Genomic DNA, 53,898 nt, shown 5'->3' with positions numbered 1-53,898 from the left:
CATGAAGTCGTGGCCGGAGCTGCTGGACACGGCCCACCCGTACGGGCTGGCCACCCCGCAGCCGGTCACCGAGCGGCTGCTGGTCGAGCGGGCCCTCGAACTGGGCACCGAGATCAGGCGCGGCCACGAGGTGGTCGGGCTGGGCCAGGACGAGGACGGGGTGGGCGTCGAGCTCGCGGACGGCACCCGGCTGCGCTCGCGCTACCTGGTCGGCTGCGACGGCGGCCGCAGCGCGGTGCGCAAGCTGCTCGGCGTCGGCTTCCCCGGGGAGCCCGCCACGGTCGAGACGCTGCTGGGCGTCATGGAGGCGACCGAGGACCCGGAGACGATCGCGGCCGTCGTCGCGGAGGTCAACCAGACGCAGCGGCGTTTCGGCCTCGTTCCCCTGGAGGAGGGCGGCTACCGCGCCGTCGTGCCCGGCGAAGGGGTGTCCGAGGACCGGGCGGCGCCGACCCTGGAGGAGTTCAAGCAGCGGCTGCGGGCCACCGCGGGCACCGACTTCGGGGTGCACTCACCGCGCTGGCTGTCCCGGTTCGGCGACGCGACCCGGCAGGCGGAGCGCTACCGGGTTGGCCGGGTGCTGCTCGCGGGCGACGCGGCGCACATCCACCCGCCGACCGGCGGTCAGGGGCTCAACCTCGGTGTGCAGGACGCCTTCAACCTCGGCTGGAAGCTGGCCGCCGCCGTGGCCGGCTGGGCCCCGGAGGGCCTGCTGGACAGCTACCACGCCGAGCGGCACCCGGTGGGCGCCGCCGTGCTCGCCAACACCCGCGCGCAGATCGCGCTGATGGGCACCGATCCGGGGGCGAGCGCGCTGCGGGAGCTGTTCTCGAAGCTGATGGACTTCGAGGAGGTGAACCGGTACGTCACCGGGATGATCACCGCGGTGGACGTCCGCTACGACTTCGGCGAGGGCCACGAACTGCTCGGCCGGCGGATGCGGGACGTGCAGCTGAAGCAGGGCCGCCTCTACGAGCTGACGCACGGCGGCCGCGGACTCCTGCTCGACCGCACCGGCCGGCTCTCGGTGACGGGCTGGGCCGACCGGGTGGACCACGTCGTCGACCTCACCCCCGTGGACCCGGACGCCCCCGCCCTGCTCCTGCGCCCGGACGGCCACGTCGCCTGGGCGGGGCAGGACCAGCAGGACCTGCTCGCAGCCGTCCCCACGTGGTTCGGCGCGGCTGCCCGCGACAGCTGACATCAGGGCGGCGGCCCGACGTCCGTGGTGAGGGAACCGACACGCCCGACCCACGAGTCTGGTGTCAGGGGGGACCAGACGATGCCGATCTCGACACCATGGAAGGTACGCGTGAGGTCCGCCAGCCGCGTGAAGACCGCCGCCTGTACGTCCTCGATGGCCGCATCGGCGGGCATCGCGACCTTGCCGCATCCGCCACGCGAGTCGTCGGCGATGAACGTGTAGGGCCACACGTCCCGCCCCGACAGCAGGATGACCTCCCGCGGTACGCCGAACGGAGCCCGCTTCTTCCTCGTCTCGCGCCGTCTCACCACGTCGCCATCCAACCCGATGGACCGGTCTGCGGCGCGGCGCGGTGGGAGCTGTTGCAAGCAGGTGCTTGCAATAGTTAGCAAGGTGGGGCAGGATCGGGGCCATGGCATCGCTCAACGTCGGCAATCTCGGCGAGTACCTGCGGGAGCAGCGGCGGCAGGCTCAGTTGTCGCTGCGGCAGCTGGCCGAGGCCGCGGGGGTGTCGAACCCGTACCTGAGCCAGATCGAGCGCGGGCTGCGCAAGCCGAGCGCGGACATCCTCCAGCAGCTGGCCAAGGCGCTGCGGATCTCCGCGGAGACGCTGTACGTGCAGGCCGGGATCCTCGACGAGCGGGACCCGGACGAGGTGGAGACGCGGGCCGTCATACTCGCCGACCCGTCGATCAACGAGCGGCAGAAGCAGGTGCTGCTCCAGATCTACGACTCGTTCCGCAAAGAGAACGCGCACGACGAAGCGCACGACGAAGCGCGTGACGCGATGCCCCACACGAACTGAACTGTGATCCGGGAGGACCAGCACATGGCCATCGCCGATGACCTGAAGAAGACCCTCACCGACCCGACCCCCCTCTACTTCGCCGCCGGTACGGCCGACCTGGCCGTCCAGCAGGCCAAGAAGGTGCCCGGGCTCTTCGAGCAGCTCCGCGCCGAGGCCCCCGCGCGGATCGAGGCCGTGAAGAACACCGACCCGAAGGTCGTGCAGGAGAAGGCGAAGGAGGCCCAGGAGGCCGTCACCGCCAAGGTCTCCGAGGTGCTCGGCGCGATCGACCCGAAGAAGCTCGGCGAGACCGCCCAGGACCTGGCGCTGCGCGGGGTCGGCGTGGCCGCCGAGTACGCGGTGCGCGCCAAGGAGACCTACGACAAGGTCGCCGAGCACGGTGAGCAGGCCGTGCGCGCCTGGCGCGGCGAGCTCGTCGAGGAGATCGTCGACATCGCCGAGGCCGTCGAGCCCGAGCCGCAGGCGAAGCTGGAGCCGGTGGCGGCCGAGGCCGCCGCCGAGGAGAAGGCCGTGGCGCGGAAGACCACCGCCCGCAAGAGCCCCGCGAAGAAGACCGTCGGCGCCACGGCGGGCGACGAGAGCTGAACCCCGGAATCCGCATAACCGGGCGACGGGCCGGGCACCAGCGAGGTGTCCGGCCCGTTGTTACCGGTAGCGTGGATACGGGCGGCACCTGAAGCGTGAGAAGGCGGTCGAGCGATGTTGATGAACGGATTCGATAACGGGGTCCTCCCGTTGCTCGGCTTCGCCATGCTGGCGCTCGCCGTCGTGGCCTTCGTGCTGGCGCTGCTGGCGCGCGAGGACGCGTACCGCGCCGCCGACAAGCAGAGCAAGACCTTCTGGCTGGTCATCCTCGGCGTCACGGTCGTCGTCGACTTCTTCCTCGGGATGCTGTTCCTGGAGATCGCCGGCCTGGTCGCCACCATCGTCTTCCTCGTCGACGTCCGCCCGGCCCTCAAGCAGGTCTCGGGCGGCGGCCGGCGCAGTGGCGGCAGCAGCAGCGACGGGCCGTACGGGCCCTACAACGGCGGGCGCTGACGTACCGGGCGCTGACGTACCGCGACCGCTCCCCGGGCTCAGCCCTCGGCGCGTGAGAGCAGGACCACGGCGACGTCGTCGGTGAGCTCCCCGCCGTTGAGGCGGCGGGCCTCGGTGACGGAGGCCTCCAGCAGGTCCTCGCCGCGCAGCCCGCGGTCCAGGTGCCGGTTGATCATCTCGACCATGCCGTCCTGCCCGAGGCGCTCCTTGCCGGCGCCGACGTGGCCCTCGATCAGGCCGTCGGTGTAGAGCATCAGGCTCCAGCTGCCGCCCAGCTCTACCTGGCGGCGCGGCCAGCGGGCGCGCGGCAGCAGACCGAGTGCCGGGCCGTTGTTCTCGTACGGGAGCAGCCGGGCGGGGCGGCCAGGCCGGGATATCAGCGGGGCCGGGTGGCCGGCCAGGCACAGGCCCGCGCGGCGGCCGTCCGGGGCTATGTCGACGGTGCACAGCGTCGCGAAGATCTCGTCGCAGGGGCGCTCCACCTCCAGGACCTCCTGGAGGGTGGCGAGGAGCTCGTCGCCGCACAGGCCGGCGAGGGTGAGCGCGCGCCAGGCGATCCGGAGCTCGACGCCGAGGGCGGCCTCGTCGGGGCCGTGGCCGCAGACGTCGCCGATCATCGCGTGGACGGTGCCGTCAGGGGTGCGGACGGTGTCGTAGAAGTCCCCGCCGAGCAGGGCCCGGCTGCGGCCGGGGCGGTAGCGGGCCGCGAAGCGGAGGTCGGAGCCTTCGAGGAGCGGGTTGGGCAGCAGCCCGCGCTCCAGGCGGGCGTTCTCCTGGGCGCGCAGTTTCGATTCTGCGAGCTTGTACTGGGCGATGTCGGCCCGTTTTCTCTCCACCGCGTAGCGGATGGCGCGGCTCAGCAGCCGGCCGTCGAGCTCGTCGCGGAAGAGGAAGTCCTGGGCTCCGATCTGGACCGCCTCGGCGGCGCGCTCGGCGTCGTCCTCGGCGGTGAGGACGAGGACGGCATGGCGCGGGGCGAGCCGCAGGACCTGGCGGAGGGTGGCCAGCTGGTCGGCGGCGGTGTCGGCCGCGGCCGCGCCGGCGCCCCGGAAGGCGGCGTCCGGGAGCGAAAGGTCCAGCAGGACGCAGTGCACGTCGGGCGTGAGCAGCCGGGTGGCCTCGGTGAGGTTGCGGGCGCTGCGGAGCCGGATGCGGTGGCCGTCGGCGTCGAGTATTTCGGGGACGGTGAGGCCGCCCGCGGGGTCGTCCTCGATCACGAGCAGGTTGAGCGCCTGGTGGGCGGCGGGGTGGCTCGCCGGCCGGTCGGTGGTGATCGACAGAACGGCCTGACCGCTCTCCGCGGCGGGGGTGTCCCTCTGCCTCGGTACGGGTACGGGCATCGTTTCCGGTTCCTTCCCTCCCCCCGAGGGTGCGCATTCGCCCGACCCTAACGGTCGGTACGGGCAGAGCGGAATGGCGGCTCGGGCGGGGGCCTCCGTCATATGCCGTTATCGCGGGGGAAATGCGGGCGCATGGGATGACCAAGCTCACGGTGGGGATGTGATGGTCCCCACTGCCGAGACGTGCGCGAGACCGCCCCGGTTCCGCCCCGGCCCGCCCCGCTTCCGTTGCGCGCCCGACCCGCTTCCGCTTCGGACCCGACCCGGTTCCGCTGCCGGCCCGACCCGGTTCCGCTGCGGTTCCGCCCCGACCCGCTCCTCGCCCCGCCTCCTGCCCCGCCCGGCGCCCCCCGCGGGGTCAGTCCGGGCGGACCACGGCCTTGATCGGCATGGAGCCCGCGCCCGCGATCGTGACGTTGCGGCCCGGGCGGGGGGCGTGGATCATCGCGCCGTCGCCGATGTACATGCCGACGTGGGTGGCGTCGTCGAAGTAGATGATCAGGTCACCCGGCCGCATGTCCTTCACCGCCACCTTCGGCAGCAGCCGCAGCTGCTCCTGCGAGGTCCGCGGGATGCGCCGCCCGCCCGAGAGCCAGGCCTGTGAGGTCAGGCCCGAGCAGTCGAAGGCGTTCGGACCCTCCGCGCCCCACACGTACGGCTTGCCGATCTGCGCCGTGGCGTACTGGACGGCCCGCTTCCCGGCGTCCGTCGCGGAGGCGCCGGCCCCCTTCAGCGCGCCCGACGACAGCCACGCCGTCTGCGCCTTGTACTGGGCCTGCTGTTCGAGCTGGATCAGCCGGGCCTTCTCCTCGGCCTCCAGCTTGCTCTCCAGCTCCTCCGCCGCCTTGATCTTCTCCTCGATCTGCTTCTTCGAGGTCTCCTGCTTCAGACGGTTGGCTTCGAGCTTGCGCCACTGGTCGCTCGCGTCCTTCGCGTACCGCGCCAGATCGTCCTGCGTGCGGTTCAGGTCCGACAGCAGGTCCGTCGTCGCCTTCTCGCCCTGCCGCAGCCGGTCCGCCCCGTCCAGGTACTGCGTCGGGCTGCCGCTCAGCGCCAGCTGCGCGCCCGGCGGCAGGCCGCCCGAGCGGTACTGGGCGCGGGCCGCGGCCCCCGCGCGGCCCTTCAGCGAGGTGATCTTCTCCTCGCCCGCCACGATCTGCCGGGCGATCTCGACGATCCGCTCGGACTGCGCCTTCGCCTCGCCGTCGGCGAGGTTGTAAGCGTCCGTGGCGGAACCGGCCTGGCGGTACAGGTCCTCGATGTTCTTGCGGACGTCTTCGAGGGACTTGGTGCCCGGTTCCGGGGTCGGCGCGGCGTGCGCGGCGCCGGTCGCGAGGCCGGGGGCCGTCAGTATCGCCATCGCGCACAGCAGCGTGAGGGCGGACGCGCCCCGCCACCGCGATCGCTTCTCGGTCCCCATGGTCCCCCCAGGCGCCCGTGTCAGATCCCGCATCAGATCTGACTATTCATCAGTAACTTGCTACTGCCTTCGGGATGGTGCCACGAGACGGTGAATTCCAACACCCTTGTGGGGCTCTTTCCGATCATGTAAGCCGCCGCCACCGCCCACCCCGACGACTCAACGGGCAGCCCACACCACCGGTTCCCCACCGCCCCGCTTCCGGCCGCTCCCGTTACGAGGGCCCCGCCGGGCGCAGCGCCTCCCACCGCACCGTCAGCTCCCCCTGCCGCCACCGCCCCGGCCCGTCCGCCAGCGGCCAGTCCGCGGCGAGGGCCCGCGCCGTCCGGATCCAGCGCTGCCGCGCCCCGTACGAGGCGTAGGGCGCGGCCGCCGCCCACGCCCGGTCGAAGTCCCGCAGGAACGCGTGCACCGGCTCGCCCGGCACGTTGCGGTGGATCAGCGCCTTCGGCAGCCGCTCCGCCAGGTCCGAAGGGCGCTCCAGGGAGCCCAGCCGGGTCGCGAAGGTCACCGTGCGCGCCCCCTCGGGCCCCAGCGCGACCCAGACGTGGCGACGCCCGATCTCGTCGCAGGTGCCCTCCACCAGCAGTCCCTCCGGAGCCAGGCGGGCACACAGCCGCGCCCAGACCTCCTCGACCTGCTGCTCGTCGTACTGGCGCAGTACGTTCGCCGCCCGGATCAGCGAAGGCCGGATCCCGCCCTCCAGCGGGACCTCGAAGCCGCCGTGCCGGAAGCTCAGGCCCTCCCGCTCGTACGGCTTCGCCCCCGCCACCCGGGCCGGCTCGATCTCGATGCCGACCACCCGTACCCGGGGCGCCGCCTCCCGCAGCCGGGCCAGCAGCTCGACCGCCGTCCAGGGCGCGGCCCCGTACCCGAGGTCCACCGCGACCGGCGCGTCGGCCCTCCGCAGCGCCGCCCCGTGCGTCGCCGCGATCCAGCGGTCCATCCGGCGCAACCGGTTCGGGTTCGTCGTCCCGCGCGTCACCGTGCCCACGGGGCGGCTCGGGGGCGGGGTGGTGCGGGAGGCCATGAGGCGAGAGTAAGCGGAGCGGTCGCGACGGATGAAAATCAGGCGACTCTCCGGCAACTCTCCGACAAATCAGGGAGCAAATCCGGAAGCCCGGAATGCGGGGCACGGCCATTCGGGTTGCACTCCTTGAAGGGCGCCGAACGCGCTCTTCGCCGTCATGCCGTCGCTCAGCCGTCGTCATGCCGTCGTCGCGCCACCGTCACGCCCGTCCGAGCGAGAGGAACCGCTCCCTTGAGCCAGTACGTGTCCCGCCTCGGTGGCAGCCTCAGCGGCAGGATCGCCGCCGCCCGCTCCACCCGGCACGACCCGCCGAGGCTCCGCCTCCCGGCCGTCGGCCACCACCGCAAGCCGCGCCGCGTCGCCATGCTCAGCGTGCACACCTCACCGCTGCACCAGCCCGGCACCGGCGACGCCGGCGGCATGAACGTGTACATCGTGGAGCTCGCCAAGCGCCTCGCCGCGATCAACATCGAGGTCGAGATCTTCACCCGGGCCACCGAGGGCGGCCTCGCCCCCGTGGTCGAGCTCGCCCCCGGCGTCCTCGTGCGCCACGTGGACGCGGGCCCGTACGAGGGCCTCGCCAAGGAGGAGCTCCCGGCACAGCTGTGCGCCTTCACCCACGGCGTGATGCAGGCCTGGGCCGGACACCGCCCCGGCTACTACGACCTCGTGCACTCCCACTACTGGCTCTCCGGCCACGTCGGCTGGCTCGCCGCCGAGCGCTGGGGCGTCCCGCTCGTCCACGCGATGCACACCATGGCCAAGGTCAAGAACGCGGCGCTGGCCGAGGGCGACACGCCCGAGCCCGCCGCCCGCGTCATCGGCGAGACCCAGATCGTCGCGGCCTCGGACCGGCTCATCGCCAACACCGCCGAGGAAGCGGAAGAACTCGTACGGCACTACGAGGCCGACCCCGCGAAGGTGGCCGTCGTCCACCCCGGCGTGAACCTCGACCGCTTCACCGCCGGCGACGGCCGCGCCGCCGCCCGCGCCCGGCTCGGCCTCCCGCAGGACGCGGTGATCCCCCTCTTCGCCGGGCGCATCCAGCCCCTGAAGGCCCCCGACATCCTGCTGCGGGCGGTCGCCGAGCTGGTGGACCGGGATCCGTCGCTGCGCCACCGCCTTTTCGTACCCGTCGTCGGCGGCCCCAGCGGCAGCGGCCTCGCCAAGCCGGAGGGGCTCCAGAAGCTCGCCGCGAAGCTGGGCATCGCCGACCTCGTCCACTTCCAGCCGCCGGTGGCGCAGGACCGGCTGGCCGACTGGTTCCGGGCGGCGTCCGTACTGGTCATGCCCTCGTACAACGAGTCCTTCGGGCTCGTCGCCATAGAGGCGCAGGCGACCGGCACCCCGGTGCTCGCGGCGGCGGTCGGCGGCCTGCCGGTGGCCGTCAACGACGGGGTCACGGGGATCCTCGTACCCGGGCACGACCCGGTGGACTACGCGCGGGAGCTGCGGCGGTTCGTGGACGACCCGGGGCTCGCGGACCGGATGGGCGGCGAGGCGGCCCGGCACGCGCAGTTCTTCGGCTGGGACACGGCGGCCGCCGGCACCGCGGACGTGTACACCGCGGCGATGCTTGATCATCGCCGTCGCGTACGCTCCCACCATGGCTGACGTTGACGCTGGAACCGCCGCGATCGTCGAGGGCACGCTGACCGAGGCCGGACTGGCCTGGGAGAGCCCGGACCCGGGCTCGTACGTGGTCCAGCTGCCCGGCACCCGCAAGCTGAGCACCACCTGCTCGCTCCGCATCGGCAGGCACTCCCTGTCGGTGAACGCCTTCGTCATCCGCCACCCCGACGAGAACGAGGCCGGGGTCCACCGCTGGCTCCTGGAGCGCAACCTCAAGCTGTACGGGATGGCCTACGCGGTCGACCCCCTCGGCGACGTCTACCTGACGGCCCGGCTCCCGCTGTCGGTGGTGACCCCGCAGGACCTGGACCGGCTGCTCGGCACCGTCCTGGAAGCGGCGGACGGCGCCTTCAACACCCTGCTGGAGCTGGGCTTCGCGGGGGCGATCAAGCGCGAGTACGACTGGCGCGTCTCCCGCGGCGAATCCACCCGCAACCTGGACGCCTTCAAACACCTCACCCACCCGTCCCGCTGACGGGCCCCGCCACCCCGGGGAACGGCGGAAGGGCGGGCAGGGGAGGAGCCCCGCAGGGCCCCGCCACCCGCCCGCCCCCCATCCACCCGCGTCAGACGGCGGGCCGCACATCCGCGGCGGCCACCGTCTCCGCGGTCACGGGAGCGACGGCCACCGGGGCAACAGCAACCTCACCGGCCGGGACATCGGCGACAGCCGCCCCGCCCCCCGCCCCCACGGGAACCCCCCGCATCAGCAGCCAGTACCCCAGCGCCGCCCCCGTGCCCACCACGCCCGTGGCCCCCCACAGCCACCCCGCCCCCCAGCGGTCGATCACGAACCCCGCCATCAGCGGGGCCACCAGCGAGGCCACCGCCCACGACATCGTGTACACCCCCTGGTAGCGCCCGCGTCCGTCCGCCGGGGACAGCCGCACCACCAGGCTCATCTGCGTCGGCGAGTTCACGATCTCCGCGAGCGTCCACACGCACACCGTCAGCGCGTACGCCCACAGCGACCCGGCGAACGCCGTCAGCGCGAACCCGTATCCGGCCAGCAACGCCGAGGCGACCAGCAGCAGCTGCGGGTCCCGGTGCTCGATGAACCGGCTGACCGGGATCTGCAGCACCACGATCAGCAGCCCGTTCACCGCGATGACCAGCCCGTAGTCCCCGGGCGAGAACCCGGCCGCGCCCATCGCCACCGGCAGCCCGACCGACCCCTGCGTGAACACGAGCGAGATCAGGAACGACAGCCCGACCACGCCCATGAACCGCCCGTCGCGCAGGACCGTCCCCAGCCGGGTCTCGGGCCCGACGGCCGTCCCCGGGGCGACGGGCACCGCCGCCGGTTGCGACTCCGGCAGCTTGGCGTACACCAGCACCGCGCACACCAGCGTCAGCGCCGCCTCGCCCAGGAACCCGGCCAGGTAGCTGTACTCGGCGATCACGCCCGCCGCCGTCGCGCTCACCGCGAACCCGAGGTTGATGGCCCAGTAGTTGAGCGAGAAGGCCCGGACCCGGTCCTCCGGGCGGACGATGTCCGCCATCATCGCCTGCACCGCCGGCCGCGACGCGTTCGAGGTCATGCCGACCAGCAGCGCCACCGCCGCGATCGCCGCCGGGTGCTCCATGAACCCGAGCAGCGCCACCGAGAACGCCGTCGACGCCTGCGCCGCCAGCAGCGTCGGCCGCCGCCCCAGCCGGTCGGTCATCACGCCCGCGACCAGCGAGGAGATCACCCCGCCCAGCCCGTGCAGGGCCACCACGAGCCCGGCGAAGGAGGCCGAATAGCCCCGCTCCAGGGTCAGGTACAGGGTCATGAACGTGGCGACGAAGGCCCCGAGCCGGTTGATCAGCGTGCTCGTCCAGAGCCACCAGAAAGCGCGCGGCAGACCCGACACGCTTTCCCGGACGACCCGTGTCAAACTGCCGAAAACCATACGGAATCCCCCGGTGATGTAAGCGTCTCTTGGGCTCCCCGCACCGTACGAGCGCCCGCGCGCGCACGCCAGCGAATTGACGGGCAGCGTCAATCGACGCCGTCCGACCAGCCCGTGAACGGCGCGCGCGAGGGCTCCGGCGCGTCCATTAGGCTCGTACGCATGGCCGACGCACCGTACAAGCTGATCCTCCTCCGCCACGGCGAGAGCGAGTGGAACGCGAAGAACCTGTTCACCGGCTGGGTGGACGTGAATCTCAACGAGAAGGGCGAGAAGGAGGCAGTCCGCGGTGGCGAACTCCTGAAGGACGCCGACCTCCTCCCCGACGTGGTCCACACGTCCCTCCAGAAGCGCGCGATCCGCACCGCGCAGCTGGCCCTGGAGTCCGCCGACCGCCACTGGATCCCGGTCCACCGCTCCTGGCGCCTGAACGAGCGCCACTACGGCGCCCTCCAGGGCAAGGACAAGGCCCAGACCCTCGCCGAGTTCGGCGAGGAGCAGTTCATGCTGTGGCGCCGCTCGTACGACACCCCGCCGCCGGCCCTCGCGGACGGTACGGAGTTCTCCCAGTCCGAGGACCCGCGCTACGCGACCATCCCGCCGGAGCTCCGCCCCAAGACGGAGTGCCTGAAGGACGTCGTCGTCCGCATGCTCCCGTACTGGTACGACGGCATCGTCCCGGACCTCCTCGCGGGCCGCACGGTCCTGGTCGCGGCGCACGGCAACAGCCTCCGCGCCCTGGTCAAGCACCTGGACGGCATCTCCGACGCCGACATCGCGGGCCTCAACATCCCGACCGGCATCCCCCTCGCCTACGAGCTGGACGCCGACTTCAAGCCCCTCAACCCGGGCGGCACCTACCTCGACCCGGCGGCCGCCGCGGCCGCCATCGAGGCCGTCAAGAACCAGGGCAAGAAGTAGCAAGTTTTGTGATCATGCCTCCCACCTGCGCATACGGCGCCGGGTGGGAGGCATTCTCATGCGCTGAGTCCTAGGATCTGCGGCATGGCAACGCGACTCGTGCAGATCAACATGAAGGCCCACGACGACTCCGCGCTCGGGCGGTTCTGGGCGGAGGCACTCGGCTGGGGTGTCGACAGCGAGGGGCCCGGGGTGACCAACCTCGAACCCGTGGGCTTCGCCTACCCCGACCCCGTGGCCGTCTGCATCGACATCGTCGCCCGCCCGGAACCCAAGACGGTCAAGAACCGGGTGCACCTCGATCTGGCCACCACCTCGACCGCCCATCAGGCGGAGCTGGTCGCGCGCTTGAAGGATCTCGGCGCGACGCTCGCCGACGTGGGGCAGGGCGACGTCCCCTGGACGGTCATGGCCGACCCGGAGGGCAACGAGTTCTGCGTCCTGGAGCCCCGTCAGGTCTACCGGGACACCGGGCCGGTCGCCGCGGTGGTGGTCGACTGCGCCGACCCGCGGGGGATGGCCCGGTTCTGGGGCGAGGCGACGGACTGGACGGTGCACCAGGTCACCGACGAGCAGGCGAGCCTGCGCTCCGCCAAGGGCGTCGGGCCCTACCTGGAGTTCCTCCGGACTCCCGACACCAAGAGCGTGTGGAACCGCGTCCACCTCGACGTCTGCCCCTACCCCGGCGACGACCTGGCGGAGGAGGAGGCCCGACTGCGCGCCCTGGGCGCCACCGACCCCGCTTTCGACCGGGCCGCGATCCACTGGACGGTTCTGGCCGACCCGGAAGGCAACGAGTTCTGCCTCCTCACGCCGCGCTGAGGAGAGGGACGGAGCCGGCCGGGATCGAACCGGCGTCCTCGCGGTTTTGGAGACCGCGCGCGACGACCTCTGCGCTACGGCCCCGCCCCCGTCGGCATCCTAGGGGTACGGGTGAGGGCCCCGGCCGGCATGGGTGTGCCGGACGGGGCCCTCTCGCGTACGGGTACCGGTGGGCGGGTCAGCCGCCGCACTGGCACGGGGCGCCGGACTGGCAGCCGCAGCCGCAGCCCGAGCCGCAGCCGCAGGCGGCGAGCAGCGGCAGGCGCAGCGGTTCGGGCCTCGGCTGCTGCTCTTGCTCCGGGGTGATGGGAACGGGGGAATCGGGCATGGTTCCTCCTCGCAGGCGGCATACGGGATGGCGAACGTGGGAGTGCCTTCGCCTCATTCATGCCCAGCCATACCGGCGCGTCAACGGCGCATTGGCGCAGAAGCGCAGGAGGGCCTCCCCGCCCTCAGACGCCCTCGACGACCGTCGGGGGCTGGAGCTCGTCCGCGTGCTCGCCCGTCACCAGGTAGACGACGCGCTTGGCCACCGACACCGCGTGGTCCGCGAAGCGCTCGTAGTAGCGGCCCAGCAGCGTCACGTCCACGGCGGTCTCGATGCCGTGCTTCCAGCGGTCGTCCATCAGGTGCTGGAACAGCGTGCGGTGCAGCTGGTCCATCTCGTCGTCGTCCTGCTCCAGTTGGAGCGCCAGGTCGACGTCCTTCGTGATGATCACCTCGGCGGCCTTCGCCATCAGGCGCTGCGCCAGCTGCCCCATCTCCAGGATGGTGGCGTGCAGGTCCCGCGGCACCGCCGTGTCCGGGAACCGCAGCCGGGCGAGCTTCGCCACGTGCTGGGCCAGGTCGCCGGAGCGCTCCAGGTCCGCGCTCATCCGCAGCGAGGTGACGACGATGCGCAGGTCGGTGGCGACCGGCTGCTGGCGGGCGAGCAGCGCGATGGCGCGCGCCTCCAGGTCGTGCTGGAGGTCGTCGACCTTCTGGTCGGCGGCGATGACGCTCTCGGCGAGCTTCAGGTCGGCGTCGAGCATGGACGTCGTGGCCCGCCCGATCGCGGAACCGACCAGCCGGGCCATCTCGACCAGGCCTTCTCCGATCGAGTCCAGTTCCTCGTGGTACGCGTCACGCATGGGTGTCCCTCTCTGCCTACTGCCTACTGCTTTCCTGCCCGTGGGCCGGGCCGGGGCGGCCTCATGGCCCCACGTTGACACGTTCGGCCGTGAACGCGTCCGACTCCGGCATCACAAGTGAATCAACCCCGTCGCCAGGGTGAACTCTGGGCGACGAGTGTTCGAGGTGCCACCCGAACGGCTGTGGAAGTGTCGTCATGCCTGCTTAACCTGGATACATGGACGTGAACGCGGCGGTCGCCGCAGCTGCAGCGATCGCCGGTCTGTGCACCGGTGTGATCGCGATGCTGGCGTTCCGCTGGAGCGAGCGCGACCAGGCCCGCCCCACCCGGAGCTCCATGCGCCCCGACATCAACGCGGTGCTCCCGCCCGGCGTGGACACCGTCCTCTCCGTACTCCGCTCCTCCGCCGTCGTACTCGACGAAGGCGACGCGGTGGTCAAGGCCAGCTCGGCGGCGTACGCCCTGGGGCTGGTCCGCGGCGGGAAGCTGTCCGTGGAGCCCATGCTCCACATGGCCCGCGACACCCGCCGTGACGGGGAGATACGCCAGGTCGAACTGGACCTGCCCCGGCGCGGCACCGGCCGGGGCGAGGCCCTCGCGGTCTCCGCCCGCGTCGCCCCGCTCGGCTCCCGGCTCGTGCTGCTGCTCGTCGAGGACCTCACCGAGGCCCGCCGCATCGAGGCGGTGCGCCGCGACTTCGTCGCGAACGTGTCGCACGAGCTGAAGACCCCGGTCGGAGCGATCTCGCTGCTCTCCGAGGCGGTCATGGACGCCTCGGACGACCCCGAGGCGGTCAGCCGCTTCGCCGGCCGGATGCAGATCGAGGCGGCCCGTCTGATCAGCCTCGTACAAGAGCTCATCGACCTCTCCCGGGTACAGAACGACGACCCCCTGGAGGACGCGGAGCCCGTACGGGTGGACACGCTCGTGGCGGAGGCCATCGACCGCTGCCGCCACACGGCCACCTCCAAGCAGATCACCATGGCCGCCGGCGGCACCGCCGACCTGCGCGTCTGGGGCAACCGGGGACAGCTCGCGGCCGCCCTCGGCAACCTCGTGGAGAACGCCGTCAACTACAGCCCGGCCCGTACCCGCGTCGGCATCGCCGCGCGGCGGGTCACCGCGCCGGGTGGAGACTTGATCGAGATAGCCGTGACCGACCAGGGCATCGGCATCCCCGAAAAGGACCGCGAGCGCATCTTCGAGCGCTTCTACCGCGTGGACCCGGCCCGCTCCCGCGCCACGGGAGGTACCGGACTCGGCCTCGCGATCGTGAAGCACGTGGCGGCGTCGCACGGCGGGGAGGTGTCGGTATGGAGCTCGGAGGGCCAGGGCTCCACGTTCACCCTGCGACTCCCCGAAGCAGCAGCCCAGACCCCCGCGACGGCCCCCGCACCCGCCCGACCCCTGCTCGACCCAGAACCAGTCATCCCTGCCCCGGAGGTCCTTCCGTGACCCGAGTGCTCGTCGTCGAGGATGAGGAATCCTTCAGCGACGCCCTGTCCTACATGCTCCGCAAGGAAGGCTTCGAGGTCGCGATCGCGGCGACGGGGCCCGACGGGCTCGACGAGTTCGAGCGCAACGGCGCCGACCTCGTCCTGCTCGACCTGATGCTCCCCGGCCTGCCCGGTACGGAGGTCTGCCGGCAGCTGCGCGGCCGCTCCAACGTCCCCGTGATCATGGTGACCGCCAAGGACAGCGAGATCGACAAGGTCGTCGGGCTGGAGATAGGAGCCGATGACTACGTCACCAAGCCCTTCTCCTCGCGGGAGCTGGTCGCCCGCATCCGCGCGGTCCTGCGCCGCCGCGGCGAGCCGGAGGAGGTCACCCCGGCGGCCCTGGAGGCCGGCCCCGTACGGATGGACGTGGACCGCCACGTCGTCACCGTCGGCGGCGGCAAGGTGGACCTGCCGCTGAAGGAGTTCGACCTGCTGGAGATGCTGCTGCGCAACGCGGGCCGCGTGCTGACCCGTATGCAGCTCATCGACCGGGTCTGGGGCGCCGACTACGTCGGTGACACCAAGACCCTCGACGTCCACGTGAAGCGGCTGCGCGCCAAGATCGAGCCGGACCCGGGCGCGCCGCGCTACCTGGTCACGGTCCGTGGCCTCGGCTACAAGTTCGAGCCGTAAACCGAAGGGGCCGCAGGCCCTGAACCCGGCTCCACCGGGATGACAGAAGGGCCCCGTCCGCAGCGAGCGGACGGGGCCCTTCCGGTGTGTCAGTGACCGGCGCTGTGCGACGGGGAGCCCGACGGCGTGCCCGCGGCGGCGCCCGCCGAGGTGGAGGCGCTGCCCGACGGCTTGCCCGCGGGGGTGCCGGAGGGGCCGCCCGAGGGGGCGCCGGACGGGCTGCCGGAGGGGGAGCCGGACGGGCTGCCCGACGGGCTGGCGCCGGCGGCCGGGGCCTCGGTCGGGCCGTAGTTCGCGTACATCCCGGAGCCCGGGACGACGAACGCCTGGAGGGCGACGTCGCCCGTCTTGCTCAGCTGGAAGACGACGTCCTGGACGTTGCCGTCCTGGACCGCCTCGCGGCCGCCCTCGATCACGGCGGCGGCGTTGCCCTTGCCGCCGAGCACCACGGAGCCGCCGGCCGGCACGACGACCTTGCCGCTGCCCGTCGCGCCCTTCAGTACGACCTTGCCGCCGCCCTTGAGGGTGATGGCGTCGAGCGTCTGCTCGGTCGTGCCGGAGTTGAAGACCGTCGCCGAGACGGCGGCGGGGCCCTTCGCGTCCTTCTCGCCCTGGGTGATCACCAGTGCGTTCTGGACCTTGATGTCGCCCTTGGTGACGGCGGCGTTGTCCGGCTTGATCTGGAGAGTCTGCGCGTCGTTGCCCGCGCCGCACGCGGCGAGCGAGGCGATGGAGAACACGACGGCGGAAGCGGCGAGGGCGCCGCGTCGAAGGCTGCGGCTCACGGCGGCGGCAACTCCTAGGACGTACGGACGGGAGGGTGGGCTCTCGGGACGGCCGAGGTAAAGCCGCCCTAAGGGTGTGTCAGCGGGCTTAGGTTACCGAGCCGCCGCCCCGCCCCCGCACCCGACCCTCCGCAGTACCCGGCCCGCCCTGCGGCCGCCCCGCGATCTTGTATTCCGCCCGCCGTTCATGTGCCCCTCGCATATCGCACGCCGGGTGGCCGGTGATCGAATTCCGGGATTCCCCCGAACGCCACTCCGTGATCAATTCCCGATTGGGCCGGAACCGCTCCGTACGGGTGGTCGCCAGTCGAACGGAGTAGTTCGGTTTACCCGCCCCGAAACCGGCAAAACGGGACGTACGTCACACCGAACCGGTCGGGCGGCAGGTGTAACGTGGCCGTTTCGGCTGGTCCGCGCAGCGCCTCCGACCTGCGAATACCCCCTTCCGCAGGCCCTCCGCAGCACGTTCGCATCACAGTTGTCAAGCCCTGAGATGGGCCCTGACCTGCGAAAACGCCATTCATTACGGTCAGTTCTCGTGTTACCCTGGATAGCCACGGAAGGGGTACCTGTCACATGACGTTCAAGGTTGGCGACACCGTGGTCTATCCCCATCACGGGGCCGCGCTGATCGAGGCCATTGAGACTCGTCAGATCAAAGGCGTGGACAAGACCTACTTGGTGCTCAAGGTCGCCCAGGGCGACCTGACGGTTCGTGTGCCTGCGGACAATGCGGAGTTCGTCGGTGTTCGCGACGTAGTCGGCCAGGACGGGCTGGACCGGGTCTTCGAGGTGCTTCGCGCACCGTACGCAGAAGAGCCGACGAACTGGTCCCGGCGCTACAAGGCAAATCTGGAGAAGCTCGCTTCTGGCGATGTCATCAAGGTCGCCGAAGTGGTGCGTGACCTGTGGCGTCGTGAGCGTGAGCGCGGGCTTTCCGCGGGCGAGAAGCGGATGCTCGCGAAGGCGCGCCAGATTCTGGTGAGCGAGCTCGCGCTCGCCGAAAACACCAACGAGGACAAGGCTGAGGCCCTCCTCGACGAGGTTCTCGCGTCCTGACGCGACGACCAGCCGTACACAGCTGTGCCGCGGTGCCCGATGACAAGGAAACTTGTTGCCGGGCGCTGCGGCATGTCTGTATCCCCGCCTTCCCACCCCTACCCGTGATCCCGCGCGCCACGCAGGTCGAACCACTGGCGTGCCGGGTCCGGGCAGCCGACTCGTCCGGTCGTCACGGAAGGGGCGAGGGGCGTCGCACCCGGCACCCTTGAGGCCATACCCACGTCGGCCGAAGTCACAAACCTGGTCGCCAAACCGGAGTCACACTCCCGGAGCTCCTTGATGTCTGACGAATCGCGCCCCCACCGCACCGCCGCGGTGATCCCGGCCGCCGGCCGCGGCGTACGCCTCGGCCCCGGTGCCCCCAAGGCCCTGCGGGGCATCGGCGGCACGCCCATGCTCATCCACGCCGTCCGCGCCATGGCCCGCTCCCGCGCGGTGTCCCTCGTGGTCGTCGTCGCGCCGCCCGACGGCGCCGCCGAGGTGCGCAACCTGCTCGACGAGCACGCGCTGCCCGAACGCACCGAGATCCTCGTCGTCCCCGGCGGTGACACCCGGCAGGAGTCGGTGCGCGCCGGTCTCGACGCGCTGCCCGACGGCGTCACCACCGTGCTCATCCACGACGCCGCCCGCCCGCTGGTCCCCGTGGACACGGTCGACGCCGTCGCCCAGGCCGTCCGCGACGGCGCGCCCGCCGTGGTGCCCGCGATGCCGCTGGCCGACACCGTCAAGGAGGTCGAGCCCGGCAAGCCCGGCGAGGCCGAGCCGGTCGTCGCCACGCCCGAGCGGGCGCGGCTGCGCGCCGTACAGACCCCGCAGGGGTTCGACCTCGTCACGCTCAAGCGGGCCCACGACGAGCTCGCCGGCGACACCGCGGGCGGGGAGGGCGCCACCGACGACGCCGGAATGGTGGAGCGCCTCGGCGTCACCGTCGTGGTCGTCCCCGGCCACGAAGAGGCCTTCAAGGTCACCCGTCCGCTCGACCTGGTCCTCGCCGAGGCCGTACTCGCCCGCAGGAGGGCCACCGATGCCTACTAGCCCCGACGCCCCCGCCCCGCTGATCCCGCTCGTCGGCATCGGCACCGACGTGCACGCCTTCGAGGCCGGCCGCGAGCTGTGGTGCGCCGGTCTGCTGTGGGAGGGCGAGGACGGCCTCGCCGGGCACTCCGACGGCGACGTCGCCGCGCACGCCGCCTGCGACGCCCTCTTCTCCGCCGCCGGCGTCGGGGACCTCGGCGCGCACTTCGGCACCTCCCGCCCCGAGTGGTCCGGCGCCGCCGGCGTCACCCTGCTGGCGGAGGCCGCCCGGATCGTCCGCGCCGAGGGCTTCGAGATCGGCAACATCGCCATCCAGGTGATCGGCGTACGCCCGAAGATCGGCAAGCGGCGCGAGGAAGCGCAGAAGGCGCTCGCCGCCGCCGCGGGCGCCCCCGTCTCCGTCTCCGGCACCACCACCGACGGCCTCGGCCTCACCGGCCGCGCCGAGGGCCTCGCCGCCATCGCCACGGCGCTGGTGTACCGGAACGCATCCTGACAAACCTGATAAATCCGTCCGAGCGGGGAGCGCGCCGGCGCGCCGCAGCGCTCCGCTTCGGCAACAAAGCAACCCCGCGTCCCGAAAGGGTCGCGGGGCACTGCTACAGGGCCACTACCCTGGATGCCGTGACTATTCGCCTGTACGACACCAGCGCCCGGCAGATCCGCGACTTCACCCCGCTCGTTCCGGGCTGCGTCTCGATCTACCTCTGTGGCGCGACCGTGCAGGCCGCCCCGCACATCGGGCACATCAGGTCCGGCCTGAACTTCGACATCATGCGCCGCTGGTTCGCCTACCGCGGCTACGACGTCACCTTCATCCGCAACGTCACGGACATCGACGACAAGATCATCGCGAAGTCGGCCGAACAGGGCCGCCCCTGGTGGTCCATCGGCTACGAGAACGAGCGGGCCTTCAACGACGGTTACACCGCCCTCGGCTGCCTCCCGCCCACCTACGAGCCCCGCGCCACGGGCCACGTCACCGAGATGGTCGAGATGATGCGCGGCCTGATCGAGCGCGGTCACGCGTACGAGGCGGACGGCAACGTCTACTTCGACGTGCGCTCCTTCCCGGGCTACCTCGCGCTCTCCAACCAGGAGCTCGACAACCTCATGCAGCCCTCGGGCACGGGGGAGACGGGCAAGCGCGACCCCCGCGACTTCGCCATGTGGAAGTCCGCCAAGCCCGGCGAGCCCTCCTGGGAGACGCCGTGGGGCCGCGGCCGCCCGGGCTGGCACCTCGAATGCTCCGCGATGGCGCACAAGTACCTCGGCGCCGCCTTCGACATCCACGGCGGCGGCCTGGACCTGATCTTCCCGCACCACGAGAACGAGATCGCCCAAGCCAAGGCCTACGGCGACGAGTTCGCGAAGTACTGGGTCCACAACGCCTGGGTCACCATGTCCGGCGAGAAGATGTCCAAGTCCCTCGGCAACTCGGTGCTCGTCTCCGAGATGGTCAAGGCCTGGCGCCCGATCGTCCTGCGCTACTACCTCGGCACCCCGCACTACCGGTCGATGATCGAGTACAGCGAGGAGGCGCTGCGCGAGGCGGAGTCCGCGTTCGCGCGCATCGAGGGCTTCTGCCAGCGCGTCGTGGAGAAGGCCGGCGGTCCCGTCGAGCCGGCCGCCGAGGTCCCCCTCGCCTTCGCCGAGGTGATGGACGACGACCTGGGCGTCCCGCAGGCCCTCGCGATCGTCCACACCACCGTCCGGCAGGGCAACAGCGCCCTCGCCGCCGACGACAAGGACGCGGCCATCGCGCGCCTGTCGGAGGTACGGGCCATGCTGGGCGTCCTCGGCCTGGACCCGCTCGACCCGCACTGGGCGGGCGAGGCGGACCGCGGCGAGGACCTGCACGGCGCCGTCGACACGCTCGTACGCCTGGTCCTGGAGCAGCGGGAGTCCGCGCGGGGCCGCAAGGACTGGGCCACGGCCGACGCCATCCGCGACCAGCTCCAGCAGTCCGGGCTGGTCATCGAGGACAGCCCGAGCGGACCGCGCTGGACACTCGGCCCGCGCTGAGCCAAGCGGCCCGGCCAGGCCCGGGCAGGCAGGCACGGTGTGCCGCCCGGCGCTCCGGGCGGCACACTCTTCATACGTACATATCGCAGCACCAACGAAACAGGTAGAGGTCATGGCCGGGAACAGCCAGCGCAGGAACCGCCGCACGTCCAACAAGAAGGGCGCCACGGTCGGCAGCGGTGGCCAGCGGCGCAAGGGCCTGGAGGGCAAGGGCCCCACGCCCAAGGCCGAGGACCGCAAGAAGCACAAGGCGAACCGCATCAGCAACGCCATGGCGCGCCAGGCCGCCAAGCGCCGCCCGGCCCCGCGCCGCGGCGGCCCCAAGGGCACCAGCGAGATGGTCGTCGGCCGCAACCCGGTCTTCGAGGCGCTGCGCGACGGCGTGCCCGCCAGCACCCTCTACGTCCAGCAGTTCATCGACAACGACGAGCGCGTCCGCGAGGCCCTCCAGCTCGCGGCCGAGCGCGGCAACATCAACCTGATGGAAGCCCCGCGCCCCGAGCTCGACCGCCTGACCAACGGGCTCAACCACCAGGGCCTGGTCCTCCAGGTCCCGCCGTACGAGTACGCGCACCCGGAGGACCTCACCGCCGCCGCGTACGACAACGGCGAGGACCCGCTGATCGTCGCCCTCGACGGGGTCACCGACCCGCGCAACCTCGGCGCGATCGTCCGCTCCGTCTCCGCCTTCGGCGGCCACGGCGTGGTCATCCCCGAGCGCCGCGCCGCCGGCATGACCGCCGGCGCCTGGAAGACCTCGGCCGGCACCGCCGCCCGTACGCCGGTCTCGCGCGTCACCAACCTGACCCGCGCCCTCCAGGACTACAAGAAGGCCGGCATCACCATCGTCGGCCTCGCCGCCGAGGGCACGCACACGGTCAACGACCTCGCCGAGCTCGCGGGCCCGGTCGTCATCGTCGTCGGCTCCGAGGGCAAGGGCCTCGGCCGCCTCGTCGGCGAGAACTGCGACTACCTCGTCCGCATCCCGATGCCGGGCGGCGCCGAGTCGCTCAACGCCGGTGTCGCGGCGGGCGTCGTGCTGTACGAGGCCGCGCGCCGCCGCGCCGAGGCCCCGCGCCTCTGAGGCGAGCTTGATCCACTTGGCCCACGGAACCTGACCCGTGAGCGTGTCACCCCGCCCGTTCCGGGCGGGGTGACTTGATCTTGACGGGTCTCGGACACATCCCTGATGTCAAGGCAGTGTCCTAAAGACTCGTCACTCGGTTAGATGAGTGTGGACACCAGAACGTCAGGGTTCGACGACCAGCCCGCGCTGAGCATGGTCAAGGTGCCGTGCGACCCCGCACAGGTCATCGTCAACCACGCCAGCTTCCGCGTGCGGCTCGCACCGAGCACGAGCGCGCGTTCCAAGCCCGCGAACGCCCCCGGCCGCGCGCCCGTCCTCGGCGGTGCCGTGGCCGCCGCGGCCGGCGCCACCCGCCGCAGAGCCCCCGTCGTCTGGAGCGGCAAGTCCGCCCCCGGTGACGCCGCGGCCACCGGCGGACTCCTCCAGGCCGTCCGGGAGGCCGGCCGCGGCTACGACGCCTTCGAGGGCGGCGGCGGCACCCAGGTCATCCCCCGCGTCGGCCTGGCCCACGACCTCGACGAGGACACCCTCGCCACGCCGACCGTCATCGGCCAGCGCACCTACGGCGACCCGGACGAGACCCGTCCGCTGTCCGCCGTACGGGACCTGCCGCGCGGGCCGTACCACGGCGGGCCCGCGGGCCCCGGCGGCCCCGGCGCCCCGGCGGACTCCCGACAGGCCTCCGGCGACAGCCGCGCGCAGGCCTCGTACTACCCGGGCCGCCGGATGAACCTCGGCGTCGTGCTGCTCCCGCTGCGCGTCTTCCTCGGCTTCATCTCCATCTACGCCGGCATGGGCAAGCTGTGCGACCCCGTCTACTTCGACGGCGGCGAACGCGGCTCCATGGTCACCTGGCTCCACACCCTGCACCCCTGGGCGCTCGCCGAACCGCTGCGCGACTTCGCCCTCGCCCACCCCGTCGGGGCCGGGCTCACCGTGGCGTTCCTCCAGGTCATCGTGGGCGTGCTGACCGTGTTCGGGCTGTGGCAGCGGTTCGCCGCCTGCATCGGCGCCCTGCTGTCCGCCGCGCTGCTGATGACCGTGAGCTGGAAGACCGTCCCGGCGTACGACGCGCCCGACATCATCTACCTCGCCGCCTGGAGCCCGCTGATCATCGCCGGGGCCCCCGTCTACTCCCTCGACGGCCGTCTCGCCGGCGAGGCCTGGCGGACCCTCGGACCGCGCTCCGAGGTCTGGCGGCTGCGGCGCCGGGTGCTGCGCCGCGGGGCCGTCATGGCGACCATCGCCTGCGGGCTCACCCTGATCATCGGCTCCGTCCTCGGCGGGGCGGTCCGCTCCACCACCGTGGTCACCGTGCCCGGGCCCGGCGAGCCCCCGAGCAACTACCTGCCCGGCACCCCGCTGCCGCGGACGCCGGCCGGCCAGCCGTCCGCGCAGCCCCAGCGGCAGCAGGAGCAGCAGCCTTCCAAGGCGGCCGCGGAACCCTCCGCGAGCGCCTCCAAGTCCGCCTCCGCCAAGCCGGGCCGCACCGCCGCCTCCACCTCCGGCCCGGGCACCGCCCAGAAGGGCGCCGGGGCCGGCTCCCAGTCGCCGACCGCGACGCGGGGCAGCGGCGGCGGCCAGACCCCGCGCGGCAGCGCGCCGCGCCAGTCCGCCCCGCAGCAGCGGCCGTCCTCGTCGTCGGGGAGCGGCGGCGGGGGCGGCGAGGCCCCGGCCAAGAAGCCCGGCCTGGTCGGGGGACTGCTCGGCTGAGTCCTGTCGTACGTACGCGGAAGGGCCCGGCGCGCGAGGAGCGCGCCGGGCCCTTCCGCATGCGGCCGGTACCCCGCCGGTACCGCCGGTGCGGCCGGCTTGTGGGCTCAGGAGGCGTTCTGCGCGGCCAACTCCCGTGCGGCCTCGGTGAGGTCCTTCGCGGTGTCGATCGCCCGCCAGTAGGCCCCCTGGGGCAGCGGGAAGCCCGCGAGGCGCCGCTCCCGGGCCAGCCGGGGGAACGTCGTCCGCTCGTGGTCCCCCAAGTCCGGGAGCAGCGCGGTGAATTCGGCGCCGAAGACGTACACCCCGGCGTTGATCAGATAAGGCGACGGCGGGGCCTCGATGAAGTCCAGGATCTGCCCGAACTCGTTCGTCTCGACCACCCCCCACGGGATCCGCGGCCGGGCCAGCGCCAGCGTCGCCACCGCCCCGCGCTCCGCGTGGAACGCCGCCATCTCGCGCAGCGAGAACCGCGTCCAGATGTCCCCGTTCGTCGCGTACCAGGGCCGGTCCGGGTGCGGGAGGTGGCGCGCGGCGTACTTGAGGCCCCCGCCGCGCCCCAGCGGCTCCTCCTCGACCACGGTGGTCACGCGGAGCGGCAACCGGGCCCGCGCCAGCCACTCCTGGAGCACCTCGGCGAGGTGCCCGCAGGAGACGACGGCGTCCGTGACCCCCTCGGCGGCCAGCCAGGCCAGCTGGTGCCCGATGATCGGCGTCCCCGTGCCGGGGATCTCGACCATCGGCTTGGGCCGGTCGTCCGTGTACGGCCGCAGCCGCGAACCCTGGCCGCCCGCCAGGACGACGGCCTGGGTGGGGGAGGCCGGGAACGCGGCCGCGGAATCGGTGGACGTAGGGGCGGGGGGCGATGCGGGCGGTACGGGGGATGCGGGGGGAACGTCGGTCATGGCGGCCAGAGTAGGGAGCGCCGGGCTCCGGCGGCCGCCGACGCGACGTGCGCGGGCCGGCGTCGGCCGACGTCAGCCCATGGAGGCGACGCCGGACGCGTACGCGGTGTCGCACACGGGCCGCGCGAAGGACTGCGCCTTCGTCGGACCGTAGGCCTCCACGGCGGCCCGGCCGAGCGCCCGCGCGATGCCCACGCAGTGGTCGGTGAGCGACGGCCGCCGGTCCACCTCCTGCTGGAGGTGCGTCAGGACGACGCCGGGCGCCTCGCCCTGCTGCAGCTCGGTCATCAGCTTGTCGCGGAGCACGTCCTGCGCGGCGCGCGGCTTCGCGGGGACGGAGACGTCCTCGGCGGACGCGGTCAGGATCTGGGAGGGAGTGTTGTCCGCCCAGGGGACCATCGTGACCGCGAGGGTCCCGGACAGGACCAGGACGACGGGCAGGACCAGGGCGAGGGAACGGCCGATACGGCGGGCAGTGTGGGTCACGAGGGCGAGAGTAGCGCTCGGTGAAGTTTTGGAGACAATTAGTCACCCGGTCGGGGGATGGTTCGACGTGGTTTTTCGAATAAAGGGTTGACGGGCGGGGCCGAATGGCCCGGTCCGCCCGGAACTCACCACGAAGGGGCGCCCCTTGGCGGAGCGCCCCTTCATGTCACGCCGGTACCCGGTCAGTCGGAGAGGCGCGCACCCGAGGACGTCGAGAACACGTGGATCTCGGCGGGGCGCGGCACCACGTGCAGGGTCGAGCCCTTCTCCGGCACCTGGCGGCCGCCGACGCGCACGACGATGTCCTGCGAGCCCTTCTCGGCCGGGGTGACGCCGTAGACGTACCCGTCGGCGCCGAGTTCCTCGACGACGTTGACGGTGATGGTCAGGCCGCCCGAGTCCGCGACGTCGAAGTGCTCGGGGCGGACGCCCACGGTGACGGTGCGGTCGCCTGCGTCGGCCGCGGCCGTCAGCGCCTCGCGGGACACCGGGACGACGCTGTCGCCGAACTTCACGCCGCCGTCGGTGATCGGGACCTCGACCAGGTTCATCGCGGGCGAGCCGATGAAGCCGGCGACGAACAGGTTCGCCGGGCGGTCGTACATGTTGCGCGGGGTGTCGACCTGCTGGAGCAGCCCGTCCTTGAGGACGGCCACGCGGTCGCCCATCGTCATGGCCTCGACCTGGTCGTGGGTGACGTAGACGGTGGTGATGCCGAGGTCGCGCTGGAGCGCCGCGATCTGCGTGCGCGTGGACACGCGCAGCTTCGCGTCCAGGTTCGACAGCGGCTCGTCCATCAGGAACACCTGCGGCTTGCGGACGATCGCGCGGCCCATGGCGACGCGCTGGCGCTGGCCGCCGGAGAGCGCCTTCGGCTTGCGGTCGAGGTACTGGGTCAGGTCCAGCATCTTCGCCGCGTCCTCCACCTTGCGGCGGATGGTGGCCTTGTCCTCGCCGGCGATCTTGAGCGCGAAGCCCATGTTGTCGGCGACGGACATGTGCGGGTACAGCGCGTAGTTCTGGAACACCATCGCGATGTCCCGGTCCTTGGGCGGCAGGTGCGTGACGTCGCGGTCGCCGATGCGGATGGCGCCGCCGTTGACGTCCTCCAGGCCGGCCAGCATGCGCAGCGAGGTGGACTTGCCGCAGCCGGAGGGGCCGACGAGGACGAGGAACTCGCCGTCCTCGATCTCCAGCTCCAGCTGGTCGACGGCGGGCTTGTCGCCGCCGGGGTACAGCCGGGTCGCCTTGTCGAAGGTGACAGAAGCCATGGTGATGAATCCCTTCTACCGGCAGGAACGTGCCGGACGATCCGAGTGGAAGGTCTAGTCCAGTAATCGGACTTCCGCCCGACGCTACCCCCCGGCGCGCCTCCTGTCAGCACCCGCAGGGCGGTGACTTCCCGGGCGGCCGGCGGCGGCCCGCAACGTGATGGCCCCGGGAATGGCGCTCTGTGTAAAGTGAGGACGGCCTCGCCTCCTTAGCTCAGTCCGGCCAGAGCAACGCACTTGTAATGCGTAGGTCGTCGGTTCGAATCCGACAGGGGGCTCCGCGCGCGAAGGTCCCGGACCGTTATGGTCCGGGACCTTCGTCGTGTCCGGCGGGGGGTCAGTGGCGGCCCGAGATGCGGTCGGCCAGGCGGGCCAGGGGGGTTGTGGTCGGGGTGTGGGTGGCCGTTTCGTGGCGGTCCGCCTCGCGGTAGGCGGCGTAGAGGGCCTGGACGCCGAGCCAGCGGAAGGGCTCCGGCTCCCAGCGGCGGACGCGGTGGTTGACCCACGGGAGGGTGGTCAGGTCCGTCCGCTCGCCCAGGACCAGATCGCGCAGGGTGCGGGCCGCGAGGTTCGAGGTGGCGACGCCGGAGCCGACGTAGCCGCCGGCCCAGCCGAGGCCCGTGGCGGCGTCGAGGGTGACGGTGGCGCACCAGTCGCGGGGCACGCCGAGGACGCCCGACCAGGCGTGGGTGATCTCCGTACCGGCGAGGACCGGGAAGAAGGAGGTCAGCAGCGCCGTGAGGGAGGCGATGGTGCGTTCCTGGGTGGTGCCGTCGTTGTCGGTGCGCGAGCCGTAGCGGTACGGGACGCCGCGGCCGCCGATCGCGATGCGGTCGTCGGCGGTGCGCTGGGCGTACATGTAGGCGTGGGCCATGTCGCCGAGGGTGGCGGCGTCGGACCAGTTGAGGGCCTCCCAGGTGGACTCCGGGATCGGGGCCGTCACGATCATCGAGGAGTTCATCGGGAGCCAGGCGCGCTTGTGCCCCTTGAGGGCCGCGGTGAAGCCCTCCGTACAGCGCAGGACGTACGGGGCGCGGACCGTGCCGTACGGGGTGATCGCGCGGCGGGGGGCGATCTCGGTGACGGGGGTGTTCTCGTGGAGGACCACGCCCAGGCGTTCGCAGGCGGCGGCGAGGCCCTTGACGAGCTTGAGGGGGTGGATGCGGGCGCCGTGCGGGGTCCAGGAGGAGCCGACGGCGTCGGCGACGCCGATGCGCCGGTGGGTCTCGGTGGCGTCGAAGAGCTCGCGGTCGCTCTCGCCGAAGCCGAGCTCGGCGGCGTGGAAGGCCTTGAGGCGGCTGAGCTGGGCGGGGGTGCGGGCGACTTCGAGGACGCCGCCGCGGTGGATGTCGGCGTCGATGCCCTCCTTGGCGGCGGTGTCGATGACCTCGGTGACGGTGTCGTTCATGGCGCGCTGGAGGCGGAGCGCGGCCTGGTGGCCGTGGAGGGCGGCGTAGCGGTCGCGGCCGGCGATGCCGTTGTAGAGCCAGCCGCCGTTGCGGCCGGAGGCGCCGTAGCCGCAGAACTTCTGCTCCAGGACGGTGACGCGGAGGTCGGGGGCGGCGGTCTTCAGGTAGTAGGCGGTCCACAGGCCGGTGTAGCCGCCGCCGACGATGACGACGTCGGCGGTGGTGTCGCCGGTGAGGGGCGGGCGGGGTGGCCGGGTGGCGGTGGGGTCGGTCGCGTACCAGAAGGAGATGCCGCCGTTGATCGTCATGGGGGATTTGGTACACGGGGTTCCGCGGGGGTGTCCATGTGCGCGGTGCCGGGTTTCGGGGCGGGATCGCAGGCCTTCTGGTGGATGCGTCAGGGTTCCAGGACGACCTTGCCGATGGTGCCGCGGGTTTCCAGGGCGTGGTGGGCGGCGGCGGCTTCGGACAGGGGGTAGCGCTGGAGGGCCGGGCGCAGGCGGCCGGCGGCGGCTTCGGCGAGGGCGCGGGTTTCCAGGAGGCGCAGGGGGTCGTCGCCGCCGGCGCGCCGGAGCATGACCGGGCCGAGGACGCTCTGGGTGGTGATGCCGCGGGCGGTGAGACCGGCGCGTTCGGCGTCGGTGAGGGTGAGCGGACCGTCGGACCAGCCGAAGACGAGGTGGCGGGCGCCGGGCGCGAGGAGGCCGAGGGCGGCGCGGGCGGTGGAGCCGCCGACGGAGTCGAAGAGGACGGTGGCGCCGTCGGGGTGGTGGGCGCGGACGGTGTCGGGCCAGCCGGGCTCGGTGTAGTCGACGGCGAGGTCGGCGCGGTTGGCGGCGGCGCGGGCGGTTTTGGCGGGGCCGCCGGCGAGGGCGATGACGGTGGCCCCGGCGTTCTTGGCGTACTGGACGAGCAGGGTGCCGATGCCGCCGGCGGCGGCGGGGACGAGGGCCGTGGAGGCGGGGCCGAGGTCGGCGAACTGGAGGATCCCGAGGGCGGTGCGGCCGGTGCCGATCATGGCGACGGCCTCGGCGGGATCGAGGCCGGGCGGGATGGGGTGCAGGCGCTGGGCGTCGGCGACGGCGTACTCGGCGTAGCCGCCGGGGGCGAAGCCGAGGTGGACGACGACGGGGCGGCCGAGCCAGGCGGGGTCGGTGCCGGGGCCGAGGGCGTCGACGGTGCCGGCGACCTCGCGGCCGGGGATCGTGGGGAGTTCGGGGAGCGGGGCGGGCGGGCCCTGGACGCCTTGGCGGAGGGCGGTGTCGAGGAGGTGGACCCCGGCGGCGGCGACGGCGATGCGGACCTGGCCGGGGGCGGGGACGGGGCGGGGGGTGCGCTCGTAGGAGAGGTTCTCGGCGGGGCCGAAGGCGTGGAGGCGGACGGCGTTCATGGCGGGAGCGGTCATGGGGTCAGGGTGTGACCTCAAGCGGACTTGAGGTCAAGGCGTGGCCGGGTTGGCCGTGTTGTCAGTGGAGTGGGTCACGATGGGGAGATGGTGCGAAAAGGACAGGCGCAGACGGTGAAGGCGGCGCGGCGGGCGGAGGTGCGGCTGCCGGAGCTGGTCGCGTGGGAGGGCGGCGAGCTGGAGCCGGACGGGGATTACGACGGGCTGGAGTTCGCCGACCTGGACCTGGCCGGGCAGGACGGGGCGGGGGCCCGGTTCATGGACTGCGCGGTACGGCGCTGCGCGCTGGACGAGGCGGGGCTGGCGAAGGCGCGGTTCCTGGACGCGGTGCTGGAGGGGGTCCGGGGGGTGGGGACGGACCTGTCCGGGGCCTCGTTCCGGGACGTGGAGCTGGTGGAGGCCCGGCTCGGCGGGGTGCAGCTGCACGGGGCGGCGCTGGAGCGGGTGGTGGTGCGCGGGGGGAAGATCGACTACCTGAACCTGCGGACGGCGCGGCTCAAGGACGTGGTCTTCGAGGAGTGCGTGCTGGTGGAGCCGGACTTCGGGGGTGCGGTGCTGGAGCGGGTGGAGTTCCGCGGCTGCGCGCTGCGGGGGGCGGACTTCACGGGGGTGCGGATGGCCGACGTGGACCTGCGGGGCGCCGTGGAGCTGGACATCGCGCGGGGTGTGGACGCGCTGGCCGGAGCGGTGATCAGCCCGGGGCAGCTGTTCGACCTGGCGCCGGCGTTGGCGGCGCAGATGGGGGTGCGGGTGGTGGGGTAGGGCGGTCGTGGCGCGGCGCCGTTGCGCCGCTACGCCGGGACGCGGGGGAAGCGGGCCTGGAGGGTCCAGATGACGGGGTTGTCGGCGAGGCCGTCGTGCATGTCGACGAGGTCGGCGATGACGTCGTGCAGGAAGTCGCGGGCCTCGCGGCGCAGGAGGCGGTGGCTGAAGGTCAGCGGGTCCTCCTCGGGCGGCATCCAGTCGGCCTCGATGTCGACCCAGCCGAAGCGGCGCTCGAAGAGCATGCGGTCGGTGGACTCGGTGAAGTCGAGCTCCGCGTACTGGCGGTTGGAGGAGCGGCTGCCCCGGGGGTCCTGGTCGAGCTGCTCGACGATGTCGCAGAGCGCCCAGGCGAAGTCGAGTACGGGGACCCATCCCCAGGCTGTGGACACTTCCCGGTCCGCGTTGGTGTCCGCGAGGTAGACGTCCCCGCAGAACAGGTCGTGGCGCAGGGAGTGGACGTCCGCCGAGCGGTAGTCGGTCTGCGGGGGGTCGGGGAAGCGCCGGGAGAGGGAGTAGCCGATGTCGAGCACGCCTTGATGGTGTCACGCCGGTCCGCTGCGCGGTGCCGGCGCCCTCCCCGGGGCCTCAGCCGCCGGCGGGCTGCACCTTCGGGGCTCCGCCCCGGCCCCCGGGCCCCGTCGGGGGAGGCCCCTGCCGGGGCCCGGGGCTCCGCCCCGGAACCCCGCGCCTCAAACGCCGGCGGGGCTGGATGGGGCGGGCGTCGGTGGGGACGTGCCCGGCCCCCGAGCGGCGGCCGCCCCGGCGGGGCTGGGTGGGGTGGGCGTCGGTGGGGCGGGGGTTGGTGGGGTCAGGGGAGGAGGCGTTGTTCTTTGGCTACGGAGACCGCGCCGGCGCGGGTGTCCACGCCGAGCTTGTCGTAGATGCGGCCCAGGTGGGTTTTGACCGTCGCCTCGCTGATGAAGAGGGCGCGGGCGATGTCGCGGTTGCCGAGGCCGCGGGCCAGTTGGCCGAGGATGTCGAGCTCGCGGTCGGTGAGGGTGGGGCGGCTGCCGCGCATGTGGGCCATGACACGGCTGGCGACGGGTGGGGAGAGGGTGGTGCGGCCGGCGGCGGCCGAGTGGATCGCCGCGAAGAGCTCCTCGGGGCGTTCCGCCTTGAGGAGGTATCCGGTCGCGCCCGCGCCGATGGCCCGGGTGATGTCCGCGTCGGTGTCGTAGGTGGTCAGGACCAGGACGTGCGGCGGGGCGGGGAGGGCCGTGATGCGGCGGGTGGCTTCGACGCCGTCGATGCCCTCGCCCAGCTGGAGGTCCATCAGGACGACGTCGGGGCGGAGCTTCGCGGCCAGCGCCACGGCCTCCTCGCCGCTGCCGGCCTCGCCGAGGACCTCGATGTCCGGTTCGCTGCCCAGCAGGGCCAGCAGGCCGGCGCGGACGACCACGTGGTCGTCGCAGAGCAGGATCGTCGTCATCCGGTGGGCTCCAGGGGGATCGAGGCGGAGAGGACGGTGCCCTCGCCCGGGGTGGATTCGATCGTCAGGGTGCCGCCGAGCTGGCTGACGCGGGCGCGCATCGCGGGGAGGCCGTGGCCGCGGTCGTCGGCGGAGCCGCGGGCGTCTTCGGTGAAGCCGTGGCCGTCGTCCGCGACGTCCAGGACGACCTGGTCGCCGAGGAAGCTCAGGGTGAGCGCGGCGGTGCGGGCGCCGGAGTGCTCGCGGACGTTGGCCAGCGCGCCCTGCGCTATCCGCAGCAGCGTGGACTGGACGCGGTCCGGCAGCGGGGCGGGCGTGCCTTCGAGGTGGAAGCGGACCTCGGTGTGCGGGCCGGCGTCGAGGGTGCGCAGCGCGTCCGCGAGGCCCGCGCCGCCCGCCAGCTCCGGCGGCGCCAGGTCGTGGACGAGGCGGCGCGCCTCCGCGAGGCCCCGCGCGGCGATGTCGTTGGCGGTGCGGACGTGCGCGCGGGCGGTGGCGGGGTCGCTGTCCCAGGTGCGGTCGGCGGCCTGGAGCAGCATCTGCTGGCTGGACAGGTGCTGGGCCAGGGTGTCGTGGATCTCCATGGACAGCCGCTGGCGTTCGGCGAGGGTGCCTTCGCGCCGTTCGGTGGCGGCGAGTTCGCGGCGGGTCCGGATCAGGTCGTCGATGAGGTCGCGCTGGGCCTGCGCTTGGCGCTCCATGTGGACGAGGACGGCGGTCGCGAGGGCCGCGACCGCCGGCGGGGCCAGCAGCAGGTTCGGGTCGAAGGCGGTGGCGAGTTGGAGCTGGGCGGTGACGACGAAGACGGTGAGGAGGGCGACGAGGACGATCGCGGCCCGCGGCGGCAGGGTGCGCAGCGCGGTGTAGAAGAGCGGTACGGCGCACCAGGCGAAGCTGGGGGCGAGGACGACGAGGACCACCCAGGTCGCGACCACCAGCCCGAGCCAGAGCAGCCGCCGCAGGGTCGGCGCGGCGCCGAGGGCGGGGCCGAGGACGTACAGCAGGGCCAGCGTGACGCTGAGGGCGATGATCCACGGGGTGCGGGGCTCGCCGGGGTGGCGCAGCAGGAAGCGGGCCAGGGACGCGCCGAGGAGCAGGAAGAACGCGGTGTGCGCGACGGCGGCCAGCGCGCGGGTGTCGGACTTCGCGGCGGGCACTGCTGGCACGGCGGGCTCCCGGGGTGGTGGTGCTTGCGCCTCCCATCCTGCCTGGACGGGGGCGACGGCGCTGACCAGCCAATCCTTACGGGCACCCGGTCCGCATCGACCGATCGGCTGACCCCGGGGTCAACCGGTGCGGTGGCCGTCGCGAGCCGGTACGCGGACGGGCGCGGGCGGGTCCCGGCCACAGGCTTGGAGCAGCAAGCAAGAGCAGTACCCCCGGCACCGCGCCGACGTTCTCAGGAGCAGACATGCAGACCCGCACCCGCGTTCTCACCGGTACCGCCCTCGCCCTCGCGCTCGGCGCCGGGACCTTCGGCGCCGTCAGCGCCAGCGCCAGCGCGAGCACCGCGCCCACCGCGCGGGCCGAGTCCGCGCCCGCCGCCCCGGCGAAGGACAAGAACTTCACCACCTCGACCCACCTCACCATCGACGCCGCCTCCCGCGCCGCCCAGGCCGCGCTGGACGCCGCCGAGAAGGAGGGCCAGAAGGTGACCGTCGCGGTGGTGGACCGGAACGGCAACACGCTCGTCACCCTGCGCGGCGACGGCGCGGGCCCGCAGTCCTACGAGTCGGCGGAGCGCAAGGCCTTCACCGCCGTGTCCTGGAACGCCCCGACCTCGGTGCTCGCGGGCCGCCTCGCCCAGGCCCCGAACCTGAAGGACATCCCCGGCACCCTCTTCCTCGCCGGCGGCGCCCCGGTGCAGGCCTCCGGCGCCCCGGTCGCGGGCATCGGCGTGGCCGGCGCCCCGAGCGGTGACCTGGACGAGAAGTTCGCGAAGGCCGGCGTCGACTCCCTCGCCAAGTAGCCCGCGGCCGGTGGCCGAGCGAGGCCGGATCGCGCTGCCGTCACCGGTCCTCGATACCCGCCCCGCATAGGATCGAGGGCGTGGAACACCGCGCTCTGACCCGCCTCGCCGCCTCTGCCGCCGCCGCCCTGATCGCCCTCACCACGGGGTGTACGGGGGCCACCGTGCAGGGGCGGCCGGGTGCGTCGGGGCTTCGGGACCCGTACTTCCCGAAGGCCGGGAACGGCGGCTACCAGGTCGAGCACTACGACCTGGACCTCGACTACGACCCCGCCGACGGGCAGCTGGACGGGACGGCCGTCATCACCGCCCGCGCCACGCAGGGGCTCAGCTCCTTCAACCTGGACCTCAGCGGGCTCCGCGTGGAGGGCGTCACCGTCGAGGGGGCCGGGGCCCGGTTCAACCGGTCCGGCAACGAGCTGACGGTGCGCCCGGCCGAGGACCTGAAGAAGGGCGAGGTCTTCCGTACGGAGGTCGACTACTCCGGCAAGCCGAAGGCGGTCACCGACCCGGACGGCTCCCAGGAGGGCTGGATCCGCACGGACGAGGGGGCGGCGGGGGCGGCCGGGGCCGTCGGGGTCGGTGAGCCGGTCGGTTCGATGGCCTGGTTCCCCGGCAACCACCACCCGAGCGACAAGGCCACGTACGACATCAAGCTGACCGTCCCCAAGGGCTACGAGGCCGTCTCCAACGGCGAGTTGACCTCCCGCACCGACACCGGTGACGGGCAGACGGAGTTCGCGTGGCACAGCGCCGAACCGATGGCGAGCTACCTGGCGACCGCCGCGATCGGGAAGTTCAAGGTGACGACGGGCAAGACGCCCTCCGGGGTCGCCGTCTACAACGCGGTGTCGCCCGGGGAGGAGGCGCGCAGCGCGCCCCGGCTGGCGCGGCTGCCGGAGATCGTGGAGTGGGGCGGCGGGCGGTTCGGCCCGTACCCGTTCTCCACGACCGGCGCGATCGTGGTGCCGGCCGAGACCCTGGCGTACGCGCTGGAGACGCAGACCAGGCCCGTCTTCTCCGGTGCGCCCTCCGAGGACGCGCTGGTGGTGCACGAGCTCGCCCACCAGTGGTACGGCAACGCGGTGTCGCCGAAGTCGTGGAAGGACATGTGGCTCAACGAGGGCTTCGCCACGTACGCGGAGTGGCTGTGGAGCGAGGACCACGGCGGGCCGACGGCGCAGCAGCACTTCGACGCGCTCCTCGCCGGTGACACGGCGGTGGACAGCGAGGCCGGATCGGACTGGTCGGCCTTCCCGCCGGCCGCGCCGCCCGGGCCCGAGCAGCTCTCCGAGAGCCCGGTCTACCTCCGGGGCGCGATGGTCCTCCAGCGGATCCGCCAGGAGGTGGGCGACGAGAAGTTCTTCGCCCTGCTGCGCGGCTGGGTCGCCGACCACAAGTACGGGAACGCGAGCACGGCCGACTTCACCGCCTACGCGGAGAAGAAGACGGGGCACGACCTGAAGAAGGTCTGGGACGTCTGGCTGTACGGGGAGGCTCGGCCCCGCTAGCGGGTCGTCCGGCCGGTTTCCCGGCCGGTTTCAGAGCGCCTTGCGCAGGACGGTGCAGGGCCGCTTGAGCTCGCGGTCCTCGCCGTGGCGCAGCGCGGTGTACCCCTGGGCCCGCCAGAAGGCGAGGGCCCGCGGGTTGTTGTCGAGCACGGCGATGCGTACGCCGTCGCGTCCGGCGGCGCGGAAGCGCTCCTCGACGAGGGCGGCGACGGCCGCGCCGAGGCCCTGGCGGTGCGCGGTCGCGTCGATGAGCAGCAGGCCGATCCACGGGCCCGGGAGGGCGCCGTCCGCGGGGACGAGCGGCTGCAGGATCACCCGCGAACGGTAGCGAAGCCCCCCTCCCGGTGGGGGAGGGGGCTTCCGCCGCCCGCCCCCGCGCAGAAGCGCCGGCGCCCCCCCCTCCCGGTGGGGGAGGGGGCTTCACCACCGGCGGATCAGACGTTGACGCCGAAGTCCTGCGCGATGCCCGTCAGGCCCGAGGCGTAGCCCTGGCCGACCGCGCGGAACTTCCACTCCGCGCCGTTGCGGTAGAGCTCGCCGAAGACCATGGCGGTCTCGGTCGCGGCGTCCTCGGAGAGGTCGTAGCGGGCGATCTCGCCGCCGCCGGCCTGGTTCACGACGCGGATGTACGCGTTGCGGACCTGGCCGAAGTTCTGGCTGCGGGACTCGGCGTCGTAGATCGACACCGGGAAGACGATCTTGTCCACGTCGGCGGGCAGGCCGGCGAGGTTGACCTTGATGGCCTCGTCGTCGCCGGCGCCCTCGCCGGTGCGGTTGTCACCGGTGTGGACGATGGTGCCGTCCGGCGTGCTCTTGTTGTTGAAGAACACGAAGTGGCCGTCGGAGACGACCTTGCCGGTCGCGTTGACCGCGATGGCGGAGGCGTCCAGGTCGAAGTCGACGCCGGTGGTCGTGCGGGTGTCCCAGCCGAGGCCGACCGTGACGGCGCTGAGGCCGGGGGCCTCCTTGGAAAGCGAGACGTTGCCGCCCTTGGACAGGCTTACTGCCATTTTGACTGGTGTCCCTTCCTCGTCACATGACCGCGAGATGTGGTCAAGTTACCGCTGTCCTTCATAACGCGGGGAGGGGGTCGCCGGGTTCCGGCGCTCCGGAAATGCGCGTGACGGGGGGCCGGGCGGGGGCCGATCATAGGGGGTATGCCTGGTCCCTATGTCATCCGCGGTTCCGTCGTGCTCCCCGAGGGGGAGCTCGCCTGGCGGTTCTCGCGTTCCTCCGGGCCGGGTGGGCAGCACGTGAACACCTCGGACTCGCGGGTGGAGCTGCTGTTCGACGTCGCCGCGACGAAGGCGCTGCCCGAGGTGTGGAAGGAGCGGGCGCTGGAGCGGCTGGCCTCCCGCCTGGTGGACGGGGTGCTGACGGTCCGGGCGTCCGAGCACCGCTCGCAGTTCCGGAACCGGGAGATGGCCGCCGTCCGCCTGGCGGCGCTGCTGGCGGAGGCCACCGCACCGCCGCCGAAGGCCCGCAGGGCCACGAAGATCCCGCGCGGGATCAATGAGCGCCGGCTCCGGGAGAAGAAGGCCCGGGGCGAGACCAAGCGGGGCCGCACCGGCCGGGACTGGTAGCCGGGGCCGGCAGGCGGGGGCTCCCGCCGCGCTACGCCAGGTGCCGGTAGCGGCCCCGGAAGTACGTCAGCGGGGGCGCGTCCGGGTTCGGGAGGGTGGAGGTCAGGACCCGGGCGACGACGAGGGTGTGGTCGCCGGCCCGGACGCGGGACTCAGTACGGCATTCCAGGGTGGCCAGGGCGTCCGTGAGCAGCAGGGCACCGGAGACCTCGCCCCGGACGTGCGGGAGGTCCTGGAAGAGCAGGCGGTCGCTGATCCGGTTCTTCATCGAGAAGCGGCCCGCGATCTGGACCTGGCTGTCCGCCAGGACGGAGACCGCCCACAGCGGCTGTTCCTCCAGCAGGTCGTCCATCCGCGAGCCCTCGCGCAGGCTCACCAGGACCAGCGGCGGGTCCAGGGAGACCGACAGGAACGCGGTCGCCGTCATGCCGACGTCCTCGCCGCGCGGGCCGTCCCCCGTCAGCGGGGGCTCGTGCGCGGTGATCAGGCATACGCCCGCCGCCAGCCGGGACATCGCCGCCCGGAACTCGTCGTTGCTCACCCCCTCAGGATGGGGGGTCGGTACTGGGTTCGGTACAAGGGTCGTGTTCGGCACCCTCGGAACGCTAGTCTCGCCCCTCGCGCCGCACATCGGGCCCTGGTACGAGCCGTGTCCCCGCCGCTCGGCCTAGGCCCGGGCGTAGCGTTTGCTCCCGAGAAGGAGGGGGAGCGCTCCCAGTGGCTACTGCCCAGGTACGCACCTTTATTCATCTCATGTGACTTGAGTCACAGACGGCAAGATTTGTTGACCCTGTGTACCTGCCGCACAGCTCACTGTGATTCAGTGGGCGGGACACCGCAACGAAACGCCGATGACAATCCTGGAGTTGCTGTCGAGGTCTCGGGGAGAGCGAACAATGGAGACCGAGTCGGAGCCGTACGTCCGTCTTGCGACCCTGCGGCAGCTGCACCGGGTGGTGGCCGAACTCAACACGGCCAGGAGCCTGGCGGACACTCTGCAGACCGTCGTGGACGGCATCGTCGTGGGGCTCGGCTACGAACTCGCCTGCGTCAATCTCGTCCGCCCCGACGGTGATCTCGTCGTCGCCGCCTTCGCCGGCGACCCCGCCGCGGAAGCCCTCATCACCGGACGCGTCGGCTCCCGCGCCTCCTGGGACCGCCGTCTGACGATGGGTGAGAACTGGGACGGCCTCCGCTTCATCCCGCACAGCGAGGGCTGGGTGCTGCTGGAGGACGACGTCCCGCAGTGGCACACCGACGGCCCCGACCCCCGGTTCGAGGACGAGTGGCACCCCGAGGACCGGCTCTACGCGCCCATGTACGCGACCGGCGGGGAACTTCTGGGTGTCATTTCGGTGGACAGACCCCGCAACGGCCGCCGCCCCGGCGCCTGGGGCCGCGAGGCGCTCCAGATGTACGCCTTCCAAGCGGCGATTGCGATCAGCAACGCACGCCTGCGCGCGAACATGCAGCGGGCCCTGGTCCGGCTGGAGCGCGAGCAGCAGGCGCTGCGCGCGAGCGAGGAGTCCTTCCGGCAGGCGTTCGAGTACGCGCCCAGCGGGATGGCCATCGCCGAGATGGGCGGCGACCAGCACGGGCGGCTGCTGCGCACCAACGACGCGCTGTGCCGGCTGCTGGGCCGCCCCGCGTCGGTGCTGCGCCGGTACTCGTTCTCCGACCTCGTCCACCCCGAGGACATCGGCACCCTGCTGCGGACCTCCGCCGAGGGCGGCCGCGCCGAGCTGCGCCTCGGGCGGCGCGACGGCACGTACGTCTGGGTCTCGCTGCGCAACTCCGTGGTCGCGGACGCCGCCGACGGGCCGCGTTTCCTGCTCACGCACGTCGAGGACATCGAGGAGCGCAAGCGGCACGAGCTGCAGCTCGCGCACCGGGCCAGCCACGACTCGCTGACCGGCCTGCCCAACAGCGCCGAGCTGCGCTCGCGGCTCGGCGCCCGGCTGTGCCGGCGGCCGCAGTCCGCGCGGGCGACGGCGATCGAGGCGCTCGACGCCGCCTACGAGGGGCGCGGCCCGGTGCCCGAGACGGTCGGCGCCGGCGAGCACGGGTTCCGGCCGGACGGCCCCCACACGTTCGCAGGGCCGGACCCTTTCGACTTCCCCGGGGGGCCCGCCGGTCTCGGCCCGCCGGGGGGCGGTCCGGGCGAGGCGGGCCCGTACGACCACCACGTGCACGCGGTGGCGCCCGCGACGGACGTCGACGACGGGACGAAGGGGCTCGCGGTGCTCTTCTGCGACCTCGACGGCTTCAAGTCGATCAACGACCGGTTCGGGCACCACACCGGTGACGCGGTCCTGATCGAGGTGGCCCGGCGGCTGACGACGGGCGTCAGGGACGGTGACACCGTCGCCCGGCTGGGTGGTGACGAATTCGTCGTTCTCGCGGACGGGCTGGGTGCGGCGGACGCCGCCGATCTCGCGGTCCGGCTGCGCAACGCGATCATCCCGCCGATCCGGGTGGACGGCCGTCCGGTGCGGGTGGGAGCCAGTTTCGGCATCGGCTGGGCGAGCTGCGGGATGTCCGCGGACGAGGTGCTGCGCTCCGCCGACCAGCGCATGTACATCGAGAAGAGGTCGCGCTCCAAGGCCCACCGCAGGGCGGGCTGAGGCGATCGATCGCCCGTGGGTGCACCTGTTCGGGGTAGGCTCCCGGGGGTCGAAAGGAGTGACCTGCGATGACGACGCCCGCGAACAACGGCCCGCACGGTGGGGCGAACAAGCCCGAGGACGACGACCCGTTCGGCTACCTCTACGCGGACGGCCAGGCCGCCGGTGCCACCCCGCCCACGTCAGGCGGATACGGCTACCCCGGCCAGACGGTCGGTGGGCAGCCCGGCGCGCAGCCCGGTGTCCCCCGTACCTCGTACAACCAGGTGCGCACGGTCGGTGAGCGGACGTACGGCGGCGGGCGCGGCCAGGTGCCGCAGCAGCCGCCGGCCTACCAGGCCCAGTACCAGGCCCCCGAAGCCCTCCAGGCGGGCGGCTACGGCGTTCCGCCGCAGCAGCCGGCCCCGCAAGTGACACAGGCCATACAGTCCCCCGGCGGTCGCGGTGGCGGTGGCGGCGGCTCCAGCCGTCGCGGCCTGCTGATCGCGGCGGTCGCGGTGGTCGCCGCCGTCGCCATCGGCATCGGCGCCGCCCTGGCCTTCGGCGACAAGGACGGCGAGAAGGCCAAGGCCGGCAAGGACCAGACGGGCGGGCAGCAGCAGTCCGCCTCCCCGAAGAAGTCCGACGGTCCGAAGGCGAGCGGTTCCCCGGAGCCCGCGCAGAGCGCACTGCCGAAGGCCGACTTCGCCGGTTCGGGCATGAGCCTGACGGGCGGCGCGTCCCTGCAGAACACGGTGCCGGGCGCGAAGAGCGCGGGCGGCCAGTACGTGGGCGGCCTGAACCAGCTCGGCGCGGCCGCGACGTGGACGCTGGACGTTCCCGAGGCGGGTTCGTACAAGCTGAAGATGACCTACGGGGTGCCGGGCAAGGACGCCAGCACCACGCTGACCATCAACGGCGAGGTGCAGACCCGGCCGATCAACATGCGGAACTTCTCGAACGCCAAGCCCGGCGAGTGGGACAAGGGCTGGACCAACACCTGGTCGAGCGTGCAGCTCAAGAAGGGCACGAACACGGTCCGGATCTCGTGCGAGAACGGCAACCAGTGCGACGTCAACCTCGACCAGCTGTGGCTCGAAGCGGGCTGATGCCCGCCAAGTCGGCCGGGGGCTACGCCTCCTGACCGGCCAGCACCTTCACCGACCCCCGTATCTCCTCGTAGGTGCGGGGGTCGAACTCTCCCGCGCCCGGGGCGTGCACCGTGGCCGCCGAGAGGGCGACCGCGCGGGCCAGGCGGCCCGGCCAGTCCAGACCCTCCGCCAGGGCCGAGAGCAGCCCCGCGACGGCGGAGTCGCCGGCTCCGGTGGGGTTGCCGGTCAGGGCGCGGGGCGGGGCCGCCCGCCAGGTGCCCTGCGGGGTGGCGGCGAGCAGGCCGTCCGCGCCGAGGGAGGCGATCACCGCCTGGGCGCCCCGGCGGCGGGCGTCGCGGGTGGCGGGCAGCGGGTCGCGCGACCCGGTCAGCTCCGCGAGCTCGGCGGCGTTCGGCTTGATCATCTCGGGGCGGGCGGCGATGCCGCGGCGCAGCGCCTCGCCGCTGGTGTCGAGCAGCACCGGGACGCCGGCCGCGCGGGCCGTGCGTACGAGGGCCGCGTACGCGCCGACGGGGACGCCCGGCGGGAGGCTGCCGCACAGGGCCACGGCCCGGGCGCCGGCGGCGAGCGCCTCGTAGCGGTCGAGGAACGCGGCCCATTCCGCGGAACTGATCAGCGGGCCGGGCTCGTTGAACTGGGTGGTGTCACCCGAGGTGCCGTCGGTCACGGCCACCGTGCGCCGGGTGCTGCCCGCGCAGGGGACCAGGGCGTCCAGCACGCCGGGTGATCCGGCGGCGAGCAACTCCCGTACGAGCGCACCCGCCGGGCCGCCCGCGAAGCCGGTCGCGGTGACCTCGTGGCCGAGGGCGGCCAGTACGCGGGCCACGTTCAGGCCCTTGCCGCCGGGGCGTTCGGCCGCCTCGGTGACCCGGTGCGAGGTGTGCGGGCGCAGTCGCGGTACGCGGTAGGTGACGTCGAGCGCGGTGTTGAGCGTCACGGTCAGGATCATGGCAGGCCTCGGTCTCGGTGTGTGCCGGGATCATGCCAAACAGACGGCGGTCCGCCCAGTCCCGCAGGCCGGCCGCCGTCCTCACCGGCCCGCTCAGGCCTGCGGGCTGACGACCCATTCGCCGCGCCGCATGACGCCCTTGAGCCCGAATCCGGCGTCGAGGACGACGAGGTCCGCGTACTTGCCGGGTTCCAGGGAGCCGACCTGGTCGTACAGGCCGAGCAGCCGGGCGGGGTTCGCGGAGATCGCCTGGACCACCGATTCGACGGGCAGCTTGTCGACGGTGACCGACCGCTTGAACGCGGTGTCCAGGGTCAGCGTGGAGCCGGCGATCGAGCCGCCCTCGACGAGGCGGGCGACCCCGTCCTTGACCTCGACCTCCAGCGGGCCGAGGTGGTAGGTCCCGTCGCCGAAGCCGGCCGCGTCCATGGCGTCGGTGATCAGCGCGACCCGGTGCGCGCCCGCGTGGTGGAAGGCCAGCTCCAGCATCGCCGGGTGCAGGTGCGTACCGTCGTTGATCAGCTCGACGGTGACCCGCTCGTCCTCCAGCAGCGCGGCGATCGGGCCGGGCGCGCGGTGTTCCAGGCCCGGCATGGCGTTGTAGAGGTGGGTGGCGACGGTCGCGCCCGCGTCGATGGCCTGGCGGGTCTGGTCGTAGGTGGAGTCCGTGTGCCCGATCGCCGCGATGACCCCGTGCTCGGCGAGCAGGCGTACGGAGTCCAGGCCGCCGGGGAGTTCGGTGGCCAGGGTGAACATCTTGGCGGTGCCGTGCGCGGCGTCGACGAGCTTGCGCACCTCGGCCGGGTCGGGGTCGCGCAGCAGGTCCGCCTTGTGGGCGCCCTTGCGGCAGGCGTTGATGAAGGGGCCCTCGAAGTGGACGCCGGCGATCTCGCCCTGCTGGGTGAGCTCGGCGAGCAGTCCGGCGCGGCGGGCCAGCTCGGCCAGGTCGTCGGTGACGGTGGAGGCGACGAGGGTGGTCGTGCCGTGCTCGCGGTGGGTCCGTACGCCCCGCAGGACGTCCTCGGCGGTGCCGGAGGTGAAGGAGGCGCCGCCGCCGCCGTGGTTGTGCATGTCGACGAAGCCGGGGACGATCCAGTGCCCGGTCAGGTCGACGGTGCGGGCCCCCTCGTGGGCGCTGCCGGCGATGCGCTCGCCCTCGACGATGACGCGGCCGTTCGCCACGGTTCCGGTGGGCAGCACCACCCTGGCGCCGGAGAGAACGGTGCTGTGTGCGCTTCCGGACATCAGGCAGGTACCTCCGTGGCGAGTAGGTCCCAGGCGAGCAGCCCTGCGCCCAGGCATCCGGCGGTGTCCCCGAGGGCCGCCGGAACGATCTCGGGCAGCCGCTGGAACGTGACGCGTTCCCCGACGGCGGCCCGAAGCGGTGTGAACAAGGTTTCCCCGGCCTCGGCGAGCCCGCCACCGATGATCAGCGTGCGGGGGTCCAGCAGGGTGATGGCGGTGACCAGGCCGTCGGCGAGGGCGCCGATCGCCGTGTGCCACACCGCGCGGGCCCGGTCGTCGCCGGACTCGACGGCCTCGGCGCAGTCGGCCGCGTCGGCCCCGGGGTCGCCGCAGGCGGCGGCCCAGGCGCGGCTGACGGCGGCGGCTGAGGCCAGGGTCTCCAGGCAGCCGTGCTGGCCGCAGCCGCAGGCGGGGCCGCCGGGGCGCACCACGATGTGCCCGATCTCGCCCGCGTAGCCGTGCGCCCCGGCCTCGATGCGGCCGGCGATGCCGATGGCGCCGGCGATGCCGGTGCCGAGGGGGACGAACAGGAACCGGTCGGCGCCGCGGCCGGCGCCGATGCGGCCCTCGGCGAGTCCTCCCGTGCGGACGTCGTGGCCGAGGGAGACCGGGATGCCGCCGAGGCGGGTGCTGAGCCGCTCGCGCAGCGGGACGTCGCGCCAGCCCAGGTTCGCCGCGTAGACGGCGATGCCGCGGTCGGCGTCGACGATGCCGGGGACGGCGACGCCGGCGGCCGAGGCGGCCGTGCCGAAGCGCTCGCGGCCGAGCTCCAGGAGCTCGGCGGCGAAGTCCAGGATCGTCTCCACGACGGCCTCGGGGCCGCGCTCGCGGTCCGTGGCGCGGCGCGCCTGGTGCAGCAGGGTGCCGTCCCCGGCGATGAGGGCGGCCTTCATCCCGGTGCCGCCCACATCGAGGGCGATGACGTGCGCGATGACGTGTTTCACGGGTTTCACGGAAGACAGTCTGGCGTGCTCGGCGGGGAAAGGTCTAGTCCATTGGGGGGTGATTGTTGAGGCGCCATACAAAATCGGAGCCCGATGTGGCCGAGCCGCCAAAGTGGTGTAGACCTTACGTTGATCGTACGTACAACAGGGAGTGGAACGAGAACTGTGAAGGGCCGTTACCTGAGGCCGGCCGCGACCGGCGTCGCGCTGAGCCTGACCGCCGTGATGCTGACGGGCTGCGGAAGCCTGCCGGGCCTCTCCGGGGACAACGAGGTGACCCTGCGGGTCGTGGCGGCCGACTACGGGGACAATCCGCAGAACACCTCGAAGGGCTACTGGAAGGACCTCGCCGCCGGCTTCGAGGAGGAGCACCCCGGCGTCAAGGTCGAGGTGAGCGTCTACTCCTGGTCGGAGGTCGACGCCAAGGTCGCCGCCATGGTCAAGGCCGGCAAGGCCCCCGACATCGCGCAGATCGGCGCCTACGCCGACTACGCGGAGGCCGACAAGCTGTACACGGCCGAGGAACTGCTCTCCGTACAGACCGAGGCCGACTTCCTCGCGCCGCTCGCCGACGCGGGCAAGGTCAAGGGGGACCAGTACGGCATGCCGTTCGTGGCCAGCACCCGGCTGCTCTTCTACAACGAGAAGCTGCTGACGGACGCGGGCGTGCTCGGCAAGGACGCCAAGGGCGGCTGGCAGCCCAAGAGCTGGGCCGAGCTGGAGGCCGCGGCCAAGAAGCTCAAGGCCGCGAACGTCCAGACCCCCTTCGCGCTGCCGCTGGGCCGCGAGGAGGCGCAGGCCGAGACGATGATGTGGCTGCTGTCCGGCGGTGGCGGCTACACCGACAACGAGGAGTCGTACGCCATCGACTCCGCCGAGAACGTCAAGACCTTCGAGTACCTGCGCGACAAGCTGGTCGGACAGGGTCTGACCGGGCCGACGGAGCCGGGCAAGCTCAACCGGCAGGACGCCTTCGACGCGTTCACGCGCGGCGAGGTGGGCATGCTCAACGGGCACCCCACGCTGATGAAGCAGGCCGCGGCGAAGGGCGTGAAGTTCGGCATGGTCGCCATGCCGACCGCCGACGGCACCGAGCACCCGACGATGGGCGTCGCCGACTGGGTGATGGCGTTCAAGAACGGGCACCGCAAGGAGTCCGGGAAGTTCCTCGACTACCTCTACGAGTCGAAGAACGTGACCGCCTTCACGAACAAGTACGACCTGCTGCCGGTCACCACGAGCGGCTTCCGGGCAGTGGAAGGCAGCGCGGGCGGCTCCTCGGCCCAGCTGAGGACCTTCCTGACGGCCCTGCCGAACTCGCGGCTGTACCCGGCCGGCAAGAAGTCCTGGGCCGGTGTCAGCGAGGACGTGAAGACGAAGATCGGCAAGGCCGTGCAGCCGGGCGGACAGCCGGAGAAGGTCCTGGAGGACATCGCGGCGTCGGCGCGGGCGCAGGACGGGGGCCGCTGAGGCGCCCGCGCCGCCTGTCGGTGGGCGGCGTTAACCTGGCCGTATGACGGACGAGGGGCGGCTGACGGCCACGGAGGCCGCGGTGCTCGCGTACGAGGGACGCACCTGGCCGGGCCCCGGCGCGAAGGAACGGGCCATACGGGAAGGGCTGGGCATGGCCCCGGTCCGGTACTACCAGCTGCTCAACGCGCTGATGGACGACCCCCGGGCGCTGGCCCACGCGCCGGGGACGGTCAACCGCCTGCGCCGGATCCGCGAGGCGCAGCGCGCGAGGCGCTAGCGCCGGGCTGCGCCCTCGCCCCCGGGCTTCGCCGGGCCCGCGCCCGTGACCCGGGCTTCGCCGGCCGCCGGGTCCCCGGGCTGCGCCGGGCCGCGGGGCTCCGCCGGGTTCCCCGGTTCGTCGCGCGCCGTAGCCGTTGCCCCGCTGGGCCGTTAGGGTCGTCCGTATGGGGAGCCATCCGCACAGCCTGCCGATGCCCGTCACCGCCGCCGGGCGCGAGGGGCTCGAAGCCCTGCTCAGAGTGCCCCGCCGGTCCGTCGTCGCCCTCGACTTCGACGGCACCCTCGCCGACATCGTGCCCGACCCGGACCAGGCGCGGGCCCACGCCGCGGCCGTGCCGGCCCTGTCCGCGCTCGCGCCCGAGGTGGCGTCCGTCGCGGTGATCACCGGCCGGCCCGCCGGGGTCGCGGTGCGCTACGGAGGGTTCGCGGGCGTGCCGGGGCTGGAGCACCTGGTGGTCCTCGGCCACTACGGGGCCGAGCGGTGGGACGCGGTCAGCGGGATCGTGCACGCGCCGGCCGAGCACCCCGGGGTCGCCGCCGTACGCGCCGAGCTGCCGGGGTTCCTCGACGGGATCGGCGCCTGGCGCGGCACCTGGATCGAGGAGAAGGGCCGGGCGCTGGCCGTCCACACCCGGCGCGCCGCCGACCCGGACGCCGCGTTCGCCGCGCTGCGGGAGCCGCTGGCGGAGCTGGCGGCGCGGCACGGGCTGATGGTGGAGCCGGGCCGCGCGGTGCTGGAGCTGCGGCCGCCCGGCATGGACAAGGGCGTCGCCCTCACCGAATACCTCGCCGAGACGGGCGCCGAGGCGGTGCTGTACGCCGGCGACGACCTCGGGGACCTGGCCGCCTACGCCGCCGTCGAGAAGCTCCGTACGGACGGCCTGCCGGGGCTGCTGGTCTGCAGCGGCTCGGCGGAGGTCCCCGAGCTCGCCGCCCGCGCCGACCTGGTGCTGCCCGGCCCGGCCGCCGTCGCCTCCTACCTGGCCGACCTGGCCGCCACCCTCAAGGGCTGAGCCCGGCCCCGCTCACCCGCCGCGCAGCGCGGTGAGCTGGGCCTCGAACCAGGCCGACGGGGGGAGGGCCGTCGCCGCCGCGGCCAGGCGCCCGGTGCGCTCCGCCCGCTCCGCCACCGGCATCGACAGGGCCGTGTGCAGGGCCCGCGCCGTCTCCGTCACGTCGAAGGGGTTCACCGTCAGCGCGTCCTCGCGCAGCTCCCCGTACGCCCCCGCCCCGGTGGACAGCACCAGCGCGCAGCCGCCGTCCGAGACGACCGGGATCTCCTTCGCCACCAGGTTCATGCCGTCCCGCACCGGGTTCACCAGCGCCACGTCCGCCATCCGGTACGCCGCCAGGGAGCGCGCGAAGTCGTCCTTCACCGACACCAGCACCGGCTGCCAGTCCTGCGTCCCGAACTCCGCGTTGATCCGCTCCGCCAGCTCCGCGACCGCCTCCGTGTAGGCGCGGTACACCGCCAGGTCCTGCCGGGAGGGGTACGCCGACGCCAGGTGCACCACCCGGCCCCGCCACTCGGGGTGGACGGTCAGCAGCTCCCGGTACGCCAGCAGCCCGCGCACGATGTTCTTCGACAGCTCCGTCCGGTCCACCCGGACGATCGCCTTGCGGTCCCCGACCTCCGCCCGCAGCTCCGCCAGCCGGTCCTCGACCTCCGGCCGGTGCGCCAGCTCCCGCAGGTCGTCCCCGTCCACGCCGAGCGGGAACACGGCCACCTCCGTGCTCCCGGGGCCCTGCGGCTGCGCGCAGGCCAGGAAGCCGTCCGCCCACGCCCGGGTGTGGAACCCCGCCACGTCCGCCCCGAGCATCCCCCGCATCAGCTGCCGCCGGACGTCGCCCGGCAGCATGTCCAGGAAGTCCGGCGAGGCCCACGGGGTGTGCGTGAAGTGGCTGATCCGCAGGTCCGGGCGCAGCTCGCGCAGGGCGCCGGGCACCAGGGCCAGGTGGTAGTCCTGCACCAGCACCGCCGCGCCCTCGGCGGCCTCCTCGGCCAGGGCCCGTGCGAACGCGTGGTTGTAGGCCACGTAGGAGTCCCAGCGGCGCCGGAACTCCGCGTCGAAGACGGGCGCCGTCGGGATGTCGTACAGGTGGTGGTGCGTGAACCACAGCACCGAGTTCGCGATGCCGTTGTACGCGTCGTCGTACACCGTCTCGTCGATGTCCAGCATCCGGACGCCGGGTTCGGACACGCCCCGGCGGACCGCCTCCCGGTCGGCCTCCGAGAGCGCCGCGCAGATCCACACCGCGTCCGGCTGTTTCGCCAGCGCCGCGGAGAGACCGGAGACGAGACCGCCCCCGCCGCGCCGGGCCGTGAGGGCGCCGTCGGCGGCGAGGGCGTACGAGAGGGGGCCGCGGTTCGCGGCGACGAGTACCGAAGAGGCCATGCGGCCAACCTAGCCCCGGCCGCCCCTGCTCAAACGTGAGTTCCCGCTCACGCCACGCGGCGGACCGCGTACTCCTCGATGCCCGCCATCGGCGGCCGCTCCTCCGTGTCCACCGGGTACGTCCGCGGTACGAAGCCCTGCGGACCCCGCTCGAACTGCGTCAGCTCCGGGCGTACGTGGTGCCCGCGCGACAGCCGTACCAGCGCCGTCCGGTAGATCGCGGCGGCCATCCGGCCCAGCGCCTGGCCGTCCTGGTGGCGGTGCAGCCGTACGCCCACGTCCACCTGGGCCAGCGCCTCCAGCCCGACCGTGTGCAGCGCGTCCACCAGCAGGCCCAGCTCCACCCCGTACCCGACGGGGAACGGCAGCCGCTCCAGGAGGGACCGCCGGACGGCGTACTCACCGCCCAGGGGCTGCACGAACCCGGCCAGCTGCGGCCAGTGCAGGTTCAGCAGGGGCCGCGCCACCAGCTCCGTGACCCGCCCGCCCTGGCCCGGGGCGTTCCCGAGCGGGCGGTCGTACATCGCCTTGACGAACTCCACGCCCGGGTCGGTCAGCAGCGGGCCGACGATCCCGGAGACGAAGGCGGACGAGAAGTCCCGCAGATCGGCGTCGACGAAGCAGACGATGTCCCCCCTGGTCGCCAGCAGCGAGCGCCACAGCACCTCGCCCTTGCCGGGCAGCGCCGGCAGCCGCGGCAGGATCTCGTCGCGGTGCACCACGCGGGCGCCCGCCTTGGCCGCCACCTCCGCCGTCCGGTCCGTGGAACCGGAGTCGACCACCACCAGCTCGTCCACCAGCGGATGCGGCAGCCCGTCGATCAGATCGCGCCGGATCACCGACACGATCTCCCCGACCGTGGCCTCCTCGTCGAGCGCGGGCAGCACCACGCTGACCGTGGTCCCGGCCGCCCGTTTCCGCTCCAGCAGCTGGTCGAGCGGTCGGTCGGCTGCGGACCAGGAGCGGTCGGCCAGCCAGCGCTCCACCTCTTCCAGCACGTTCTGCACTCCCTGGTTCATCCGTGGTTTCGTCCGAAAAGTGATCCATCTCGCGGTTCGGACGGCTGTCTCAACCATCCGCACCTTCGGTTACAGTCTTGAACAACGCGAAGGACCACCGCATGCCGGGGTCCCCGCGCACAAACGCCCGGACGCGCCATGGAGCGCGCGCCGGTGCCATACCGCTCATCCAGAGGGGCAGAGGGACACGGCCCGTTGAAGCCCCGGCAACCCTCCAGTCGGTTCTCGCGATCGCCCGCACGGCGACACCAGCGAGGTCCCCGGCTAGGGAAGGTGCCAATTCCGTCTCATGGCGAAGTGCGCCATGGGGAAGATGAGGAGAAAGGGCCTCGCCATCATGGCTGCACAGACTGTCGCCACCTCTGTCGATCTCGGACCCGCCACCGGCCTTTCCTGTCGCGAGTGCGGTACCCGCTTCGAACTCGGTCCCATCTTCGCCTGCGTGGAGTGCTTCGGGCCGCTCGAAGTGGCCTACGACCTCCCGACCGGCGACCCCGAGGCCCTGCGGGCCGCGATCGAGGCCGGCCCCGACAACATCTGGCGCTACGCGCCGCTGCTGCCCGTCCCGGCGGACGTCGCCTCCAAGCCCAGCCTGAACCCCGGCTTCACCAAGCTCGTGGACGCCCGGAACCTGGCCAAGGAGCTGGGCGTCACCGGCGAGCTCTACGTCAAGGACGACTCCGGCAACCCGACGCACTCCTTCAAGGACCGCGTCGTCGCCATCGCCGTCGAGGCGGCCCGCGCCTTCGGCTTCACCACCCTGTCCTGCTCCTCCACCGGCAACCTGGCCGGCGCCGTCGGCGCCGCGGCCGCCCGCGCCGGCTTCCGCTCCTGCGTGTTCATCCCGCACGACCTGGAGCAGGGCAAGGTCGTCATGGCCGGTGTCTACGGCGGCGACCTCGTCGGCATCGAGGGCAACTACGACGACGTCAACCGCTTCTGCTCCGAGCTCATCGGCGACCCGCTGGGCGAGGGCTGGGGCTTCGTCAACGTCAACCTGCGCCCGTACTACGGCGAGGGCTCCAAGACCCTCGCGTACGAGATCTGCGAGCAGCTCGGCTGGCGGCTGCCCGACCAGATCGTCATCCCGATCGCCTCCGGCTCGCAGCTCACGAAGATCGACAAGGGTCTCCAGGAGCTGATCAGGCTGGGGCTCGTCGAGGACAAGCCGTACAAGATCTTCGGCGCCCAGGCCGAGGGCTGCTCCCCGGTCTCCACCGCCTTCAAGGCCGGCCTCGACGTGGTCCGCCCGCAGAAGCCGGACACCATCGCCAAGTCGCTGGCCATCGGCAACCCGGCGGACGGCCCGTACGTCCTGGACATCGCCCGCCGCACCGGAGGCTACGTCGAGGACGTGAACGACGAGCAGGTCGTCGAGGCCATCAAGCTGCTCGCGCAGACCGAGGGCATCTTCGCCGAGACCGCGGGCGGCGTGACCGTCGGCGTGACGAAGAAGCTCATCGAGAACGGGCAGCTCGACCCGGCGCTGACCACCGTGGTCCTGAACACCGGTGACGGCCTCAAGACCCTGGAGGCGGTGGCCGCGGACAGCGGGCAGAGCGCCACCATCCGCCCGAGCCTGGACGCGTTCCGCGCCGCCGGCCTGGCCTGATCCCCGTCCTCCCGCACCCGGAAAGGCAGTAGCGCCATGAGCGTCAACGTCCGCATCCCCACCATCCTGCGCACCTACACCGGCGGCCTGGCCGAGGTCGCCGCCGAGGGCGCCACCCTGGCCGAGGTCATCGCGTCGCTGGAGCAGAACCACCCGGGCATCGCCGCCCGCGTCCTGGACGACCAGGGCAAGCTGCGCCGCTTCGTGAACGTCTACGTCAACGACGACGACGTGCGCTTCGAGGGCGGGCTGGAGGCGGTCACGCCGGACGGCGCGGGCGTCTCGATCATCCCCGCCGTCGCGGGCGGCTGCTGACCCTTCACGGCTTCCCCGCCACTTCTCCAGGTGGCACGCGTAAACGAAATTGCCCCCTCCGCTAATAAGCGGAGGGGGCAATTCTGCTTGGTTGGGCGCGGTAGAGTTGGGGAAGTCCCCTCCGCTGTTCTTGCCCGCCGCATATGAACGGGTCGCGTGAGGGTTGACATTCAGTCAATATGCGGGCGCGGTATGGGGCATTGGCGAGATTTGCCGGGCCCGACTTGCCCGGGAAGATGCCAGATTTTCACTCTATTTCAATCTTTATCCCTGGCCGGAATTCTCGTCGGATTGACCTGTTGCAGACAGCAGCGGTGCGGATACATTCAGCCCCGGTCGAGGCGTTCCGGCGCAAGTTCTGACCCGGGTCCGCGAAGTGCGGTCCTGCGCAAGGGCCAGTAATAGGGGAGTTAGGCATGGCTCAGGGCACCGTCAAGTGGTTCAACGCGGAGAAGGGCTACGGCTTCATCGCGGTCGACGGTGGTGCGGATGTGTTCGTCCACTACAGCGCCATCCAGATGGACGGATACCGCACCCTTGAAGAGGGTCAGCGGGTCGAGTTCGAGATCTCGCAGGGCCAGAAGGGTCCGCAGGCGGACATGGTCAAGCTCGCCGCCGGCTAGTCCGAGAGCGATCGACCACCGACGCACTTGCATACGAGGGGCCCACCTCCCGGACACGGGAGGTGGGCCCCTCGTGCGTCTGCCCGGCGCCGCGCCGGCGCCGCGCCGATGCACGCCGATGCCGTGCCGGTGCTGGGCCCCGGGCCGTCCCGGTGGTTGGGCATTGCCTCAAGCCGCTTGCACTCGGAGGGGTCGAGTGCTAATCATTGGCGTTAGCACTCTCCTGGTGAGAGTGCTACTAAGACGAGGACCGGGCCGGTGAGGCCCGCAGGGTCCGGCGGGAAGGAACCGCCGGGCACGCAGGCCGTCCGTCGCGGGCGCGGGCGCGGTCCGGAGCAATCCAAGCCTCCCCTCACGCCTGGCGGCGTAGGGGGAACCCCAGTCCTGGAGGACCACTTCAGATGGCCAAGATCATTGCGTTCGACGAGGAGGCCCGGCGCGGCCTCGAGCGTGGGATGAACCAGCTCGCCGACGCCGTCAAGGTCACCCTTGGCCCCAAGGGTCGCAACGTCGTCCTTGAGAAGAAGTGGGGCGCCCCCACGATCACCAACGATGGTGTCTCCATCGCCAAGGAGATCGAGCTCGAGGACCCGTACGAGAAGATCGGCGCCGAGCTGGTCAAGGAAGTCGCCAAGAAGACGGACGACGTCGCCGGCGACGGTACGACCACCGCCACCGTTCTCGCCCAGGCGCTCGTCCGCGAGGGCCTGCGCAACGTGGCGGCCGGCGCCAACCCGATGGCCCTCAAGCGCGGCATCGAGAAGGCCGTCGAGGCCGTCTCCGGCGCCCTGCTGGAGCAGGCGAAGGATGTCGAGACCAAGGAGCAGATCGCTTCGACGGCCTCCATCTCCGCCGCTGACACCCAGATCGGCGAGCTCATCGCCGAGGCCATGGACAAGGTCGGCAAGGAAGGCGTCATCACCGTCGAGGAGTCCCAGACCTTCGGTCTGGAGCTTGAGCTCACCGAGGGCATGCGCTTCGACAAGGGCTACATCTCGGCGTACTTCGCCACCGACATGGAGCGTATGGAGGCGTCGCTCGACGACCCGTACATCCTGATCGTCAACTCCAAGGTCAGCAACGTGAAGGACCTCCTTCCGCTGCTGGAGAAGGTCATGCAGTCCGGCAAGCCGCTGCTGATCATCGCCGAGGACGTCGAGGGCGAGGCCCTGTCGACCCTGGTCGTCAACAAGATCCGCGGCACCTTCCGCTCGGTCGCCGTCAAGGCCCCGGGCTTCGGCGACCGCCGCAAGGCCATGCTCGGTGACATCGCCATCCTCACGGGCGGCACGGTCATCTCCGAGGAGGTCGGCCTCAAGCTGGAGAACGCCGGTCTCGACCTGCTCGGCCGCGCCCGCAAGGTCGTCATCACCAAGGACGAGACCACGATCGTCGACGGCTCCGGCGACAGCGACCAGGTCCAGGGTCGCGTCAACCAGATCCGCGCCGAGATCGAGAACTCCGACTCGGACTACGACCGCGAGAAGCTCCAGGAGCGCCTCGCGAAGCTGGCCGGCGGCGTGGCCGTCATCAAGGCCGGTGCCGCGACCGAGGTCGAGCTCAAGGAGCGCAAGCACCGCATCGAGGACGCCGTTCGCAACGCGAAGGCGGCCGTCGAGGAGGGCATCGTCGCCGGTGGTGGCGTGGCCCTGCTCCAGGCCTCCGCGGTCTTCGAGAAGCTTGAGCTCACCGGTGACGAGGCGACCGGCGCCAACGCCGTCAAGCTCGCGCTGGAGGCCCCGCTCAAGCAGATCGCCGTCAACGGTGGTCTCGAGGGTGGCGTCGTCGTGGAGAAGGTCCGCAACCTGACCGTCGGCTGGGGCCTGAACGCCGCGACCGGCGAGTACGTCGACATGATCGCCGAGGGCATCATCGACCCGGCGAAGGTCACGCGCTCCGCTCTGCAGAACGCCGCGTCCATCGCCGCGCTGTTCCTGACGACCGAGGCCGTCATCGCCGACAAGCCCGAGAAGGCCGGCGCCGCTGCCGGCGGCGGCATGCCGGGCGGTGACATGGACTTCTGATCGACCTCTGGTTGATCGGCTGTTCTCGAACGAGGGCGGCACCCCCACGGGGGTGCCGCCCTCGGGCGTTCCCGGGACGGGACCTTGCGCGGGGCGCGGGGGGTGGTTGACTGCTGGTATGGCTGAGGTGACGGACGGGGCGGGCGTGTTCATCAAGATCTGTGGGCTGAAGACCGGGCCGGACGTCGATGCCGCGGTGGCCGCCGGGGCGGATGCCGTCGGGTTCGTGTTCGCCGCGGGGAGCCCGCGCACCGTCGACGCCGCCGTCGCGCGGGAGCTGGCCGCGCGGGTGCCGGCCGGGGTGCTCACCGTCGGGGTGTTCCGCGGCCAGCCGGTGGCCGAGGTGCGGCGCCTGACCGAGGAGAGCGGCGTACGCGGCGTGCAGCTGCACGGGGACGAGGGGCCCGAGCACTACGAGGCGCTGCGCGCCGGGGGCCGGACGCTGCTGCGGGCCACCGCCCGGCACGTCGAGCGGTGCGGGGAGTACGGGGAGGACCTGCTGCTGATCGACGCCCCGGACCCGGGCTCGGGCAAGCCGTGGAACTGGGCGGCGGCGGAGTTCACCGCGCCGGGCGGCCGCTGGCTGCTGGCGGGCGGGCTGGGCCCGGACAACGTGCGGCGGGCCGTCGAGATGACCGGGGCGTGGGGCGTCGACGTGTCGAGCGGGGTGGAACGCGCGCGCGGGGTGAAGTCGCCCGAGCTGATCCGGGCGTTCATCGAGGCCGCGCGCGGCTAGGGCCTGTCTTTCGGATCGGGCCGGATCAGGGAGCGGGGTCTGGTGCGTGCGATCGCAAGGCGGAGGAGGGAGCCAACGCGGAGCGTTGGCGACCGACGACAACGCGGCGAGCGTGCGTGCCAGACCCCGCGAGCCCGGCATGATCCGGAAGACAGGCCCTAGGGTCTGAGTCAGGTCAGTGCGGGCTGCTTGGCGGGTTCGGTGGTGGAGGTGGGCTCCGGGTCCGGGTCGGTGTCGAGGTCGGCGAGCATCTGCCGGGTGAAGCCGAAGAAGTACGTGGCGAGGAACCCCACCAGGTAGCCGACGGCCAGCCCGCCCCCGTAGATCGCGAGGGTGGGGCCCATCCCCGAGCCGCCGTGCAGCAGCGGGAACAGGGCCCAGCCCGACGGGCCGATGGCGGTCGAGCCGAAGGCCACCCCCAGCTGGTTGAACAGGCCCACGAACGCCCCGCCCGCCGCGCCGCCCACGCAGGCGGTGACGAAGGGGCGGCCCAGCGGCAGCGAGACGCCGTAGATCAGCGGTTCGCCCACGCCGAGGAAGCCGGCCGGGAGGGCGGACCTGATCGTCGTACGGATCGAGCGGTTGCGCGGCAGCCGGACGTAGACGGCGATGGCGGCGCCGACCTGGCCCGCGCCCGCCATGGCGAGGATGGGGAGCAGGACGGTGTACCCGTTCTGCTCGATCAGGGTGGTGTGGATGGGGATCAGGGCCTGGTGCAGGCCCAGCATCACCAGCGGGAGGAACAGGCCGCCCA

General features: G+C 72.5%; 55 protein-coding genes, 2 tRNA genes and 1 riboswitch (2 of these 58 only partly in view). Of the genes, 31 read left to right on the top strand and 26 right to left on the bottom strand.

From position 1 onward, the window contains the following. Nucleotides 1-1,201: the 3' portion of a rifampin monooxygenase gene (rox, locus tag IE248_RS27655; protein WP_190032024.1), read on the top strand. Its footprint begins 233 nt before the window's first position; only the last 1,201 of its 1,434 coding nucleotides appear in the window; the start codon falls outside the window, past its left edge; its stop codon occupies nucleotides 1,199-1,201. 2 nt (nucleotides 1,202-1,203) lie between these two features. Here rox and IE248_RS27650 read toward each other — a convergent pair whose 3' ends face one another. After that, nucleotides 1,204-1,515 carry a hypothetical protein gene (locus IE248_RS27650; RefSeq protein ID WP_229895561.1) on the bottom strand — a complete coding sequence of 104 codons (312 nt, stop codon included), beginning with the start codon at nucleotides 1,513-1,515 and terminating at the stop codon, nucleotides 1,204-1,206. Nucleotides 1,516-1,616: 101 nt separating this feature from the next. Here IE248_RS27650 and IE248_RS27645 point away from each other — a divergent pair, with 101 nt between their 5' ends. From IE248_RS27645 to IE248_RS27635, 3 genes are all read left to right on the top strand, one after another. Beyond that, nucleotides 1,617-2,009, top strand: a complete 393-nt coding sequence (locus tag IE248_RS27645) for a helix-turn-helix domain-containing protein (protein ID WP_073799647.1) — start codon at nucleotides 1,617-1,619, stop codon at nucleotides 2,007-2,009. A gap of 24 nt (nucleotides 2,010-2,033) precedes the next feature. After that, complete coding sequence (locus IE248_RS27640; RefSeq protein WP_073799694.1) at nucleotides 2,034-2,597, top strand: hypothetical protein; 564 nt, start codon at nucleotides 2,034-2,036, stop codon at nucleotides 2,595-2,597. A gap of 114 nt (nucleotides 2,598-2,711) precedes the next feature. Beyond that, complete coding sequence (locus IE248_RS27635; protein WP_008742411.1) at nucleotides 2,712-3,050, top strand: DUF2516 family protein; 339 nt, start codon at nucleotides 2,712-2,714, stop codon at nucleotides 3,048-3,050. A 38-nt stretch (nucleotides 3,051-3,088) separates the two neighbouring features. Here the strand turns inward: IE248_RS27635 and IE248_RS27630 are convergent, their stop codons facing one another. The 3 genes from IE248_RS27630 to IE248_RS27620 all read right to left on the bottom strand — a co-directional run bounded on the left by IE248_RS27630 (nucleotide 3,089) and on the right by IE248_RS27620 (nucleotide 6,840). Continuing rightward, nucleotides 3,089-4,492, bottom strand: coding sequence for a PP2C family protein-serine/threonine phosphatase (locus IE248_RS27630; RefSeq protein ID WP_008742412.1), 1,404 nt, complete (start codon nucleotides 4,490-4,492; stop codon nucleotides 3,089-3,091). Nucleotides 4,493-4,748: 256 nt separating this feature from the next. Beyond that, nucleotides 4,749-5,810 (bottom strand): C40 family peptidase, encoded by a 1,062-nt coding sequence (locus IE248_RS27625; protein ID WP_190032023.1) that lies wholly within the window; start codon nucleotides 5,808-5,810, stop codon nucleotides 4,749-4,751. Nucleotides 5,811-6,024: 214 nt separating this feature from the next. Then, nucleotides 6,025-6,840: a class I SAM-dependent methyltransferase gene (locus IE248_RS27620; protein WP_190032022.1), complete on the bottom strand. Its 816-nt coding sequence runs from the start codon at nucleotides 6,838-6,840 to the stop codon at nucleotides 6,025-6,027. A gap of 231 nt (nucleotides 6,841-7,071) precedes the next feature. On the opposite strand from IE248_RS27620, the gene mshA reads away from it, so the two are divergent. Next, nucleotides 7,072-8,454 (top strand): D-inositol-3-phosphate glycosyltransferase, encoded by a 1,383-nt coding sequence (gene mshA / locus IE248_RS27615; protein WP_008742416.1) that lies wholly within the window; start codon nucleotides 7,072-7,074, stop codon nucleotides 8,452-8,454. Continuing rightward, nucleotides 8,447-8,947 carry a type III secretion system chaperone family protein gene (locus IE248_RS27610; protein ID WP_008742417.1) on the top strand — a complete coding sequence of 167 codons (501 nt, stop codon included), beginning with the start codon at nucleotides 8,447-8,449 and terminating at the stop codon, nucleotides 8,945-8,947. The genes mshA and IE248_RS27610 overlap by 8 nt, the downstream gene beginning before the upstream one ends. Before the next feature lie 91 nt (nucleotides 8,948-9,038). Here IE248_RS27610 and IE248_RS27605 read toward each other — a convergent pair whose 3' ends face one another. Beyond that, nucleotides 9,039-10,367: an MDR family MFS transporter gene (locus IE248_RS27605; RefSeq protein WP_190032021.1), complete on the bottom strand. Its 1,329-nt coding sequence runs from the start codon at nucleotides 10,365-10,367 to the stop codon at nucleotides 9,039-9,041. 162 nt (nucleotides 10,368-10,529) lie between these two features. Between IE248_RS27605 and IE248_RS27600 the strand changes: the two genes are divergently transcribed. Together IE248_RS27600 and IE248_RS27595 are read left to right on the top strand one after the other, a co-directional pair. Continuing rightward, on the top strand, nucleotides 10,530-11,288 hold the full coding sequence (locus IE248_RS27600) for a phosphoglyceromutase (protein WP_073775180.1): 759 nt from the start codon (nucleotides 10,530-10,532) through the stop codon (nucleotides 11,286-11,288). A gap of 84 nt (nucleotides 11,289-11,372) precedes the next feature. Next, complete coding sequence (locus tag IE248_RS27595) at nucleotides 11,373-12,110, top strand: VOC family protein (protein WP_190032020.1); 738 nt, start codon at nucleotides 11,373-11,375, stop codon at nucleotides 12,108-12,110. Nucleotides 12,111-12,119: 9 nt separating this feature from the next. On the opposite strand, the gene IE248_RS27590 is transcribed toward IE248_RS27595, so the two are convergent. From IE248_RS27590 to phoU, 3 genes are all read right to left on the bottom strand, one after another. After that, nucleotides 12,120-12,194 (bottom strand) — tRNA-Trp (locus IE248_RS27590). Between the two features lie 94 nt (nucleotides 12,195-12,288). Further along, nucleotides 12,289-12,438, bottom strand: coding sequence for a hypothetical protein (locus IE248_RS27585; RefSeq protein ID WP_008743931.1), 150 nt, complete (start codon nucleotides 12,436-12,438; stop codon nucleotides 12,289-12,291). A 124-nt stretch (nucleotides 12,439-12,562) separates the two neighbouring features. Further along, nucleotides 12,563-13,240, bottom strand: coding sequence for a phosphate signaling complex protein PhoU (gene phoU / locus IE248_RS27580; protein WP_008743932.1), 678 nt, complete (start codon nucleotides 13,238-13,240; stop codon nucleotides 12,563-12,565). A 218-nt stretch (nucleotides 13,241-13,458) separates the two neighbouring features. Here phoU and phoR point away from each other — a divergent pair, with 218 nt between their 5' ends. Next, a complete protein-coding gene (phoR, locus tag IE248_RS27575) occupies nucleotides 13,459-14,697 on the top strand; it encodes a two-component system sensor histidine kinase PhoR (RefSeq protein ID WP_008743934.1) in 1,239 nt (412 codons plus the stop codon). A 5-nt stretch (nucleotides 14,698-14,702) separates the two neighbouring features. Next, on the top strand, nucleotides 14,703-15,374 hold the full coding sequence (gene phoP, locus IE248_RS27570) for a two-component system response regulator PhoP (RefSeq protein WP_008743935.1): 672 nt from the start codon (nucleotides 14,703-14,705) through the stop codon (nucleotides 15,372-15,374). 89 nt (nucleotides 15,375-15,463) lie between these two features. Here the strand turns inward: phoP and IE248_RS27565 are convergent, their stop codons facing one another. Further along, nucleotides 15,464-16,159 (bottom strand): DUF461 domain-containing protein, encoded by a 696-nt coding sequence (locus IE248_RS27565; RefSeq protein ID WP_073799642.1) that lies wholly within the window; start codon nucleotides 16,157-16,159, stop codon nucleotides 15,464-15,466. A gap of 576 nt (nucleotides 16,160-16,735) precedes the next feature. On the opposite strand from IE248_RS27565, the gene IE248_RS27560 reads away from it, so the two are divergent. The 6 genes from IE248_RS27560 (at nucleotide 16,736) to IE248_RS27535 (ending at nucleotide 23,081) form a co-directional block, all read left to right on the top strand. Beyond that, a complete protein-coding gene (locus IE248_RS27560; protein WP_003953493.1) occupies nucleotides 16,736-17,218 on the top strand; it encodes a CarD family transcriptional regulator in 483 nt (160 codons plus the stop codon). A gap of 282 nt (nucleotides 17,219-17,500) precedes the next feature. Next, nucleotides 17,501-18,256: a 2-C-methyl-D-erythritol 4-phosphate cytidylyltransferase gene (gene ispD, locus IE248_RS27555; RefSeq protein ID WP_073799641.1), complete on the top strand. Its 756-nt coding sequence runs from the start codon at nucleotides 17,501-17,503 to the stop codon at nucleotides 18,254-18,256. Beyond that, the gene (gene ispF / locus IE248_RS27550; RefSeq protein WP_008743939.1) at nucleotides 18,246-18,752 is read left to right on the top strand and encodes a 2-C-methyl-D-erythritol 2,4-cyclodiphosphate synthase; all 507 of its coding nucleotides are present in this window, start codon (nucleotides 18,246-18,248) and stop codon (nucleotides 18,750-18,752) included. Before ispD ends, ispF begins: the two co-directional genes overlap by 11 nt. Nucleotides 18,753-18,880: 128 nt before the next feature. Beyond that, nucleotides 18,881-20,281, top strand: a complete 1,401-nt coding sequence (gene cysS / locus IE248_RS27545; RefSeq protein ID WP_100582847.1) for a cysteine--tRNA ligase — start codon at nucleotides 18,881-18,883, stop codon at nucleotides 20,279-20,281. Nucleotides 20,282-20,393: 112 nt separating this feature from the next. Beyond that, nucleotides 20,394-21,365, top strand: coding sequence for a 23S rRNA (guanosine(2251)-2'-O)-methyltransferase RlmB (gene rlmB / locus IE248_RS27540; protein WP_008743941.1), 972 nt, complete (start codon nucleotides 20,394-20,396; stop codon nucleotides 21,363-21,365). 144 nt (nucleotides 21,366-21,509) lie between these two features. Then, nucleotides 21,510-23,081: a DoxX family protein gene (locus IE248_RS27535; RefSeq protein WP_073799639.1), complete on the top strand. Its 1,572-nt coding sequence runs from the start codon at nucleotides 21,510-21,512 to the stop codon at nucleotides 23,079-23,081. 107 nt (nucleotides 23,082-23,188) lie between these two features. On the opposite strand, the gene IE248_RS27530 is transcribed toward IE248_RS27535, so the two are convergent. From IE248_RS27530 to IE248_RS27520, 3 genes are all read right to left on the bottom strand, one after another. Continuing rightward, on the bottom strand, nucleotides 23,189-23,986 hold the full coding sequence (locus tag IE248_RS27530) for a nucleotidyltransferase family protein (protein ID WP_229895559.1): 798 nt from the start codon (nucleotides 23,984-23,986) through the stop codon (nucleotides 23,189-23,191). 72 nt (nucleotides 23,987-24,058) lie between these two features. Continuing rightward, nucleotides 24,059-24,472, bottom strand: a complete 414-nt coding sequence (locus IE248_RS27525; protein WP_123079373.1) for a hypothetical protein — start codon at nucleotides 24,470-24,472, stop codon at nucleotides 24,059-24,061. A 182-nt stretch (nucleotides 24,473-24,654) separates the two neighbouring features. Then, nucleotides 24,655-25,743 (bottom strand): ABC transporter ATP-binding protein, encoded by a 1,089-nt coding sequence (locus IE248_RS27520; protein ID WP_037797828.1) that lies wholly within the window; start codon nucleotides 25,741-25,743, stop codon nucleotides 24,655-24,657. Nucleotides 25,744-25,946: 203 nt separating this feature from the next. Here IE248_RS27520 and IE248_RS27515 point away from each other — a divergent pair. Beyond that, nucleotides 25,947-26,021 (top strand) — tRNA-Thr (locus IE248_RS27515). Nucleotides 26,022-26,080: 59 nt separating this feature from the next. On the opposite strand, the gene IE248_RS27510 is transcribed toward IE248_RS27515, so the two are convergent. Next, nucleotides 26,081-27,460 (bottom strand): NAD(P)/FAD-dependent oxidoreductase, encoded by a 1,380-nt coding sequence (locus tag IE248_RS27510; RefSeq protein ID WP_037797825.1) that lies wholly within the window; start codon nucleotides 27,458-27,460, stop codon nucleotides 26,081-26,083. Between the two features lie 89 nt (nucleotides 27,461-27,549). Beyond that, on the bottom strand, nucleotides 27,550-28,542 hold the full coding sequence (locus IE248_RS27505) for a zinc-binding dehydrogenase (RefSeq protein WP_190032043.1): 993 nt from the start codon (nucleotides 28,540-28,542) through the stop codon (nucleotides 27,550-27,552). A gap of 102 nt (nucleotides 28,543-28,644) precedes the next feature. On the opposite strand from IE248_RS27505, the gene IE248_RS27500 reads away from it, so the two are divergent. Continuing rightward, nucleotides 28,645-29,319, top strand: a complete 675-nt coding sequence (locus IE248_RS27500; RefSeq protein ID WP_123082528.1) for a pentapeptide repeat-containing protein — start codon at nucleotides 28,645-28,647, stop codon at nucleotides 29,317-29,319. 29 nt (nucleotides 29,320-29,348) lie between these two features. Here IE248_RS27500 and IE248_RS27495 read toward each other — a convergent pair whose 3' ends face one another. From IE248_RS27495 to IE248_RS27485, 3 genes are all read right to left on the bottom strand, one after another. After that, on the bottom strand, nucleotides 29,349-29,852 hold the full coding sequence (locus tag IE248_RS27495) for a hypothetical protein (RefSeq protein ID WP_190032019.1): 504 nt from the start codon (nucleotides 29,850-29,852) through the stop codon (nucleotides 29,349-29,351). 278 nt (nucleotides 29,853-30,130) lie between these two features. After that, a complete protein-coding gene (locus IE248_RS27490) occupies nucleotides 30,131-30,751 on the bottom strand; it encodes a response regulator (RefSeq protein WP_037797821.1) in 621 nt (206 codons plus the stop codon). Then, nucleotides 30,748-31,917: a sensor histidine kinase gene (locus IE248_RS27485; RefSeq protein WP_209521201.1), complete on the bottom strand. Its 1,170-nt coding sequence runs from the start codon at nucleotides 31,915-31,917 to the stop codon at nucleotides 30,748-30,750. The genes IE248_RS27490 and IE248_RS27485 overlap by 4 nt, the downstream gene beginning before the upstream one ends. Nucleotides 31,918-32,162: 245 nt before the next feature. Between IE248_RS27485 and IE248_RS27480 the strand changes: the two genes are divergently transcribed. Both IE248_RS27480 and IE248_RS27475 read left to right on the top strand, forming a co-directional pair. After that, nucleotides 32,163-32,720 (top strand): GlcG/HbpS family heme-binding protein, encoded by a 558-nt coding sequence (locus tag IE248_RS27480; protein ID WP_008743627.1) that lies wholly within the window; start codon nucleotides 32,163-32,165, stop codon nucleotides 32,718-32,720. Nucleotides 32,721-32,800: 80 nt separating this feature from the next. Next, a complete protein-coding gene (locus tag IE248_RS27475; protein ID WP_073799637.1) occupies nucleotides 32,801-34,231 on the top strand; it encodes a M1 family metallopeptidase in 1,431 nt (476 codons plus the stop codon). A gap of 30 nt (nucleotides 34,232-34,261) precedes the next feature. On the opposite strand, the gene IE248_RS27470 is transcribed toward IE248_RS27475, so the two are convergent. Together IE248_RS27470 and IE248_RS27465 are read right to left on the bottom strand one after the other, a co-directional pair. Continuing rightward, entirely contained in the window at nucleotides 34,262-34,546 is a 285-nt protein-coding gene (locus IE248_RS27470; protein WP_308438188.1) for a GNAT family N-acetyltransferase, read from the bottom strand. 119 nt (nucleotides 34,547-34,665) lie between these two features. Continuing rightward, nucleotides 34,666-35,241 (bottom strand): TerD family protein, encoded by a 576-nt coding sequence (locus IE248_RS27465; protein ID WP_008743624.1) that lies wholly within the window; start codon nucleotides 35,239-35,241, stop codon nucleotides 34,666-34,668. 147 nt (nucleotides 35,242-35,388) lie between these two features. Here IE248_RS27465 and arfB point away from each other — a divergent pair, with 147 nt between their 5' ends. Further along, nucleotides 35,389-35,814: an alternative ribosome rescue aminoacyl-tRNA hydrolase ArfB gene (arfB, locus tag IE248_RS27460; RefSeq protein WP_008743623.1), complete on the top strand. Its 426-nt coding sequence runs from the start codon at nucleotides 35,389-35,391 to the stop codon at nucleotides 35,812-35,814. Nucleotides 35,815-35,845: 31 nt separating this feature from the next. Here the strand turns inward: arfB and IE248_RS27455 are convergent, their stop codons facing one another. Further along, entirely contained in the window at nucleotides 35,846-36,445 is a 600-nt protein-coding gene (locus tag IE248_RS27455) for a flavin reductase family protein (RefSeq protein WP_008743622.1), read from the bottom strand. A gap of 265 nt (nucleotides 36,446-36,710) precedes the next feature. On the opposite strand from IE248_RS27455, the gene cdgB reads away from it, so the two are divergent. After that, on the top strand, nucleotides 36,711-38,438 hold the full coding sequence (gene cdgB / locus IE248_RS27450; RefSeq protein ID WP_190032018.1) for a diguanylate cyclase CdgB: 1,728 nt from the start codon (nucleotides 36,711-36,713) through the stop codon (nucleotides 38,436-38,438). A 68-nt stretch (nucleotides 38,439-38,506) separates the two neighbouring features. Then, nucleotides 38,507-39,526, top strand: coding sequence for a CBM35 domain-containing protein (locus tag IE248_RS27445; RefSeq protein ID WP_008743620.1), 1,020 nt, complete (start codon nucleotides 38,507-38,509; stop codon nucleotides 39,524-39,526). 22 nt (nucleotides 39,527-39,548) lie between these two features. Here the strand turns inward: IE248_RS27445 and IE248_RS27440 are convergent, their stop codons facing one another. From IE248_RS27440 to IE248_RS27430, 3 genes are all read right to left on the bottom strand, one after another. Next, on the bottom strand, nucleotides 39,549-40,478 hold the full coding sequence (locus tag IE248_RS27440) for a 1-phosphofructokinase family hexose kinase (protein ID WP_190032017.1): 930 nt from the start codon (nucleotides 40,476-40,478) through the stop codon (nucleotides 39,549-39,551). A gap of 93 nt (nucleotides 40,479-40,571) precedes the next feature. Continuing rightward, on the bottom strand, nucleotides 40,572-41,723 hold the full coding sequence (gene nagA / locus IE248_RS27435) for an N-acetylglucosamine-6-phosphate deacetylase (protein ID WP_037797817.1): 1,152 nt from the start codon (nucleotides 41,721-41,723) through the stop codon (nucleotides 40,572-40,574). Next, a complete protein-coding gene (locus tag IE248_RS27430; RefSeq protein ID WP_073775289.1) occupies nucleotides 41,723-42,655 on the bottom strand; it encodes an ROK family protein in 933 nt (310 codons plus the stop codon). The genes nagA and IE248_RS27430 overlap by 1 nt, the downstream gene beginning before the upstream one ends. Before the next feature lie 237 nt (nucleotides 42,656-42,892). Here IE248_RS27430 and IE248_RS27425 point away from each other — a divergent pair, with 237 nt between their 5' ends. From IE248_RS27425 to otsB, 3 genes are all read left to right on the top strand, one after another. Beyond that, nucleotides 42,893-44,137, top strand: a complete 1,245-nt coding sequence (locus IE248_RS27425) for an extracellular solute-binding protein (protein ID WP_100582925.1) — start codon at nucleotides 42,893-42,895, stop codon at nucleotides 44,135-44,137. Nucleotides 44,138-44,180: 43 nt separating this feature from the next. Beyond that, nucleotides 44,181-44,417 (top strand): DUF3263 domain-containing protein, encoded by a 237-nt coding sequence (locus IE248_RS27420; RefSeq protein WP_008743614.1) that lies wholly within the window; start codon nucleotides 44,181-44,183, stop codon nucleotides 44,415-44,417. A gap of 166 nt (nucleotides 44,418-44,583) precedes the next feature. Continuing rightward, entirely contained in the window at nucleotides 44,584-45,432 is an 849-nt protein-coding gene (otsB, locus tag IE248_RS27415) for a trehalose-phosphatase (RefSeq protein ID WP_037795216.1), read from the top strand. A 12-nt stretch (nucleotides 45,433-45,444) separates the two neighbouring features. Here otsB and IE248_RS27410 read toward each other — a convergent pair whose 3' ends face one another. Further along, nucleotides 45,445-46,815, bottom strand: coding sequence for an alpha,alpha-trehalose-phosphate synthase (UDP-forming) (locus IE248_RS27410; protein WP_073799630.1), 1,371 nt, complete (start codon nucleotides 46,813-46,815; stop codon nucleotides 45,445-45,447). A gap of 47 nt (nucleotides 46,816-46,862) precedes the next feature. After that, entirely contained in the window at nucleotides 46,863-47,813 is a 951-nt protein-coding gene (locus IE248_RS27405) for a glucosyl-3-phosphoglycerate synthase (protein WP_100582926.1), read from the bottom strand. Between the two features lie 183 nt (nucleotides 47,814-47,996). Further along, a riboswitch (SAM riboswitch) is annotated at nucleotides 47,997-48,154 on the top strand. 17 nt (nucleotides 48,155-48,171) lie between these two features. Between IE248_RS27405 and thrC the strand changes: the two genes are divergently transcribed. The 5 genes from thrC to IE248_RS27380 all read left to right on the top strand — a co-directional run bounded on the left by thrC (nucleotide 48,172) and on the right by IE248_RS27380 (nucleotide 53,144). Continuing rightward, complete coding sequence (gene thrC, locus IE248_RS27400) at nucleotides 48,172-49,446, top strand: threonine synthase (RefSeq protein ID WP_100582851.1); 1,275 nt, start codon at nucleotides 48,172-48,174, stop codon at nucleotides 49,444-49,446. Between the two features lie 36 nt (nucleotides 49,447-49,482). Then, complete coding sequence (locus tag IE248_RS27395) at nucleotides 49,483-49,761, top strand: MoaD/ThiS family protein (RefSeq protein WP_008743608.1); 279 nt, start codon at nucleotides 49,483-49,485, stop codon at nucleotides 49,759-49,761. Nucleotides 49,762-50,177: 416 nt separating this feature from the next. Beyond that, nucleotides 50,178-50,384, top strand: coding sequence for a cold-shock protein (locus IE248_RS27390; protein WP_008743607.1), 207 nt, complete (start codon nucleotides 50,178-50,180; stop codon nucleotides 50,382-50,384). Nucleotides 50,385-50,785: 401 nt separating this feature from the next. Continuing rightward, nucleotides 50,786-52,408: a chaperonin GroEL gene (groL, locus tag IE248_RS27385; protein ID WP_008743605.1), complete on the top strand. Its 1,623-nt coding sequence runs from the start codon at nucleotides 50,786-50,788 to the stop codon at nucleotides 52,406-52,408. A gap of 118 nt (nucleotides 52,409-52,526) precedes the next feature. Then, the gene (locus tag IE248_RS27380; RefSeq protein WP_190032015.1) at nucleotides 52,527-53,144 is read left to right on the top strand and encodes a phosphoribosylanthranilate isomerase; all 618 of its coding nucleotides are present in this window, start codon (nucleotides 52,527-52,529) and stop codon (nucleotides 53,142-53,144) included. Between the two features lie 170 nt (nucleotides 53,145-53,314). On the opposite strand, the gene IE248_RS27375 is transcribed toward IE248_RS27380, so the two are convergent. Continuing rightward, nucleotides 53,315-53,898 carry the final stretch of a PTS transporter subunit EIIC gene (locus IE248_RS27375; RefSeq protein ID WP_190032014.1) on the bottom strand. It continues 907 nt past the right edge of the window, so only the last 584 of its 1,491 coding nucleotides appear in the window; the start codon falls outside the window, past its right edge — the gene reads right to left on this strand; its stop codon occupies nucleotides 53,315-53,317.

Origin of the sequence: Streptomyces goshikiensis, assembly GCF_014650555.1 — a bacterium.
Classification (GTDB): Bacteria; Actinomycetota; Actinomycetes; order Streptomycetales; family Streptomycetaceae; genus Streptomyces; species Streptomyces goshikiensis.
This window is presented reverse-complemented; position numbering and strand designations above follow the sequence as displayed.

What these genes read in the sequence shown, in the direction of transcription:
- IE248_RS27410 (WP_073799630.1), bottom strand. Translation starts at nt 46,815, where the DNA reads ATGGCCTCTTCGGTACTCGTCGCCGCGAACCGCGGCCCCCTCTCGTAC.
- IE248_RS27395 (WP_008743608.1), top strand. Translation starts at nt 49,483, where the DNA reads ATGAGCGTCAACGTCCGCATCCCCACCATCCTGCGCACCTACACCGGC.
- IE248_RS27490 (WP_037797821.1), bottom strand. Translation starts at nt 30,751, where the DNA reads ATGACGACGATCCTGCTCTGCGACGACCACGTGGTCGTCCGCGCCGGC.
- thrC (WP_100582851.1), top strand. Translation starts at nt 48,172, where the DNA reads ATGGCTGCACAGACTGTCGCCACCTCTGTCGATCTCGGACCCGCCACC.
- IE248_RS27620 (WP_190032022.1), bottom strand. Translation starts at nt 6,840, where the DNA reads ATGGCCTCCCGCACCACCCCGCCCCCGAGCCGCCCCGTGGGCACGGTG.
- IE248_RS27425 (WP_100582925.1), top strand. Translation starts at nt 42,893, where the DNA reads ATGCTGACGGGCTGCGGAAGCCTGCCGGGCCTCTCCGGGGACAACGAG.
- IE248_RS27645 (WP_073799647.1), top strand. Translation starts at nt 1,617, where the DNA reads ATGGCATCGCTCAACGTCGGCAATCTCGGCGAGTACCTGCGGGAGCAG.
- phoR (WP_008743934.1), top strand. Translation starts at nt 13,459, where the DNA reads ATGGACGTGAACGCGGCGGTCGCCGCAGCTGCAGCGATCGCCGGTCTG.
- groL (WP_008743605.1), top strand. Translation starts at nt 50,786, where the DNA reads ATGGCCAAGATCATTGCGTTCGACGAGGAGGCCCGGCGCGGCCTCGAG.
- IE248_RS27610 (WP_008742417.1), top strand. Translation starts at nt 8,447, where the DNA reads ATGGCTGACGTTGACGCTGGAACCGCCGCGATCGTCGAGGGCACGCTG.
- IE248_RS27600 (WP_073775180.1), top strand. Translation starts at nt 10,530, where the DNA reads ATGGCCGACGCACCGTACAAGCTGATCCTCCTCCGCCACGGCGAGAGC.
- arfB (WP_008743623.1), top strand. Translation starts at nt 35,389, where the DNA reads ATGCCTGGTCCCTATGTCATCCGCGGTTCCGTCGTGCTCCCCGAGGGG.
- IE248_RS27520 (WP_037797828.1), bottom strand. Translation starts at nt 25,743, where the DNA reads ATGGCTTCTGTCACCTTCGACAAGGCGACCCGGCTGTACCCCGGCGGC.
- IE248_RS27500 (WP_123082528.1), top strand. Translation starts at nt 28,645, where the DNA reads ATGGTGCGAAAAGGACAGGCGCAGACGGTGAAGGCGGCGCGGCGGGCG.
- IE248_RS27585 (WP_008743931.1), bottom strand. Translation starts at nt 12,438, where the DNA reads ATGCCCGATTCCCCCGTTCCCATCACCCCGGAGCAAGAGCAGCAGCCG.
- ispF (WP_008743939.1), top strand. Translation starts at nt 18,246, where the DNA reads ATGCCTACTAGCCCCGACGCCCCCGCCCCGCTGATCCCGCTCGTCGGC.
- IE248_RS27480 (WP_008743627.1), top strand. Translation starts at nt 32,163, where the DNA reads ATGCAGACCCGCACCCGCGTTCTCACCGGTACCGCCCTCGCCCTCGCG.
- IE248_RS27380 (WP_190032015.1), top strand. Translation starts at nt 52,527, where the DNA reads ATGGCTGAGGTGACGGACGGGGCGGGCGTGTTCATCAAGATCTGTGGG.
- rlmB (WP_008743941.1), top strand. Translation starts at nt 20,394, where the DNA reads ATGGCCGGGAACAGCCAGCGCAGGAACCGCCGCACGTCCAACAAGAAG.
- IE248_RS27465 (WP_008743624.1), bottom strand. Translation starts at nt 35,241, where the DNA reads ATGGCAGTAAGCCTGTCCAAGGGCGGCAACGTCTCGCTTTCCAAGGAG.
- nagA (WP_037797817.1), bottom strand. Translation starts at nt 41,723, where the DNA reads ATGTCCGGAAGCGCACACAGCACCGTTCTCTCCGGCGCCAGGGTGGTG.
- IE248_RS27445 (WP_008743620.1), top strand. Translation starts at nt 38,507, where the DNA reads ATGACGACGCCCGCGAACAACGGCCCGCACGGTGGGGCGAACAAGCCC.
- IE248_RS27560 (WP_003953493.1), top strand. Translation starts at nt 16,736, where the DNA reads ATGACGTTCAAGGTTGGCGACACCGTGGTCTATCCCCATCACGGGGCC.
- IE248_RS27625 (WP_190032023.1), bottom strand. Translation starts at nt 5,810, where the DNA reads ATGGGGACCGAGAAGCGATCGCGGTGGCGGGGCGCGTCCGCCCTCACG.
- IE248_RS27420 (WP_008743614.1), top strand. Translation starts at nt 44,181, where the DNA reads ATGACGGACGAGGGGCGGCTGACGGCCACGGAGGCCGCGGTGCTCGCG.
- IE248_RS27440 (WP_190032017.1), bottom strand. Translation starts at nt 40,478, where the DNA reads ATGATCCTGACCGTGACGCTCAACACCGCGCTCGACGTCACCTACCGC.
- cdgB (WP_190032018.1), top strand. Translation starts at nt 36,711, where the DNA reads ATGGAGACCGAGTCGGAGCCGTACGTCCGTCTTGCGACCCTGCGGCAG.
- IE248_RS27640 (WP_073799694.1), top strand. Translation starts at nt 2,034, where the DNA reads ATGGCCATCGCCGATGACCTGAAGAAGACCCTCACCGACCCGACCCCC.
- IE248_RS27505 (WP_190032043.1), bottom strand. Translation starts at nt 28,542, where the DNA reads ATGAACGCCGTCCGCCTCCACGCCTTCGGCCCCGCCGAGAACCTCTCC.
- IE248_RS27530 (WP_229895559.1), bottom strand. Translation starts at nt 23,986, where the DNA reads ATGACCGACGTTCCCCCCGCATCCCCCGTACCGCCCGCATCGCCCCCC.
- IE248_RS27630 (WP_008742412.1), bottom strand. Translation starts at nt 4,492, where the DNA reads ATGACGGAGGCCCCCGCCCGAGCCGCCATTCCGCTCTGCCCGTACCGA.
- IE248_RS27605 (WP_190032021.1), bottom strand. Translation starts at nt 10,367, where the DNA reads ATGGTTTTCGGCAGTTTGACACGGGTCGTCCGGGAAAGCGTGTCGGGT.
- IE248_RS27595 (WP_190032020.1), top strand. Translation starts at nt 11,373, where the DNA reads ATGGCAACGCGACTCGTGCAGATCAACATGAAGGCCCACGACGACTCC.
- IE248_RS27455 (WP_008743622.1), bottom strand. Translation starts at nt 36,445, where the DNA reads ATGTGCGGCGCGAGGGGCGAGACTAGCGTTCCGAGGGTGCCGAACACG.
- otsB (WP_037795216.1), top strand. Translation starts at nt 44,584, where the DNA reads ATGGGGAGCCATCCGCACAGCCTGCCGATGCCCGTCACCGCCGCCGGG.
- phoU (WP_008743932.1), bottom strand. Translation starts at nt 13,240, where the DNA reads ATGCGTGACGCGTACCACGAGGAACTGGACTCGATCGGAGAAGGCCTG.
- IE248_RS27390 (WP_008743607.1), top strand. Translation starts at nt 50,178, where the DNA reads ATGGCTCAGGGCACCGTCAAGTGGTTCAACGCGGAGAAGGGCTACGGC.
- IE248_RS27635 (WP_008742411.1), top strand. Translation starts at nt 2,712, where the DNA reads ATGTTGATGAACGGATTCGATAACGGGGTCCTCCCGTTGCTCGGCTTC.
- ispD (WP_073799641.1), top strand. Translation starts at nt 17,501, where the DNA reads ATGTCTGACGAATCGCGCCCCCACCGCACCGCCGCGGTGATCCCGGCC.
- IE248_RS27535 (WP_073799639.1), top strand. Translation starts at nt 21,510, where the DNA reads ATGAGTGTGGACACCAGAACGTCAGGGTTCGACGACCAGCCCGCGCTG.
- IE248_RS27510 (WP_037797825.1), bottom strand. Translation starts at nt 27,460, where the DNA reads ATGACGATCAACGGCGGCATCTCCTTCTGGTACGCGACCGACCCCACC.